Here is a 57,671-nt window from a genome sequence, read left to right on the forward strand (position 1 = left end):
AATGGTTTCAGGCTTGACACAAGTCATCACATCACGCAGCAATTTCACCACTTCATGGGTCTGGGGCAAATGTATGCAGTTGCTCCCCAACTGCTTCCAAAGATAGGCAATGGCATCCAGACGGATAATACGTGCGCCCTTTTGCAAGTACATCAATAACACCTCAACCATTTTCAACAACACTTCTGGGTTTTGAAAGTTAAGGTCGATCTGATCGGCACTGAACGTGGCCCATACCATCTTGCGCCCCCGGTGCGTATAAGCGGGAACCAGCAATGGCGTATTGCGCGGCCGGGTGACTTGAGACACATCCTCATGCCCTTCCATCTCCACAAAGAACTGGTTATAGGGAGGGATATTGGCCTTATAGTCGGTAAACCATAGACTTTCACGTGAAATGTGATTGATGACCAGATCAAACATCAAATCATACTCTTTTTCCAGAGCTTCGATATGATGCCAGTCACCCAAGTCCGGGTTGACCATGGTGTAATCGATTACCGAAAACCCATCATCCGAACTGTATGGAAAGAAAGGTAAAATATGTACGTTATTGATTGCCTTTTTGATGTAAGTCTTGAGAAACAACTGCAACGTTTCCAGAGGCTCAACCCCCTCCTGAACGATCGAATCTCCATAGGTAATCAACACCACATCTTCTTGAGTCCAGCGAGAGGCTTTTTCCCCACTTTCTGAAGAATCCTGGTAAGACTCAATCAGAGTTTTCATTCGCTCAAAATGCGCTTGCGCTTGATCATCACCATAAATTTTAGTCATTCTGGTTTTAATACGATTCAATATCGAATCCGACATACTTTCCTCCTAAGGCGAATCACCCTAAAAAACGCGCCTTACCCACAAAAATTCATTCATAGTTAACAATGGCATAAAAACTGGTTATTGGTTATCCAACTCTACCGCCTGTTTAATCTCATCCAAAATATCCGGACAGGCGCTGACCACACGATTCCAGTTGGGCATAAACGGAACCTCTCCCGGTGTTTTAATGAAATCCGCCCCGGCATTCATGATGTTGTCCGCAAACAGTTCGATCACCTGTTCTTCAGAGTGCAGATCTAGACGCAAGCCGTTCATTTCGGCATCAAATGCGTAAGATTCGAGCTGATCCAGTGCGGTTCGGTAATAAATGGCGCGAATGGTACGTAAAGTGCTGTGGGAGAAAGTATGGCCTCTCACCGCGAGCTTGCGAAAAAGCGATTTGGCGATGTCCTGACTCATGCGTGACAGACCGGCCTGCTTGTTTTCAAACGAAACATCCTGGTGCTTATGGTCATAGACATCGGCAATATCCACCTGACAGACACGGCGGTTTGAATAGTTCTTCAGTACCTCGGACATGACCCCGATTTCCAAGCCCCAGTCCGACGGAATACGAATCTCCTTGAGGCAATGTACATCCATGGCAAACTCTCCCGCCAACGGATAACGGAAACTGTCAAGATAGGTTAAAAGATCATCATGACCCAACACCCCTTTCAAGGCTCTCAACAAAGGTGTAACCAAAAGACGAGAGGCACGACCGTTGAGTTTTCCGTCCGCATAACGCGGATAATAGCCTTTGGAAAACACGAAATTGAACGTGGGATGCGCGACCGGATAAATCAAACGTGCGAGCAAACTTCGGTCATACGTCAAGACATCGCAGTCATGCAGCGCCACCACTTCAGTTTTATTGGATGCCAAAATATAACCATAACAGTTCCAGACATTGCTCCCCTTACCGCGCTCTTTCGGTGCGAGATCTTTTTCGCGGAGTTTTTCGGTAATGGCCTGCATTCTCGGCCCGTCATTCCAAATGATTTTATAATCCTGTGGAAGGCCTGAAAAATACTCTTTCGCGAATTCAAACTGTTTCTCATCGGCTCGGTCCAAACCAATGACAATCTGGTTCAAGTAAGGAACCTGTTTCAGCTCTTCGACAATATTCGCCAGTGCCGGACCTTCAAGTTCACTGAAAAGGGAAGGTAAAATCAATCCCAAAGGCTTTTGCTGACTGAATTTGCACAACTCTTTTTCTAAATCCTCTACCGGACGATCGGTAATATTATGAAATGTGGTCACTGTTCCATTTTGAAAAAAATCACTCATACAACACGCTCCTTCTCGACACCTTTGTCTCGATTATATAAAACTCACTCTCTAAACTGACTCACTTAACAGCCTCTCTACCGACTCTATCCAGCCAACCGGAGCTTCAGACTGCGCATAATAAGCGCCTTCAACTTTCAAGGCTTCACCCGAAGCCGGCGGCATGACCACCGCCTTATCCGCGGCCAACAACATGCTTAAATCGTTTTCTCCATCACCCAATGCCAGACTCTTGACTCCCTCTTGTTCAGCGTCATAATAATGCTCAAGCAAGTATTTCATGGCATCTGCCTTATCATGCTGAGCCATCACATGGTAGAAACGCCCGCCTTTTTTCAAGACCAAGCCTTGCTCCGCCAAACACTGCTCAAATCTTGCCAGGTTTTCAGGGGTGTCGAGCCAAAGAATCGGTTCACTCACTTCGCGATCTTTGGCTTTGACCGCATCGGAAGACTTTAAACTGGTGCGATTCATCACCTCCGCAACCGTCCAGTCGCCAAACCCTTCAAAAGACCAGTCATACCGCTTGCGTAAATGTTTGATATAAGAACGAATTTCATCGTAGGCTTTACCAATTCTCTGCTTTTGGCCTTTTAAACGGCCTTCTGAAAACAAAATGACACCACCGTTTTCGGCCACCAGCGGCGCGTTTAAATGCAGTCGATGCTGCCAGATTTCCAATTCAGACAGTGTCTTGCTGGAATTCAACACCGCGGGTATGCCACTTTCTTCCAGCCGCTTCAATAGAGGAAGTACGGCCTTATAGGCATAATCATGATGGTTTAGTAAAGTCCCATCTAAGTCCGTGAAAATAATGTATTTACTCATGAAAAAGCTCCCATAAAATTTGCTTTCTCAAGTCTAACTTTTGACTTCACTGCCCTTAATGACAAGTTTGTGATAAACCGCAAGGGACAGAATAATCAAAGCCACGCCTATGATCAGATACAGTGCAAACAACATCTGAGACGGATCATTCAGAGCCGTCTTAAAGACCACCATCAGCGCCTCAATCGACAAGGCAATGATAATGGCAGTTAAAAACTTGGAAAGCAGGCGTGACTCGTCCTTTTTATCGGAATACGCCTTAAAAAACACCTCTCTTTCCAGCAAAGTCTTGGCCAAATCAAAAATGGCCAAACCCATGGTCAAAGCCACAATCGGCTTAAAAACACTTTCCAAACTGTAATTTTCAGGGTGAATCAATTGTAGAAAATAATCATAAAAAGCGTAGCCGATCGACATCACCGAAAAGAACACCAGAGAGATTCCCATCCCCAAGTAAAACCCTTTGGAAACCCCATTAAATAGTGGGTGTCGTTCAACCAGACCAAAATGACTCAAAAGCGATGTCAGGTTGAAATCAAAAAAGTAATAATGATTTTCTCCGCCCAACACCATCGCCGTCACACAAGCCTCACCCGTTGCCGAACTGACATAAGGTTTACTGATGGAAACGTTATCTTCACGTGGTTCGACCTTTGAAACCAAATACTCTCTATTCCTACCCAGAACCTGATCATTAACCTGGTTTTTATATATATTGGGACTGATCTGCGTGAAACTTCCATCGGTAATGTAAACCAGCTCCAAACTCGAAAGCAGTTTGAAAAATCGTTGCATATCCTCGATATTAACATGCATCAATTGACCGTTATTCCGAATGGTTTCAATTAAAAACTTCTCAATATCACTGCGATGCTGATTATATAAACGTATGAACTCTTGCATACCATCCTTCCAATTTTATTCTCAAAATAGACATGCCTGCTCATTTTGAACTGCTTTTTTCAAACTTTGTTCAAACACAATCCAGAGTCCAATGCCTGTTTAAACACAACATTGGCCGACCGATTCAAACCCTTCTAGGCCTGCCTGTCATGGTAGAAAAGATCAAAGCAGGCGACATAAACCTGGCCACTGTCGAGTAAAATGCTTCTCGAAACGGTTAAACAAAGTTGCATATCAATCAAAGACCTGTAAGGCTGTGAGACATAAACACTGCTCTGGTTGCGCAAGGCCTTGAGGAAGTATCTACGATTTTTCCAGCACAACCCTTTGCCTTTTTTGAGGATATCCAATGCCGTTTTATTGGCTTCTTCACACTCCTCACTGACCTGATAACCAAACTCATCTAAAATGAAAAAACGTTTTACAAACGACAACTGCGTCACCTTTTTCATTTCATTTTCCAACGCATTGAAATCAGGCTTGCCGAATAAACTCTCAAACAAAGCCTCATAACTCTTTTTCTGAACCTGAAGGAGCGTGTGTTTTTCTTTTATGAACGCTGGATAACGCTCCGTGATTTTTTGAACTTGCTGTTGGCCACTTTGAATGGCGCTTAAGTTTTTTGCCGGTGTCGCGAAATAAAACCCTTGGACTAAATCCACCCCGACATCCATTGCCAGTAACGCCTGCTCCTGAGTCTCAATGCCTTCCAGCAATGAAATACTGCCGGCTTCTTTAATCAAACGCGTCAGGTTCTTTAAAATGCTCTGCCCGCGAGCGCCCTTGGAAGCCTCTAACAAAACCTGCCTGTCGAGCTTGACTATGTCTGGCTGGGCTTTCCAAATGCGATCGATATTGGAATGCCCGGCGCCAAAATCATCTAACGCAATCAAACATCCCAAATCCCTAAGTATTGAAATCAATTGTTCGAATAGCTTTTCATCTTTAATTTCACTTTCTACGATTTCAATGACAACCTCATGCCCCTTGAGGTTGAGTTCTTCAAACAAATCACCCAAACAAAATTCGCTCAAACTTTTGACTTCATGGATATCCAGATTCAAAAACAACCAACTGTCAGGCGGTTTATGGCCAAGCCAACTCTTCAGATGCATCTGATTCATCATGCGAACATAGTCTGACTTTTTAACATCTTCAGGCTCTTTAAGACACTCTTTGGCACCTAAGGGCACACCATCTGCGAGACGATTACCTCTTAGCAGAACCTCCGCCCCAACACAGGCCTGATTGGAAAAGCTGTAAATCGGCTGAAAAACCGAATAAAGCTGTTTATCGGCAATCGTTTCCGGCAATTTAACCGATGGCTTTTCCTTAATAATTTGCAAAATCTGAGCGCTCATGCAAACTGCATAGCCCCGGTTGAAATCCACATTTTTTTTAAACCTCCCTATTGATTAACATTAAAAAAATCTCGCGTGTCCAAAAGCAAGTTAGGCTGCAAAAACCTTTAACACCGGTTTTATGCTAGGTTCTGCCTGGATAAACCTGAAATCACGTCGCATACCTCATGCGCGATGACCGATATTTTCTTGCCTTGATCCATCGCCATTTTTCGCATGGTTTTATAAGCCTGATCTTCTGACATGTTTTTATATTCAATCAGTAATCCTTTGGCTTTCTCGATCACCGCCCGTTCAGAAAGCTTATCCTTAACCTGTGCCAACTCTTTTTTAACGGCCTGGCATTCATTGAATCGAGCCATCGCCACTTCCAGAATAGGTTGGAGTCGCGACGGACTTTTGCCATCGACAATGTAAGCGGTCACCCCGGCTTTAACCGATTGGGCAATCACCTCACTGTCCCGCTCGGCACTGAAACACACCACCGGCTTGGGGCAATAGGCCTGCATCACCGCAAACTGCTCAAACAAACCTGCAGTGGGCGATTTGACATCCAGCACCACCAGATCCACTGCAGTTTGCGTTAAAAACTTCAATACATTCTCATCGGTTGTCGCCTTGTAGGCATGAGCGATGCCAGAACGTTTGAGTTCTTGCTCAAGCGCATCTGCACTCTCATTTTCATCACACACTAACAACACATTCAAACCGGACAACATGTGATTTCTCCCATAAAAAACCATTTCAATAAAAACTAAAACAAAATACAAGCCTATTTTTATATTTATATAAAAAACAATTAATTACATATATTTAAAAATAGAAAAATTGACAATAAGCTCAATAAGGCACCACATAAATCAATATTGCACCAATATTAACAGTTATTACCTAGCATTCACTTAAAGCCTACCTAACAGAAAATACACACGAAGCCAATTCGCGAACAGAGCAACAATCAAAGGCATAAAAAAACCCCCTCAGAATACTCCAAGGGGGTTTTAATATTGAAATGAGTCTTGACGATAAAGGCCGATTAATGACCGTGCGGGATGGTGGCTCGAAACACCACAAGGAAAAGATAGAACCAGATAATCGCCCCACTCAGCAACCATATCAAACTGCGCTGAACACCGCTGACCTTCATCAACCCAAGCCGTTTATACAGCACAACAGAAGCCCAGATAACCGCCACATAGCTGAACAAGCCAAACAGGTGCACCCAGCCGTCTCTAAATGTGGCCAATGGCTTGGCGGTCGCCATAGACCCAACCAGCCAGTACCAGGCATTCATTAAATCGGAGGCGTAATGCAGGAAAAAGAAACTACCGATATGACTCAAAGCCCCAATCAACATCAAAGGAGCCATAAATTGACCAACCGACTGGAAGTAGTCTTTAAACGGCATATTGAGCAGCTTGGCGCTGATCGCAAAGCTTGCCCAGACAATCGCAAAGGTCGAGATCACCGCCATCGACAGAGCCATCACACCGACCCAGTCAAGCATGGGTATCGGCAAGACACTCTCCATCCACCTTCCCGCCCGCACCCAGGGCAAACTCTCTTTGATTGAAGAGTGTCCCAAAGAGTGGTGAAAACGCATGGTAATGGAAATCACAGCCAACAACCAGACATAAACCCAAACGTTCATAGGCTCCTTGGCACTGCTCGGTTTCCATAACTGCACCGAAGGTTTAGTGACTTTCAATTCAACAGCGTTGCAGGCCTGAGAACAATCCATGCACAAGGTGCAATCCCCCATGGAATTCTTCTTCTCAAAGAAATACGGGCGTAGATTCCACTCACACGCCTTGGTGCAATCGAAACTTCGACAGCTTTGACAGTGATCTTGATCGGTCTTCAATTGCACGAATCCAACCTTACTGAAAGCACTGGTCACACTACCGATTGGGCAGACCGAACTGCAATAGGCCATATTCCGATAGAGATAAAACATCGTCCACGCCACCAAGGTCAACACCAAAAAGAAGAGCGCCGACACCCAAGGGGGTTTCAATACATCCGGGAAGATATATATCGGTACCCAGTAGGCAAGCAATAATAAAGCAAACCCAATCCAGCGATTTTTCAGCCAAACCGGCAACGGTTTTTTAGGACCGACGCGGTTCAGGTACTTACCCACAAAACTATGCGGACAAATCCCACAAAACACGGTTCCCAAGGTCGCCATGGTTAGAATTAAAAAGAAAGGCCAAAACAGCGACCAGAACAGGGCTCCGGTATAGGGATTCACCTCTTCGGTTGGATACACCAATCCAAAATAGATAGCTGAAACCAACAAACCTAACACAAACAGTCGTAAGGCCATCATCCACTTAGAGTTGGTGAAAAGTAGGCCGATCAACGGCCAACCCAATATGTCCAACTTACTGCGCGTTTTCTCTAGCATATTCATCACAGGAAACCCTTAGTACTTGTATTGATAGCTCAGCATAATGTTACGCGGTGCGCTTGGCGTATATTCATAACTGTCTGGATTGCCCCATGCGCCAGCGGTTTTGGAAACCTCTGCCGCGTAACGCGCATCGGCAATATTATGCACACTCAACGCAACTTTATGGGCTTTTCGGGCATAACCCATAGTCAGATGAGACACCCCGCTGTAACCACTGTACTTCTCGGTATTGGCGTCATCCATATAGTATTCGCCGACACCGTTAGTTTCCAGACGGGCGATGTAAGGCCCCCTCTTCCAATCCACAAACACACTGTACTGATACTCCGGCGAGAAACGTAGCAGATTCCCAGAATAATCGTTACCACTGCTCACATAATCAACATAACGATACTCAGTCTTCGAACCACTGGCTCCCACCGCCCATTGCGAAGTCAACTGATAGGTCGCTGTCAACTCAACGCCCTTTTTATCGGTCTCCCCGGCATTTTCGTAATAATCAGGAGCAAAACCACCGTCTACCTTAACGATCTCATCATTGAGCTTATTGAAATACACCGCAAAATCCGCCGACCAGGTCTTACTTCGATGCTTCAATCCGATTTCATAATTGGTTGATGTGGAAGCTTTCAAATCAACATTCGGCGCATTGTCACGTGTCGCCTGCATTTCACTTTCAGTCGGAGCCTGATTGGCTGAAGCCACAATGCCATAGATGTTCAACTCATCCGTTAGCGCATAGGTCAAACCAATTTTAGGTGAGAACAGGTCATAGGTTTCATCATAAGAATATGCGCCAGACCCAGCGCCATAAGACCCACTGCCCCAGTTATAAGCCAGTAACTCATTACCGTCGATAGAAAGATTAACCTGATCGTAACGAAGCCCCACATCGACCATCAACTTATCCATTGGAGAGAAGCTGTCCTGGATATAAGCGCCCAAAATGGTGTTTTGACTGTCCTCAATCTGAGCCAAATCTGCCTTTTCATCGGACAAAATCACTCCCGTACCCGCCTCCACGTCACGATAGGTGTATTTTTTCCCGTTTTCTCGAATATCCGTGCGAGCTGTCAGCCCAAATAAGAACTCGGCCGAACGTCCAAACAGTTCATGACTTCTATTCCAGGCCAAATCAGTACCCAAAACCTTATTGTCCTGTGCATCATTGATCATACCGGTGACAGGGTGATAATGCCCCCACTGAGTAAAATACACCTGAGGTTTAAAGGTATAGGCCCCCATCGTAGTTTCATAGCGACTGTTGACAAACAACATGGTTGAATAACGCCCGTTCTTTTGCCAAACATCTTTAGTATTAGTGGTTTCCCCCGAATCTTTATAATCCGAAAACTCTTCGGCACTCAAAGATTGAGGCAACTGCAGATTGGCTTCGGTGTAAGCGACCTCGGTCTCCAACACCGAATCATCTTCAAAGAAATGGCCATGTTTGACACTGAACTGAGTCGTATCGAACTGATTCCAGTCGCGCCAGTCATTGTCCGACTGGCGGCGAGAAATATTAAAAGCCATACTGTCATTCTCGCCCAACACCAAAGATTTCTTGGCATTAAGGTTGACACTATTGAAAGACCCCACCCCAACTTTCAGGCGATCCTGCTGATCATCGAAAACTGATTTAGACTTGATAAACACCACTCCACCACTGGCATTGCTGGCAAAAATGGAACCCGGCCCCTTATAGATTTCCACACCTTCCATATCATCGATGTCGATCAAATCAAAACGCGTGAAACTGTCCGGATCGGTCATCGGTACACCATCTCGAATGACCATAATCTCCCGCACACCATAAGGCGCTTTCAACCCGGCACCGCGGATAATCAAACGGGAATCGTAACCATTATTCTTGGAAACAGCCTGAACACCTGGAATATTATCGATGACATGATTGATATTCATGGCATTTTCCCGCTCAATGTCATTTTCATCCACCACCGCGATGCTTTGTGGAACGGTTTTGGTATGACGCTCTATCTTGGTTGCCGTGATGCTGATTTTATCTAGCTCAGAATAGGAAGTTTCGATTTGATCGGCAGCAAAAACCGAAGCTGAAGAAGACATCGCCGCCATGACGGCGATTGAAAGTTTGGATGGTTTCATTTTATATTCCCTTTATAATTCTGCGTGAATTATAGGGAAACGCCTAAAAAAAAGGCTTGAGTATCACTTAATGAAGTCTTAACAAAACCTTAAGACCTAAAGCCCTCTCTAAGAGAACACAGTAATTCGATTGCGACCTTGATCTTTGGACGAATAGAGCGCCACATCCACTCGTTTCAAAACTTCTCCAACCGATTCACCCGAACGATATTCGATCACCCCTAAGCTCAAGGTGACCTGGTTGACGGGGTTGAAATCAAAGTTTTCAACTTTTAAACGAATGCGTTCTGCAATCGCCTCTGCCTCTTGAAGTCCCGTCTGGGGAAGCACCACGACAAACTCCTCTCCACCAAACCTTCCAAGCTTATCAACTTCACGCAAACAACTTTGAATCAGTCCAGTCAAGGTCACCAAAACTTGATCGCCCACATCATGGCCGTAACGATCATTGACCTCTTTAAAAAAGTCCACATCCAGCATGATGACCGAAAAAGTCTCATGATAACGTTCATTACGACGCACCTCGTCTTCAAGCTCGTTCATGCAGGCATAACGGTTTTGCACACCGGTCAAAGAATCGGTCAAGGCCAATTGTTCGAGTTGACGGTTGGCCACCCGTAATTCAGCGGTACGCTTGGTTACTTTGGCTTCCAGAGAAGCATTCAAATCCCTAAGTTCGGCGTTCTTAACTTTTATTTCAAGCTGATAACGTTTAAGAATCTTGCGCACGGTCACGGTCAGATAAAGTGAAACCAACACCGCGACGACGGTACTGACCGCACCGAGAACAAGGAGGTCTTGCAATCTTTGCTGATGCTGGGTACTCAGCGTTTTTTGCATTGATGCAACTTCCGCATCCACCTCCTGCTTATAAAAACCACTGCCTACCACCCAGTCCGTGCCGGGAACCTGCCTGACATAAGTGCGTTTAACATCAATTTTCGCTGTTAGCGGGTTAACCCATCGGTACTCAATCAACCCCTTACCATCATCTTGAATGGCCGCATAAATCTTATCTGAAAGCTCCTCAAGCAGCGGGTTATTGAATGCCGAAAAGTTTTTGCCTTCCAATTCAGGCCGAGAAGAATTCAACAGAATGTCACCCTGTGTGTTCACAATAAACACGTAATCACTGCCATCCTTATCCACTTTTGAAATCGACTCCAAAAGCTCTCTATCGGTTTTATAGGTGGCCGTATCCAGATATTCCGCCGAGCCAAGATACCAGCCATAATGGTCAAACCCTTTTACAAACGCCAATTGTTTGAAATGTTTCTCCATAGACTCTCCGGGCTTGGTAAAACAATCCCAAAGAAAACCTTCCCCCTCATTGCGCACAATCGAAATCTCTTCTTTTATCACCTCGAGACCGTTTGCATCCTTGAAATCTAGAATGGAGCTGCCCTCCAGATGCTTCAAGTATTCCGGAGCCAGATAGAAAACCCCCTCATCATCCAATATCCAGATGAAGCTTTCTCCGTTATTCCACACTAAAGGCCTAAGGGCTTCTATGATGAGTTTTTTGAGCTCCGCTTCCGGGTAGATAAAAGCAAACTGCTGGTACAGGGCTTCTGCAATTTTGTAGGCATGTTCAACGCGAAGCTTAATACGGTCATGCAGCTCCGCTTCGATAATCGATTTCCGGTAGGAAGCCAAGTCAACAATGCTGTCAACCTTGGCGCGAACGGAGGATTCACGAGACTCGATGCGCTCGCGTTCAAGTTGCTGATTAGTTTTATCAAAAGCGGACTGCTCGGACAATATGACCACAACTGCAATCGAAATCACAATGGCAGGGATGAGCAATAATGGTCCAAGCCCCAACAAGGTAATGAGCGATTTGCTTTTGATCATGAATCAACACCTCTTTAGGCCCTCTGATCGGGTCTGTAAGATTCATTATGATACACAACCCATAATGAATCCAAACGTAACAGGAAATCCTTATTTTATTTAATTCATCACCAAAAGTAGGGGTTTCAAAACGAAAAAAGCCCCAAAAGGGGCCTTATATTCACTCAAGCTGTTTTGACTGACTGCATTGAAATGCAGTCACGCTTCCAACCAAAGACTCTGGGACTTACTCTTTTTTACCGCTGATGGAAACATGATAATGTGGATCTTCCGACACATTCACTTCAATCAGCTGCTTGGCATCACTCAACAACACCTGGCATTCCGGACTCAAATGTTTCAGCACCAGTTTTTTACCGGCCGCTTGGTATTTCTGAGTCAGGTTATTGATGGCTTCGATCCCGGTATGATCGTATACACGTGAGTGCATGAAATCAATCTGCACACAATCCGGGTCATCTTTAGGATCAAACAAATCAATAAAATTCTTAGCCGAAGCAAAAAACAACGGGCCATTCACCTTATAGGTCTTGACGGTTTTACCATCGCGTTCTTCAAGGGATTCTTCCAGAATAATCCGTTGCGCATGTTGCCAGGCAAACACCAATGCCGAGACAATGACACCGGCAATGACCGCCACGGCCAAATCGAATATCACCGTCAACAAGGTGACCAACACCATGATAAAAGCATCGGCCTTGGTCATGCCGCGCATGATATTCCAACTCGACCAGTTAAAGGTGGCAATCACCACAAAAAACATCAAACCGACCAAAGCCCCAATCGGTACCATTTCAATCCAGGATGAGGCAATCAACACAATCACCAGCAAACCCAAGGCTGCCGTCACACCCGACAAACGTCCGGTTCCCCCAGAATTGACATTGATCATGGACTGTCCAATCAAGGCACAGCCACCCATGGTTCCAAAGGTACCGGCGGTACAGTTGGCCGCCCCCAAGGCGATACATTCTTTATTGCCTTTACCGCGCGTATTGGTGATATCGTCGATCAAAGTCATGGTCAACAGGGATTCAACCGAACCGATAATGGTCAGAATCACCGCATAAGGCAGAACAATCCACAAGGTTTGCAGGCTCCAAAAACCTTCAGGCAAGGTGGTGAACCAGCTCAAGCCCTGAAAACCACCCTCAACGCCATCACCGAACACCAGTGATTCCAAGGTTCCCGAAACCGAAGCACGATCCCCTACCGTGACCGCATTGACATCGAATAGAATCACCGCAATGGACACCAGCACAATCGCTGCCAGTGCCGATGGAACCGCCTTGGTAATTCTCGGCAACAAGTAGATAATCGCCAAGGTCGCGACGATAATCATCAACATGATATTCATACTCGCACCGGTCAGCCATTCGCCATTAACATCCTTAAACTGACCAAACTGGGCAAACAGGATGATCAACGCCAAGCCATTTACAAAGCCGAGCATCACCGGAGACGGCACCATGCGAATGAATCGTCCCCACTTCATCACCCCGATGAATATCTGAAAGACCCCCATCATAATAACGGCCAGGAACAGATAGGAGGCGCCATGTTCCATGACCAGATGCATCATCACCACCGCCAAAGACCCGGCGGCAGCGGTAATCATCCCGGGACGTCCACCGAAAATCGCGGTAATCAATCCGACGATAATGGCCGCATACAAACCTACCAATGGGTGCACGCCGGCTACAAAAGCAAAAGCGACCGCCTCCGGCACCAAGGCCAATGAGACGGTAATACCCGAAAGCGTATCATTTTTATAAGTTTGCCACTTTAATGACGGATTGCTTTGATTCATGAGAGCTCCTAAATTTCAGATGCTGCAAATTCTAACAAAAACCCAGTACAATTGCCTGTTAATCAATTATTTATAGGAAAGCCCCATGTGGATTCATTACATCGGCGAAATCGCCATCGGTTTTTTTGTTCTCCTGTTGATCCTGCATTTCGCATTGCACTTTCTTTTTAAAGCGCAACGTGTTAAAAAGAAACAGAAAAAACAACAAGCGAGTCAAGACGATGTTCGGTAAATTCCTTGGTTTTTTAATTGGTACGGCTTATCTGGTTTTCTTCTGGGTGGGTGGACCTTTTTCTTTATACATTCTGTTTTTTGCGTCGGCGGAAACCATTCGCGACTGGTTTTTCATTATGGCCTTCGGGGCCGCTCTGGTGAGCTTGCTCACTTGGTTTTATGAGCAGGTTACCCGCCGTTCCAATCCTTTAAGCACCAAAAAATTCATCATGTTCCCTTTGGCGGTGACCTCCATCGTATTGAACCTGCTGATCAGCAGCGTGGCCTCTTTCTGGATTTAAACACAAGCAACGCTCTATTCTTAAGCACACTGAAACCAAAAAAGCCCAGAATGGACAGGCCTGTCCATTCTGGGCTTTTTAATATGTCCTACCGAAGATGGGTTACATCCACGATTTATCTCAAATTATTCCGCAATATAAGAACAGCAGTAATCCGCAATTGCGTTTACTTTGATGCCAAACTTTGAATTCGCCGGCACCTCAAAACTGCTTCCGTTTGGAATCGATCGCCATTTGGTTTCACCTGGCAACAAGACCTCAACATCTCCCGACATCATCTCCATGATCTCGGCCACCTCGGTTCCAAACTCATACTCACCCGGCATCATAATGCCCAGCGTTTTCTTAGAACCGTCCGCAAATAAAACGGTTCGGCTGGTCACTTTACCGTCAAAGTAAACCGACGCTTCTTTTAAAACAGTGACATTTTCGAATTTTGACATCATTATTCCTTATTTAAAGAGTTTTGAAACGCCAGCAATTATAACGGTAAAGTCCATCGGTTTCACACACTATTCATCCCATTTTGCGGGTGCGCTATAATGCACCTTTAGGAACCTACCCAACCAAAACGGAAGCAAACGTGAAAAACAGCATTATTGTCAAAATTCCCTTTCACTTCAAAGGCGAATTCCTGGAACCTTCCATAGCGTTGGACTTGGATGACTGGGCACAACGTCATGAAGAAGAACTGCCAGACTTTCCTTCAGCCATCGCCAAGGCGAATCAAATTGGAACTTACTCTTATGAGTTGGAAGTCATGGAAATGTCGGAAATTGTATTTGAAAAGCCCACCGGATTGGCCGTTCAGTTTTATTCTGAGAAGGATTCGAGCTTCGATTTCGAAGGATTTAAGCAGGCCTGGTTGGCAGAGCAGTCTCTGGATAAACTGAAACAAATTGCGCAACACTATCTGGGAGAGGAACTTGAAGCCCACTCCCCGCTTCATCAAGCTTTGATGGCGGCGTTTATCGCCGGTAAGAACGGTTAATCGTTGGCTCTCAATACGGCTTCTTCAGCGGCGCGAATGTCGCTGACGGAAATCCCCATATCATGTAAACAGCCATCTTTGATGTCGTAAATGAAACCATGAACATGAAGTTCTTGCCCCTGTTTCCAGGCTTTACGCACCGCAGGAACATGACAGATATTGCGCACCTGCTCCACCACATTAATTTCGCACAACCGATTAATGCGAGCCTCTTCCGGCATGGCATCCAACTCTTTTTGAACCCGTTGATAATATTTACGAATCGGTCGAACCCAGTGATCGATAAGATCGGGATTGCCTTCATTCATGGCAGCAATCACCCCGCCACAGCCATAATGGCCATTGACGATAATATGCTTGACCTTAAGCACTTCGACCGCATACTGAATGACCGAAAGCGCATTCATATCACTGGAGTTGACCAAATTGGCGATGTTACGATGCACAAAAATCGTTCCCGGATCCATCTTAACCAGTTCATTGGCCGGCACACGACTGTCAGAACAGCCTATCCATAGATATTCAGGCTTTTGCTGATGGGACAGGTTTTCAAAAAAACCGGGAGCTTCCTCATTGCGTTCTTTAACCCAAACGGCATTGTTGTCAAACAGTTGCTGAATGGATTGATTATGCACTTCGGCATTACATTTTTGACACATCGTTTATCCTTGAACTAACCCAGTCTTTTGGACCTTTTTACATAGATTCTACTCATAAAAAATGCCCTTTGTGAGGGCATTTATTTATGGACTTGACGGATTATATATCAATTAATGGGTTAATTTCATAAATACCTGCGGCAATTGTTCAGGTAATTTATCAACGTGATCAATGACGGTATATTGATTGCCAAAAATATCTGCGACATATTCATCCGCCTTAGGATCCAGCGTAATACAGTATGAATAGATGCCTTTACCCTGCAACTCTTCCACCGCCTTATGCGTGTCCTGAATCAACATCTGCGGATCTTTGGTGTCGATATCCGCCGGCTCGCCGTCCGTCAGCACCAACATGAGTTTTTTCTCTGCCTTCTGAGCTTCCAAATAGTGCGCCGCATGACGCATAGCCGCCCCCATACGAGTGGAATAAGACGCTTCCATTGCGGCGATCCTTGCCTTAACTTCATCGCCATAATGCTCAGAATAGCCTTTGATGTGTTGATAGCGCACTTCATGACGTGTATCCGAACAGAACCCGGCTATCGCAAACTTATCACCCAACTGCTCGACCGTCCACGCTGTGATTGCCAATGCTTCTTCAGACAATTCCAACAGGGTTTGACCGGTTTGCTGATTGCGTTCATTCAGCGACTGCGAGGTGTCCACCAACAGCATCACGGCGATATTGCGGCTGTCGGTGGTGTGGCTGTAGTTGATGCGCGGATCGGGAGCCTGCCCACTCTTGAAGTCAATGATCGAACGCAGCGCCACATCCAGATCAAGCTCCTCACCTTCTTCCTGAAAACGGATGCGTTTCTTGTTCTGAGGTTTGAGCATCTCGATCATTTTCTTAAGGCGTTTTGCCAGACCGTCATGTTTCTCCATCAGTCGATCGATCTTGCCGACATCTCCGGATGGGTGCAGACGTTCGTAGACCGTCGCCCAATCCGGACGATAACTTTCTGACAGATAATCCCACTCATCGTAATGACGCGGCGGCAAACTGTCGGCCGTATCGACAACCTTCTCATCCGACTCATATTCATTATTATGAAAGTCTTCCGCCTCGTCGTTCTCTTCATGATGGAACCAAATATAACGGTTGTCGTCGCGATAAGAGATTTCGGTATCGTCAAAAAAGATATCCGGCAAACTGTCCGACGACTGTTTACGCGACTTCACATAAAAACCGGTGCCCAGTTTGGCCATATCCTGCGTGGTGGATTTTTCGCCTTTTTCCTGCAAAATCGTATGGAACTGCTGGCGAAAATCCTCGATCAACGGATTCTGAGAATCGAATGTCTCATCCAATAGCGCGCGTGACAAACGCGCCGCACGATAGCGCAAACAGGACTGCTTCTGATCGTCGCAGGCTCCTTTTTCGGGATACGGATGCAGTGCTAAAAACAGTTTTTTCAAACCGGGGTACTTCTGCATCGCCAGATACTCGACCCGACTGTCTTCAAACACCGAAATAAACAGCTGCATATGCGGTGCAAAATTGTCCGCCATCAATTTGGTCGACCACTTGCGGTGCGCCATCATATGCGCCAGCATCGCACGATAACGATCGATTCCCGGCACCGTATTTTCAGTATCGTACACATCGGGAACCGCAATCAGACCTTCATCCAAATAGGGTACGGGCTTGCGTAACTGATCGAATGCGGTGGAGAAAACCGAGAACGGCAGGTCACAATCCCACATGCAATCTTTGAGCATCCCCAAATGTCTCTCCACATCCTTGAATACCGTTCCCTCACGCTCGCGCTGAATAATGCTTTTGGCATCATGCGAACTCAAGGAAAAATACTCGATCTGCTGGTCTGGCGAATCTTTATAGTTACGTGCACCGTAATCGACAAAGTTCCGGATTCCAGCCAAGGTTAACTTGGAAATCAACTGAGGCACATTTTCCATAAAGACGATCATGCCCGGGCTTTCATGGATTGAATGGTGACCGTGAATCACGGTCTGAGTCTGATCCACATAAGACTCGATGATCTCAAAATAATGTTGCAGATCTTCAATCGTGTCGATTCGGCGACACACGCTGCCCAAAGAAGCCAGGAACGGGATCAAGGCTTTTTTATTTGGGCTACGCGCCAACTTATAGGAGAAGTCCGCAACCATTTTCATGGTGCCCTTGCCGATATGCGAGGCGATTTCCGGCATCACTTCCAGATAAACCAGTACGGGCTCAACCCCCATACCGATCTTACATAGAAAATTGGCACCATCCAAATACGCCTGTACGCCTTCAGGGGAAAGGATCTGATGCGCCTCCTCGATGCACGCGGGAAAAACATCCTTGGCCTTCTCGAATCCACAGGTAAACTGGGTCTGGTATTCGGCTAAAAATTCTGCATCCATAATGATTTCAACTCGGTTTTAACGGATAAAAATTTGAACGAATTCGTTCAATCACATCAATAAAATCATGAAGTTGATTCATCTGATTTTGGTGCTAATCAAGGCCGAAATAAGGGAGTGTACAAATCGTACACGACCGTTTTCAACGAAGAGTAGCGCCTAAAGCGGGTGAATCAGCTCATGATTAGTTGAAAATCATTTCGATTGCGTTGTCTAGAGTTTGACGAATGTCCGCATCATCCGTGATCGGACGAACCAACGCCATCTTACAGGCTTCGACTGGAGTGATTCCTTGATTGATCAGAGTCGCCGCATAGACCATCAAACGAGTTGAGATTCCTTCATCCAAACCATGACCTTTCAGGTTGCGCGCTGTCTCCCCGATTTGCACCAATTTCTTGGCGGTATCGGCATCAACGCCCCCTTCTTTTTGCAGGATATGCGCTTCGACATCCGGGGCGGCATAATCAAAATCGAGCGCACAGAAACGCTGTTTGGTTGACTGTTTTAAGTCTTTCATCAAAGACTGATAACCCGGGTTATAGGAAATAACCAACTGGAAATCAGGATGGGCTTTAATCAATTCACCCTTTTTATCCAACGACAGTTCACGACGGTGGTCGGTCAAAGCGTGAATCACCACCATGGTGTCCTGGCGTGCTTCCACAATCTCATCCAGATAACAGATTGCGCCATAACGCGCCGCCATCGTCAGAGGCCCGTCCACCCAACGCGTGCCGTTGGCGTCCAACAGGTAACGTCCCACCAAGTCGGACGCAGTAATGTCTTCGTTACAGGAAACGGTAATGATCGGCTTGCCCAATTTCCACGCCATATGCTCAACAAAACGCGATTTACCACATCCCGTCGGCCCTTTTACCATCACCGGTAAACGTGCGCCATAAGCCGCTTCGTAAAGCTCTATCTCATTGGACTGCGCATCGTAAAATGGTTCGTTGTCAATTTTGTATTGTGAAATATCCATATCAGTTCCCCGTAACGTTTATGGTTGATTAAATAATATATTAGAATTTTCTTAAGTCATTTAACGCCACATTCTTAAACAGCACAAGCTAAAAACAGAGTATTAAATAACCTATAAAAAAGGTAGGAATTTTATTTTGGTTTTAAAAAAACCCCTGCTCGAAAGCAGAGGTTTTTCTTGGTTGCTCAAATAAACATTCGTTACCGAATTTCTTATTTGTGAACACCCAATTTCTCTCTCCAACCTGGGTAGATTTTATCTGCATCACCAGGGAAAGATTCGAATGCGCGAGCAAATTCGTTGTGATCTTTAGCGTATTCGATTGGATCTGCACCAGACTTCCAGCAGTCATAAGCTTGAGCCAAAGACTTAGCACCTGCCGCAGGAGAGTCGATGTGACCGTAAGAACCACCACCAGACGTGTTGATGATGTTACCGTGTCCAAGGTTTTCAAAGAAACCAGGTAGACGCAGTGCGTTCATACCACCAGAGATGATCGGCGTAGTCGGCTTCATTCCGTTCCACTTCTGGAAGAATGCTGGGCCTTGTGCTTCATCACGTTCGATCATGTAAGCGATGTTACGGTCGTCCGCTCCACCTTCCATCTTACCGTAACCCATTGTACCCACGTGGATACCAGAAGCACCCTGTAGACGAGAGATCTTAGCCAATACAAAAGCGGTGTAACCACGCTTAGCAGACGGAGAAGTGATTGCTCCGTGACCGGCACGGTGATAGTGCAAGTATTGACCAGGGTAGTTACGACGTGCAGTCGTGATCATACCTGGACCACCTACATAACCATCAACTAGGAACGCAACTTGTGGTGCATCTGGACCAAACGTTTCTAGGATGTAATCTGCACGGTAGCACATTTCGTGGTGATCATCTGCAGTGATGTTTGCAGAGAACAATTTAGCTTCACCCGTCTCATCCTGGGCACGACGCATAGCGTCAACCACTTTAGGAATCACTTCTTTCATTGGACAGAATACTTGGTTACCTTGTGGTTCATCATTCTTGATGAAATCACCACCTAGCCAGAACTGGTATGCAGCGTCTGCAAACGGCTCAGGACGTAGACCAAGCTTAGGCTTGATGATCGTACCCGCGATGTAACCACCGTTGTCTTTATCACGACCAAGCATTTTCCACATGTTAGTGATGTCTACCGCAGGACCGTCAAACAGGTGCAGTTTGGTTTCTGGAACCCAGAAATCGAACATCTGAAGGTTCTTAACATCACCCATACCTTGGTTGTTACCAATTGCAAGAGTTAAGAAAGAAACCAACATGGTCTTACCGTCGATTCCGTTACGGTCAAACAAATCAAACGGATAAGCCACTTTCATGATGCCGTTTGCTTCGTCGATGTCATAAACAAGTGCATCAACACCTTTTGTGAAATCATCTGTCGTACAAACTTCAACGTTAGTACCGGTTGAAGATTCAGCAGCGATGTGAGCAGCTACTTCTAGGTAACCGTAACCAGCGGCTGGTTCCATAGTGTAAGCCACAAGAATGTGGTTCTGACCTGCAACTAGGTCTTCTTCTTTCAAAGACAAGTCAGCATAACGATTAGACTGATCCATTTTTCTTACCTCAAGTATAGGGATGCGCAATCCTTGGGATTTGGCGATCCTTAATTTTTAGTCAAATCAAAGCACATTGATTTAACCCCGAAAACAGAGGCTATTATAGAGAACGGATAGATAAACTCAAATCAATAATTTTGATTAAATTGATAGATAAAGGTCTATACTCTATAGGAGAGCTAACTCAGCTTATCGAAGGCCTGGTCACTGAGCGACTTACCTTCTATTTTCAATAGCTTAATTAGTTCTTCGGCGGCAATGGACAGCACTTTTCCATTTGGATAGGCCAAATACCAGTATCGATGGATGGGAAAACCCTTCACTTTCAAAATCGCAATCTCACCACGATTAATCTCATTCATCATGGTCGGTACCGAGGCCACGGTAATGCCCAAGTTTTGCAACAATCCCAACCGAATGGCTTCATTACCGCCAAGTACCATCTTCACTCTTGGCTGATAATTGAAATCATGGAACACCTTTTCTACCTGAGCGCGAATCCCCGAGCCAGTTTCACGCATTAAAAACGGCTCATCTTTCAAATCCTCGACAGAAAGGCTTTTACCCACCAAGGGGTGATTGGCATTGGCCAAAAAAGCCAACGGATTAATCGCCAAAGGATCGGAATTGACATTCAACCCTTCCGGCGGCTGGCCTAAGAGATAAAAATCGTCTTTATTTTTTGCGATGCGATCCAGCAACGTCTCTTTATTGCCGACACGCATCAACACGGTCACATCCGGATAGGCTTGGGTAAACTCCTGAATCACTTTGGGAACAAAGTATTGCGCAGTCGAAATGACCGACAGCTTAACGCTTCCGCCGGAAAACCCCTTGAGATGATCAATTTTCTGTTCGGCCATCGACAGCTTAATCAAAATCGCCTCAGCGGCCTCATACAGCGCTTGACCTGCCGGCGTTAAATAAACCTTGCGGCCAATCTGTTCAAACAAAGGAGCATCAAGAACTTCTGAGAGTTTTTTAACCTGCATCGAGACTGTGGGCTGGGTAAGGTGCAACTCCTTGGCCGCTTTGGTGAAACTTTGATTGCGTGCAATGCTCTCAAATACCTGTAACTGCCGCAAAGTGGCATTTCTGGCTAAAATCGACTCTTTTTCAGGCATTGTGTGTCCTCTTTCTTACCAGACTGATAATGCCATCTTACCCCAGGCCTGCCGGTTTTCAAAAATCACGTTTCCACCTGATAAACCAACTTACCGACAATCTTGCGCACCAAAGGCCCAACAAACATCACAATCGGAAACGCGACCACAAACGCCGACAACCAGGCATGCATCCAAACCTTGATAAAATTTTCCGGCAATCCTAGATTAAGTGCGGTGATCACCGCCGACATTAAAAAAGACATAAACAAAGCCATAAAAAAGGCCATCAAAACAGGTTGGTATTTGGGGTGAAACATCAAAGATCCTAAACGAATAAAAAGGCCTCTGCTCACTTCAAAACGTTTGCAAAGACCCCAGAAAACAAAAAAGCCGAGCCGATCTAATGTAATCCGGCTCGACTCAAAATATTGTAACGCTTAACGGTTTGAAAAAGTTATTTTCTAACCCCTTCAATGTGCAGCTCCAAAAACACCTCCGCTGAAGCCGGCCCAAGGTCTTTGCTGATTTTATAATCCGCCAATTTAAATGAGGTTGTACCGCTAAAACCACTTCTGTACCCACCCCAAGGATCTTTACCTTCTCCAATCTTATGAGCCTCAATCACCATATTGCGGGTCACCCCGTTTAAAGTAAACTGGCCTTTGACCTGCATCGAGTCATCGCCTCCGGTAATGGTGGTACTCACAAACTTCGCTTCGGGAAACTTCTTCACATTCAAAAAATCCGCACTGCGCAGATGCTTGTCGCGCTCCGCATGATTGGTACTGACACTGGCAGTGTCGATTTTCACACTGATACGACTGTTGCTAAGGGTGTCGGCATCATAGACATAATCACCCGAAAACTTCTCAAAACGCCCGGTTAACCAACTGTAACCCAAGTGCTGGATCTTAAAATTAACCGAAGCATGCATGCCAGGGGTATCAATAGAGTACTCCACTGGTGCAGCCATAACCGTTGGTGAAACCGCCAGCATTGAGGCGCTCAGACCGAGCGATAATCCAAAACTTTGTAACTTGTTCATTGTTGTCTCCACATGATTGTCATTAAAATTAAAATCCATAAACTATTGAGAATCCGAACCGGGACGCAACATACGCATCAAAGTCTTATCCCGGTCGATAAAGTGATGTTTCAAAGCACCCAAGGCATGCAAGCCCACTAAGGTCATCAAGCCATACGCCAGCCACTCATGAACCTCTCCGGCCACATCCGCTTGGCCTTCAAAGGCTTGCAACCAAGCGGGGACATTAAACCAGTCAAACACACTGACTCCCTGACCTTCGGCGGTTGAAATAAGATAACCACTGATCCCTAAAGCGAAGACCAGCACGTACAAGACTCCGTGCACCATCCCTGCCACAAAATTCAACTTTGCATTTTTGGATAGCGGTTTGGGCTTAGGATTGAGTCGTACCCAGATAAAACGCAACACCATCATCATCACCAACAGCACCCCAATCGATTTATGAATAAAGGGGGCATCGTGATACCAGTTGGAATAGTAATCCAATTCCACCATCCATACCCCCAATGCAAACAGCGAAAATAGGGCTGCGGCAAGCATCCAATGCAAACTAATTGAGATCCAACCGTAACGGTCTGGGGTATTTTTAAAAAGCATATCAAAACTGACTTTATTGAATTCTTGAGGTGATCTTACAAACGCTAGGCTCTTAGAAAAACAGACTAAAGTTGAAAACACTGTTGCTAAAGAAAGAACAATATAGAAAACCGATTAGACATAAAAAAACCAGCAGGCCTGCTGGTTTTTTTAAAGATGAAAACGGAAGTTTGATTAACCGCGATCGTGGCCTTCGCCAATGAATTCTATCTGGTAACCGTCCGGATCCTCGGCAAACGCGATAATGGTCGTTCCGGCATTCATTGGCCCCGCTTCACGGATGATCTTACCGCCCGCCTGCTTAATCGCTTCTGCGGTCTCGTACACGTCGGGCACTTCGATTGCGATATGCCCGTAACCGCTTCCCAAGTCGTAAGAGTCCTCCCCCCAGTTATAGGTGAGTTCCAAAACGGTATTCTCCTCTTCGTTGCCATAACCCAAAAAAGCCAGAGTAAACTCACCGGCTGGATAATCCTTTTGGCGCAATAATTTCATACCCAACACCTGAGTATAAAAATCGATTGATTTCTGTAAATTTCCGACGCGCAACATAGTATGTAAAATTCGCATTTTCTCTCCTTTAAACTGTTTGGCATTGACGCCCAGACCTGTCGGGCGTCAATGAATGACTCTTAAACCTTGACCGCATCCAACGCTTGCTCGATGTCGGCAATGATATCGTCGATGTGTTCAATCCCGATCGACAAGCGCACCAAGTCTTCAGAAACTCCGGCCTGCTGAAGTTCCGCCGGGCTTAACTGACGGTGAGTGGTGGTCGCCGGATGGCACGCCAGCGACTTGGCATCGCCGATGTTCACCAAACGTAAAATCATCTTCAAGGCATCAATGAATTGACCACCCGCTTCACGCCCACCTTTAATGCCAAAGCTCAAAATGCCCGATGCCTGTCCTTTGGTGATCTTCTGGCAGATGGCATGGTACTTGTCGTTCGGTAAAGCGGCATAGTTTACCCACGAAACTTTAGGGTGGTTCTGCAAATACTCAGCGGCTTTCAGAGCATTTTCGCAGTGGCGCTCCATGCGTAATCCAAGCGTTTCCAATCCCTGCATAATCAAAAAGGCACTGTGCGGTGCCAGAGCGGCACCGGTATTACGCAAAGGCACCACACGACAACGTGCAATAAACGCCGCAGCCCCGATATCACGGGTATAGATCACACCGTGGTAAGAAGGATCCGGTTCATTAAGCATCGGGAAGCGCTTGGCATTGGCCACCCAGTCAAACTTTCCGGAATCGACAATCGCCCCTCCCAGGGTGGTTCCATGACCGCCAATGAACTTGGTCAGAGAATGAATGACGATATCCGCACCGAACTCAAAAGGTTTACAAAGGTATGGCGTCGCAACGGTATTGTCGACCATCAAAGGAACACCATGTTTGTTGGCGATTTCGGCAAGTTTGGCGATGTCCACCACATTACCGGCCGGATTGCCGATTGATTCACAAAAAATCGCCCGTGTATTTTCATCAATCGCTTTTTCAAAGCCCTCAAAATCATCCGCCTGGATCATGCGCACCTCAATCCCCTGTCTGGGGAAAGTATGCGCAAACAAATTATAGGTACCACCATAAAGCTGACTGGTGCTGACAATGTTATCGCCCGCCTGTGCAATCGCCTGAATCGCATAGGTAATCGCCGACATACCGGATGCCACTGCCAAAGCCGCCACTCCGCCTTCCATTTCAGCCACACGACTTTCCAGTACCGCCGTAGTCGGATTCATGATGCGCGTATAGATGTTTCCAGGCACTTTCAAATCGAATAGGTCGGCACCGTGCTGAGTGTCATCAAATGTATAAGATGTGGTCTGGTAAATTGGCACTGCGGCGGATTTGGTGGTCGGCTCCGATTCATAACCATGATGGAGAGCGATTGATTCAAGCTTCATTGCTTATCCTCTTAATTTTCAATATTATTTTATGGCTTATTATCTTGCTTTTTAAGCACTTCAAAAACGTACCTTCGACCATGCTAGTTTGATTCAAAAAATCTGTCAAACTTAAATATCATCACAATAGGTTCAACGCCAAAACATTATGTTAACGCACACCTCGATAGGCCAGAACAAACGCTATCGCCACAAAAAACGCGCTGAGCCCATAGGCCAGTTGCGCATGCCCGTAGCTCCAGGCATAACCCGCCATCAGCATGCCTATTGCGCCACCCAAACCATGACTGCTGGCCGCGAAAATCGCTTGGCCTTTGCCGTGATGACGGCCACGAAAATAATCATCGATCAGATGAATCGCGGCGGCATGAAACAGGCCAAAACTAGCGGCATGCAATAACTGTGCAACCAACATCCATTCCAGACTGCTCGCCAAATGTGCATTCATCAACCAGCGAATGAAGGTTAAAGCGACACTGATTAAAATCAGAAGCCGCACCGCATAGGCTTTAAACAAACGCGCCATATAAAAAAACACGCCAATCTCGGCGATGACACCCAAGGCCCACAACCAGGCGATGGTGGTCTTGTCGTAGCCCAACTCACTTAAATGAATGGTAAAAAATGCATAATAAACGCCGTGGGAAAGCTGAACCAAAAAGGCCACCACCAACAGGTGCCAAACCTTTGTCTGTTTCAGAATGTCGCCAAATCCGGAATTCTGTTCCAGATGAAATTTTGGCTGGCCATCACTGACCAGGTAAGCGGTCAACCAGACAGCCAACATCAAGCCCAACAAATCCCAAGGCAACCAAGCCACCGAGAAATGTTCAATTTGCCAGCCGATGGCAAGCACCGCAAAAATAAAACCGACCGACCCCCAAAGACGAATTTCACCATAACGGTGTTTTTCATCTCCCAGACAACCAAACGTATAGGATTCAAATTGCGGCAAGGAAGCGTGCCAAAAGAAGCTGAAAAACAGAATCGTCAGCAGCAATGGCCAAAAGCTCTCAAACACCAACAGTCCAAGGCCGCTGATCAGGGTCAAGCCGGTGGCCAAACGCACCCATTTAATGGACAATCCGGAGCGGTCGGCCAGCCAACCCCAGAGGTTAGGGGCAATCACTTTGGTCGCCAACAACACCCCCATCAACTGACCGATTTCAACCGGGGTAAAGGCAAGCGATTGGAAATACAGTCCCAGGTAAGGCAACAACGCACCCAAAACCGCAAAATAGAAAAAATAATGCATGGACAGTCTGGAATAGACTGTCTTATAGGAGTGATGAGAGGGAGAGTCTGCCCCTTTATTCGCCGGCATGCGCCAGATCAACAATCGGTGCCACCACGTCGCCGTTCTGGGCACGGTTGCGCATAAAATGATCCAGTAGCACGATTGCTATCTGTGCTTCGGCGATTGGCGTGGCGCGGATGCCCACACATGGATCGTGACGGCCTTTGGTGACCATTTCGATGGCTTCGCCGTCGGTATTGATGCTCTTGCCTGGCGTCATAATACTTGACGTCGGTTTCAAGGCGATGTGCGCGACAATCTCCTGACCGGTCGAGATACCGCCTAAAATCCCGCCGGAATGATTTGATGCAAACCCTTGCGGTGTCATTTCATCACGGTGTTCGGTTCCCAACTGCCCCGCCACCGCAAAACCGTCGCCGATTTCCACGCCTTTGACTGCGTTAATACTCATTAAGGCGTGTGCCAAATCGGCATCTAAACGATCAAACACCGGCTCGCCCAATCCAACCGGAACGTTTTTGGCAACGATGCTGATCTTGGCACCGACCGAATCCTTCTGCTTCAAGAGGTTATCCATGTAAACCCGAATCTCTTCGCGTTTGCTTTCATCCGGACAAAAATACTCGTTGTCGTTATCAAACGGCCAGCTCACGTTTTCAACAGTGATCGGTCCGAGCTGTGAAAGAAAGCCTTTTACTTCGATTCCCAGGCGCTCTTTCAGATACTTCTTGGCAATCGCACCCGCCGCAACGCGCATCGCCGTTTCACGCGCCGAAGAACGTCCGCCGCCACGGTAATCGCGCAGGCCGTATTTCTGAGTGTAAGTGTAGTCGGCGTGAGACGGACGAAAGGTTTGCGCCACTTTCGAATAATCCTTGGAACGCTGGTCTTTGTTATGAATGATCATTCCGATCGGCGTCCCGGTGGTCTTGCCCTCAAACACGCCCGAAAGAATCTGCACTTCGTCGTCTTCGCGGCGCGCCGTGGCATGTTTTGAGGTACCCGGCTTGCGGCGATCCAATTCAACCTGAATGTCCGCCTCGCTCAATTCCAAGCCTGGAGGACAGCCGTCCACAATACAGCCCAGCGCGATACCATGGCTTTCTCCAAAGGTAGTGACGCGAAAATTTTGTCCAATCGTATTGCCCGACATAAGTGTACTTCTCTAAGATTCGTTATAATCGGTGTATTCTACCTAAAAACCCCTTAAAAGTAATGACCCAAAACGACGATTCCAACGCCTTTTCAACAACTTCATCCGACTGGCAGGACTTCGATTGGCAAGCCTCCTGCCCTTTTATCTGGCAACATAAGGTGAAAGCCGACGAGTTGGATTTTCTCAATCATGTCAACAACAAGAGTTATCTGGCGTGGATGGAACAGGTGGCGTGGAAACACAGCCAATCGGTCGGCATCAATCATGACACCCAAAAACGACTCAACCGTATTATGGCGGTATACGAAAACTGCATGCAGTACAAAGCAAGTTGCTATCTGGGGGATGAATTGTTGATCGGCACCTGGGTGGGAGAACAAAAAGGCTGTTGTTTGAGAACCCGGAATTTCCAGATCATTCGCAAACGCGACGGCAAAACCGTGTTTACCGCACAGGCCACCTACGTCTGCATAGACCTGAAAAAGCACAAACCCAAACCGATTCCCAAAGCGTTTATCGAACCATATCAAAACTGATCGATTTCGACAGGCCTGTCGAAAATGAAAACAGCAGAAAAGGACTTATTCCTTAAGCTTGATGCTCAATTCGCCCTCTTTGACCGAAACATTCTCCACCCCTTCGGAAAAATTCTTCCAGAAACCGGGGTCGGCACCGAATTCATTGACCAGATCGACATTCTTGAGGTTGCCCAACCAGGCATTCGGAATCGGCACGCCCATCAGACTGACGCCTTTGAGCTTAACAATCGGCTTTCCATTCCGGTAAGCCAATTCCGCACCGGCGTGAAAGCGCAAGGTCTTGCCGCCCAAAATAGGAAAATCCTCTTCCATCGGCATCAACACCTTGACACTGAGCAAGTCATCGGACAAATCCACCGCGACCTTTTTCGCCAAATCGGTGTTTTTGGCCAGCATCGCATTCAATTCACGCTCACTGAACAACACCTCACGTTTGGCCCCTACCTCTGTGTAGGCTTCGGGCTTCAGATTGCCCTGCTCGTCATACTCACTGACCTCAAATCCGACGGCTTTCAATTTGGCATTAAGCAACTGTTCTTCTTGAGGTTTCAGCTCAACCGGAGTGAACGATTTCAGGAAAATCGTCTGGCTCAGAATCCAATAGGTCAAACCGGTGGTGAGCAGAATAGACCCCAGTACGATCCACACCACTTTAAGGGGGCTGATACCTGAACTCAGATTTTCACGGCTTTCTTCTGGCTTATCCTTGGCTTCAAGATTCATGCGATTTCCTGTCACTACCTGATTAAATGAATAGATTGGTTGACTTTGCCAGATTCGCTTTCTTCGGATTGGGTATTTTTAGGGAAGGAATTCAGGTCTTTGGTATATTGAATGACCCGCTTTTGAGCGCGGATATAATCCCGATTGCTGATTTCTAAACTCTGCATGGACAGAAGCGCTCGCTGGCGCACTTCGTCGGTCAGATAAAGGTTGTCTTCCGCTTCGGCCACGACCATGCGTGCAACGTTCAACATATTAATTAATTCGTAAGCCAGATTCCGGCCATCAGGACATTTGGCCGGTTCGCCCTGCTGAAAAAGAATCCCCGAATAAACGTAATTCTTGACGTGCCATTTTTTAGCGACATAAACGCCAATGCAACTACTGGTGGTGCCAAATAGTTCCATTTCCTTTTGAGTCGAAAGGGAAGGCGTCATCAAACTGACCAGATAACACTCTTTGCAAGCCGTAGGATTATATTGATTGAGTGCGATGTAACCCGCATTGTAAAGCAACCCATAAAGGTAAGCGTCTCCCGACTTGACCCCTTCCACCCCACTGGCGAGATCCGACATGGCAGTGGCAATCTTAATGGCATGGTTGATGATGGTTTCGTTCTCTTTATTGGATTGAAAACTGAACTCAATGGCACTGGAAAAGAAAACGGTGAACACCCCTTTAGTTCCCAAGATATCGACGGCCTGACGGGCGGATTGAATTTCTTTTTTGGAGATGAAACTGGCGACGGCAATGAATTTGGTAAATAGCCGAGGATTACGGTTAATGCACTTGGCTATCACATTGACATCGGGATCCGGCCTCATGGATTCCTCTTGAAGTTGAGCGACTTCATTGGAAATTTTGGGCAGTTTGACCTTATTCAAAATAGAGGCGGCGATTGCGAGCTTGTCTTTCACAACTGTGTTTTCATAATTTAAAAGCGGGAATTATCTGTTTGAATTTAAAACAAGTATATAGAATTTTATGACATTTTGATGACAGTTAAATCATTTTCCCTAAAGGTCACTCAAGATGCTCTTATTTAAGTAATTAATACTACTTATCAAACTATATCTCATTACATAAACCGGGTTCAGGCAGGTGATTTTAGTAACCCCACCCATTCTTAAAATGGGCAGGCCTGTCTAAAACACAGAGGAAGGGGGGTCAGATCAATAGAACTCGTATAGCTGGCGATCGTTATCCGGCTCCATCCACGACTTGAGGAGATGACGCGCAAACTCCGGCTGAATCGGGCGGGCATTGTCCCCCATCAATTCATTCAGTTGCTGGATTTGGCGTGCGGAGGCTTCAATGGGATGTTTGAAGACAACCCAATAAACCCCTTCCGAACACGGTGGTGTAGTCAAAGAGCCGCTGTACTTGTAAAACTCGGTATTGGCGGGCAGAAAATTAACCGGATTGAGCTTTAGGTCTTCATAAATCTCTTGCTTGCCTACCTCTTTAGGCAGACGCTTCAAAATGCCGTTCAGGTATGGATTGGTTTCACCTTCCTGAAACAGCACCCCCAGCACCGCCAGGTTACCGTCGCCGTCCTTATGCACAAAATGCATCTCCATCGGATATGCAAAACCTTCCTTATGGTGCTCACTTGGCGTATGGAAATGGTACTGCAACAGTTCATAACGATGGTTGCCAAGTTTGATGTAACTGCCCAACGGATAGTTGACCTGAACACTGTGGCCGTTGTTGACAATCTTCAACGGCACGTCACGATAGACGATGTCCAGCCCGGGCAAGCCTTGAGTCCCGATAGCAGCGGCATCACGCAAATCAATCGGAGATTGGTTACGGCCGGTTTTACAGGTTTGATTTTCAGGCGTAAGCTCTCCCCAAAAACGCGGCCCGGTCTCGCCCGAATAACTCCAGTGAACCGCATGAGAGGATTCATTTTTTGCCGCTTTCTCATCGATTTTCGCCTCATCACTGGCGGAAGTTTCTTTGTTTTCAACCGGCTTTTTGTCATCATCTTCTGGCTGTTCGGTCTTTTTGATTTTAGCCAGTTCGGCACCCAAATCCACCAAAGGTTTATCGGCTTTCTCAGCCGCCCAGGCACTGTTAACGGCGGGGAAAAACATCAACAGGCCCAACAAAACGATAGAAAAACTGAATGAAAAAGGTAAAACGAGATCACGTCTCATGCAAAGCTCCAACTAATATTTAACGCGGCGACCGCAATCAATAAACAATCATTACCCGGGCTTAAGCAAATAACCGGCCAGTATTGAAATGACGGAAACCCGTCACCATCAGATCAAGCCTAAAGACACCGATTTTTCAAGGTTGAACACGTGCCTCGAGAATTTCCTGAAAAACATCCAACTCGCTTTTATGGATAGCAAAGACGCCCTCCCCACCCTGTTCAAACTCAAACCAGTAAAACGGCAATTCCGGATAGGCCTGTTCCAGATAAAACTGCGATACGCCCACTTCCACGATCAGCACACCCTCTTCGGTCAGATGTTCGGCCGCCTCAGCCAAAATCCGCCGCACCAGATCCAGCCCATCTTCTCCAGCCGCCAGACCCAATTGAGGTTCCTGCTGGAATTCATCCGGCAAAGCATTCATCTCGATCTCATCTACATAGGGCGGATTGGAGAGAATCAAATCGTATTTCTGGCCTTGAAGATTGCTGAACAGATCGGATTCAACCGCACGCACCGTTTCGTTCAGGTCATAAAGATCGATATTCTGCTGGGCAACCGCCAAAGCCTGCGGAGAAATATCCGCCAGATCCACCTGCGCATAAGGCAAAGCCTGAAGCGATGCAATGCCGATGCAACCACTGCCGGTGCATAAATCCAACACTCGGTGTACCTGTTCGACCTCAATCCAGTTTTGAAACTCTGTGGCAATCAGTTCGGCGATGGGCGAACGCGGTACCAGCGTTGATTCATTAACGATAAAACGCATGCCCGCAAACCAAGCTTCACCGGTCAAATAAGCGGTCGGTTTGCGCGATTCAATGCGATGTTTGAACAGTTCGGTGACCTGACGTTTCTCTTCCGGCGACAGTCTCGCCTGCCAATAGGTTTCCGGAACCTGCTGCGGCAAATTAAGCGCATAAAACACCAGCACACGTGCATCGTCAAACGCATTGTCGGTACCGTGTCCAAAAAACAGCTTGGCGCGTTTGAACAACGAACCGCCCCAGCGCACAAAATCGATGACCGTTTCCAAGCCATCGTACTGATAATTGATATTCGTCACTGGATCTATCCTTTTTTGAGCGCGTGTTTGGGACGAAAGGCTTTCACAAAGGCTTCATCGGTTTGCAAATAAGGCCCTTCGATCAGATCCACACAATATGGAACCGCCGGAAAGACCGCTTCCAGACATTCGCCGATGGCAGACGGCTTACCGGGCAGATTGATGATCAGGCACGCGCCGCGTGTTCCGGCGATCTGTCTGGAGAGAATGGCAGTCGGCACATATTGCAAGGAGACCGCGCGCATCTGTTCGGCAAAACCATCCAGGATTTTATCGCACACTGCGGCGGTCGCTTCCGGTGTCACATCGCGTTTGGCCGGGCCGGTTCCACCGGTGGTCAAGATCAAGCAACAGCCTTGCTCGTCCGCCATCTTTTTCAAGGTGGATTCAATCAGTTCCTGTTCGTCTTCAATGACTTGAGCGACAGGTGTCCAATCATTGGTTAGGGCCTGATCGATCCAAGCCTGCATCGCCGGCCCACCCAAATCTTCGTACTCTCCGCGACTGGCTCGATCGGAAACCGTGACAAACCCAATTTTTATTTCATCTTTTTGCATTTTGAATCCTTGAATCTGAGAAGCATTGTCCGCATATAATACTCTAAATTCTCCTACAATTACGAATAAGAAGCCTGATGACAGATAGTAGCCAAACGCCAGAAAACGCCATAGAAACAGACAGCGAAAACTCAGAATCTCAGGTGCAAACAGAGCCTTCTTCAGAATCCACTTCAACCACATCGGCAACACCGCAAGACGGCGACGGTGAAATGGACATTTTGGACGGCGAACACATTGCCAAGGATTCCGAACCTAAAGCCCAGTTGCCGGCCAAACCCAATCTGACCCTGCCCAGTGAAATTTATCTGTTGCCGGTCAAAGAACGCCCGTTCTTTCCGGGACAGCAACTTCCGGTTCTGCTCAACAAAGAGGCCTGGCAGGAAACCTTTGAAGCCATCCAGGATCGTGGTTACAAGTACATCGGCATGATTTACGTCAACCACGAAGACCATGAAAAAGCGCCTCCGGAGAGCTTCTCGGCCGTGGGAACACTGGTGCGTATCCACGAGCCCAAAATGCGCGAAGATTTCATTCAGCTGATTGCCGAAGGGGTTCAGCGTTTTAAAATCGAACACTGGCTATCCGATTCCGCGCCTTATAAAGCGCAGGTCAGCTATCCGGCGGACATCAAAACCGGCACGCAAAAAGAGTTCAAAGCCTACGGTCTGGCAATCATGAACGCCTTCCGCGAACTGTTACCGCTTAATCCGTTATACAGTGAAGAACTGAAATATTTCCTCAACCGTTACAGTCCCAGTGAACCCGCGCATTTGGCCGACTTTGCCGCCAGTCTGACCACCGCGGATAATCATAAGTTGCAAGATGTCCTGGAGACCTTCGACCTGGTGGAACGCCTTGAAAAAGTGCTGACCCTGTTCAAGCAGGAAATTGAAGTCACCAAACTGCAGTTCAATATCCGCGAACGCGTTGAAGAAAACCTCAGCGAACAGCAGCGTGATTTCTTCTTACGCCAACAACTTGATGAAATTCAAAAAGAGCTGGGCATCGTCAAAGACGACCAGACACTCGATACCGACCGCTTTCGGGAACGCATGCAAACTCTCGAACTCAGCGAGGAAGCCCTTAAAAAAGCCAACGAAGAGCTCGACAAGCTCTCCATGCTCGATCCGCAGTCCCCGGAATACAATGTGGCGCGCAACTGGCTTGACTGGTTGACCTTATTGCCTTGGGGCAAACACAGCAAGGACATCCTTGACCTGAAACGTGCCAGAAAGATTCTCGACAAGGGGCATGACGGTCTGGAAGACGTCAAAGACCGTATCAGTGAGTTTTTGGCGGTCGGTGCGTTGAAAGGAGAGATTTCCGGCTCGATCATCTGTCTGGTGGGGCCGCCCGGCGTAGGGAAAACCTCCATCGGCCGTTCTATCGCCGACGCCTTAGGACGGAATTTCTATCGTTTCTCGGTTGGAGGCATGCGCGACGAGGCCGAAATCAAAGGCCATCGACGTACTTACGTGGGTGCAATGCCTGGGAAATTCATTCAGGCACTCAAAGATTGTGAAACCTCCAATCCGGTGATCATGCTCGATGAAATCGATAAGATCGGCGCGTCCTATCACGGCGATCCGGCTTCGGCTTTGCTTGAAGTGCTGGATCCGGAACAGAACCATGAATTCATGGATCATTTCATGGATGTGCGCTTTGACCTATCCAAAGCAGTCTTTATCTGTACCGCCAATACGCTGGACACTATCCCAAGCCCTTTGCTGGATCGCATGGAAGTGATTCGCCTGTCGGGTTACATCACCGAAGAGAAGATTCAAATCGCTAAGCACCACCTGTGGCCACACCTGTTGAAAGAGGCCGGTCTCAGCAAAGAGCAGGTGCAAATCACCGCGCCTGCGATCCGCCATGTGATTGAAGGTTATGCGCGTGAAGCCGGGGTGCGTAACCTCAAAAAACAACTGGCCAAACTGGTGCGCAAACTCGCACTGAAATTTGTCACCGGGGAGATCGAATCGGCCCGCATTCACGTCAGCGAACTCGAAGAGATGCTGGGGCAACCGCGCTTTACACCGGAAAAAATGAACCAGCAATTGGGCACCGTGACTGGTTTGGCCTGGACCTCCATGGGAGGTGCGACCCTGACCATTGAAGCAAGTCGTGTGCACACCCTGAATCGCGGCTTCAAACTCTCCGGACAACTCGGTGATGTGATGCAGGAATCGGCGGGCATCGCTTACAGCTTTATCTCCTCCAATCTGGATAAATACAAAGCCGATCCGGAGTTTTTCGACAAGGCGTTTGTGCATCTGCACGTGCCCGACGGCGCCACACCCAAAGACGGCCCAAGCGCCGGGGTGACCATGGCGACCGCCCTGCTCTCGTTGGCACGTGACGAAGCCATCAAAACGCCGTTGGCGATGACCGGTGAGCTCAGTCTGACCGGCCAGGTCTTGCCGGTGGGTGGCATTCGCGAAAAGGTCATTGCCGCCAAACGCATCGGCATCAAGGAACTGATTCTGCCTTTTGAAAACAAAAAGGATTTTGAAGAGCTGCCGGACTATCTGCAGGAAGGCATGAAAGTGCATTTTGCCAAGCATTTTGACGATGTGGCCAAACTGACCTTTAACATTCGTGCCAAATCCTTGGCATTAAAAGTCTATAAAGCCAAACAAAAAGAGAATGAAGAAACTTCGACAGAGGACTCACACGCCCATCATTAGGCATTGTTTGAATGCTTGAACTGCATCACTCAAAATGAACAGGCCTGGTTGTTTTAAGATTCAACCAGGCCTGTTCATTTTCAAATGTTAAAAAAGTGTTCTCTGGATGATGCTATCCGCAACAAAGAAGTGTCCGAAGAGCCTGATTTTCAATCCTTGAACGTATAGGACATCAAAGCGGTACGGATCTCCGTCACCACCTCGGTAGGAATCATCAACTCCTCAATGCCGTCCATCTCATAACGACGCATTTCATCGCCTCGATACGCCCCCAAAGAGATTTCAGACACGATGGCATTGGCGATTTTGATCATGGCCACCATGGATCGCACCTTATCGTTTTGAATGCGTGAACAGCTGGCATTGTGATGCAGCATGATGGCGTTGATGATGTCGATCGGCAAATGCCATTTTTTACCGATCAACACGCCCAACATGGCGTGATTGGTGTCGTACTCTTTCTCTTCTTTGGCAATGATCGAAATCGGCAAAGAGATGGAGTTTCTGAACAGCGGCTCATAACGTCGCTCGTTTTTAGTGGCCAACAACAAGGCGCCGGAATTGTGGAAAAGCCCCAACATGTAGGCCTCGTCGCGTGTCACCCCTTCCACCCACTCGGCAATATCGGCCATGCAGAAAGCCACATCGACACTGTGATCCATGATGTCTTTAAACAGGCCTTTTTTACCGAACATATTTTTCAAGGCCGAGGAGACCAGCAGATTATAGATATTATCCAATCCCAATACATTGACGGCGTCGCGGATCGAATGACAAGGCTCCCGAAGTTTCATCACCGGCGAATTGACTATACGCATCAACTCACCCGACAAAGTGGTGTTTTTCTCGATGATTTCTGCCACCGTGCTGATGTTGACAAACTTACTTTTGATCTCCTGTTCCAGCTGCAATACTTCATCCGGCAATTCCGGAATTTTAATTCCACGAATCGCCAACATCGCCTTTTGTAGTTTTTCTTGCATAGGTCAGATCATGTATTCAAAAGTTAATGGGGAGAATTATAAAGCAAACTCATTGTAAAGCACGATAATACGCTCTGCAGGCGCTTTGATAAAGACTTAATTATGCTGGCGTCAATTAAAAAGGATGATGGCCGCATAAATACATAACGGATTTAATCTGATTGTCACAAAAATTACCTACACTAAAATGCGTTTTTTCATCGACAAACCACAAGGTAATGCACAATATGCGCTTATTAGAGAATATTTCCATCCAGAAAAGGTTATGGATCAACTTATTTATCGGTCTAATATTTCTCACAGCCGTATTTCTCTCGGCACGCCTGGCTTTCATTGAAGTCAATCAAAGCGCTAACAAATTATCTGACATCCAGAAAAGCCAAACCGTCAAAATCGCCCAATTCCAGACGAAGTTCTCCACAACCTCACTTCAAATGAACAAATATATCCGCAGTATGAGTCAGGAGGACAATGAAAGCTTCAACCGTCAGATCGATGAATTGAAAGAACTCAACCTCTCCTTAAAATCTTTGGGGGAAGAACAACAGCCAATCCAACAAGCCGACAGTGAAGAAGGGGCTCTCTCCCCAACAAACACAGACGAAACACAACAGCAAACAGCGCAGGAACAAGCTGCCGAGTCAACTGCCGAGCCCGCAGAAGAATCAACCGGTCAAGTTGCCGAGAAACAAGACACCCTGCTTGACGTCGATGAAATGGATGTTCTATTGATGAACATGAAAAAATCGGCCAACTCTTCGGTATTCCTGAAACAACAGATTGACGAAACCTTGGAATACGGCATCGAACCAAGCGTCGAAAAAATTCAAACAAACATCAAACAACTCATGGCCATTGAAGACCTTGAAGAAGAAACCAAAGAACAATTCAGTGAAATCTTGCGTCGCCTGGATTCGTCTCAAACGACCTTGTTCAAAATGCTCTCTTCAGGCGACCTCACCCTGAAAGAAGCCTTCCACAATAAAGGGTTAGGAGATTCCAGCAATGAGCTTTTCGAAGGCTTGAACGAGCGCTTTTCTGCCGATTTCATCAATCAGGATACCTTTTCGGAAGTCTATTCCGGCTGGGAAGGATATTACGAGTCTTTCAGTGACATGAGAGATTACCTGCGCACGGTTTCAATGAACAACCAAAGCATCAACAAGCTTTCGACCCGTGCCAACGAGCTGTTGCACTTGGCCACCCAGAAAATCGACCAGCAGACCAGCGGCCAGATTGAGGCATTAAACGGACTCAGCGAGTCTAAAACCGCGCAGATCACCATCGGAAGCGCCGTGGCGTTGTTATTCATGCTGCTGTTGAATTTCTTTCTGGTCAAATCCATTACCACTCCGCTTTCACGAATGAAAAAGCAAGTCATGGACATTGCGGAAAACGGCACTTTCCAGGCTTGGAAAATCCCCTACGGCCGTAACGAATTGACCGAGATGGGCGCCAGCATCCAGACTTTACTGGACTCGGTCTCCACCGCGACCAGCGAAATCACACAAGTCAGTCAAGCATTAGCCGACGGTCAATTCTCGGCAAGAATGGTCGGCGAATACAAAGGCGACTTGAACAGTCTTGAAAAATCGTTCAACGGCAGTTTGCAGGGCATAGTCTCGACTTTCCAGGCTATCAACCAAGCCAGTACGGATTTGGCTCAAGGAAAACTGGATGCCGACATCCAATTAGAAGCCTTCCACGGTGATTACCATCATTTGATGACGAATCTGCAACAGGCTATTCAGGTGCAGAAAGAGTCGATCAGTTCCGTTATTCAAGTCATGCAGGGAATGACGCAAGGTGACTTCAGTCAACGTATCGAAATTGAACTGCCTGGCGAATACACCCGTTTGAAACAATACTTGAACGACTCTCTGGACAGCCTTGAACACTCCATCGACACTAAAAACAACATCCTCGACAATTACAAACAGGGTGACTTCTCCTACCAGACCGAAGTGGTCTTCAACGGCAAGCTCAATGAACTCAAAAGCAATATGGATCGCATGGCGTTCAGCATCAGCGACATGCTACATACCGTTAAACAAGCATCATCCGATGCGGTAAACGGCGTAGAAGAAATCAGCACCGGCAATCAAGACTTGAATCGTCGCGTTCAGAATCAGGCGGCGTCCATCCAGAAAACCAGCCAACACATGGATCAAATGGCGCAAAGTGTCACTCAGTCGCTGCAGCAGGCCAGCGATGTCAACGGCGTCAGCCATGCGGTCAAACAGACCATTGAACAAGGCAACCGTGTGGTTGCAGAAATGGATCAAGCAATGCAAGGGATTTTCAGTGCCAGCCAGGAAATCGGCGAAATCACCCAAATCATCGACAGCATCGCTTTCCAGACGAACTTGCTGGCTTTGAATGCGGCCGTAGAGGCGGCGCGTGCCGGTGAAGCCGGGCGCGGCTTTGCGGTAGTGGCCGGCGAAGTGCGCTCTTTGGCCCAGAAATCGGCGGATGCCGCCAAACAGATCCGCACGGTTTCAGAAAGCAGCATGGAAAAAGTGGAAAGCGGCATCAAACTGAGCCGCATGACTACCGAGACGTTTGAAGAGAACAGTAAAGCGATTGAACAGGTTTCATCAATGGTCGCCGAAATGCATGAAAGCCTGCAATTGCAAACGCACGGCATCCAGGAAGTCAGTCATGCGCTTAATGAAATTGACGATGCCACGCAGCAAAACGCGGCACTGGTCGAAGAGATCGCCACCACCTCGGCCAATATCATCGATCAGGTTCGCAATCTGGAGGAGTCGGTGAAAACCTTCACAATCCTTGAAGCCAAGAACGACTTTCTGCCGGCCCCATCCGACAGTTCGGTTTCCGTAGCCTGATTGGGTCACTTTGCTAACTGGGCTAAGCGCCTGAATCAGCCGTTTTATTCATTTGAGAGGCCGCGCTTGACGGCAAGGCCTTCTCGATCAATGGCCAAACCCGTTGCAAAATCAAAGGCTGGGCATCCGCATTAGGATGTAAACCATCAAACTGCATCAAGTCCGGGTCCAAAGCCACCGTTTCAATGAAAAACGGATCAAAAACAAGCTGATTGCGTTGCGCCAAACTCTGATACATCAGTTGCAACTGGCGATCATAGGCCGGACCGTAATTGGTTGGCAAACGGATTCCCAGCAACACCACCCTGCATTGGGGCTTGGCCGTTTGGCATAAATCAATCATGACCTGCAGGTTCTGTTGGCTGACCTGCAAATTCTGCCCTCGCAAAGCATCATTGGCGCCCAATTCCAAAATCAGCACGTTTGGTTGATGCGTTTTCAGCAATGCCGGCAGACGCTGTTTGCCACCCGAGGTGGTCTCCCCGCTGATGCTGGCATTGATGACATTAAGCTGAGGCCGTTTGCTTTGCATTAATGCGACCCAACCCAAATCCTGATCCATGCCATAAGCGGCACTGAGACTGTCACCAAACACCAGTAAAACCGGCTTTTCAGATAGCACAGATGCGTCTTGCGAATTCGCCACGCTTAGACTAGGATAAAGGTTGATTCCCATCCCTAAAAACAGCCAGAGAATATGACCTCTCCAAGCCCAAAAATTTCGACCTTTCACTCAGCCAACGCTCCTGTTATTGAACTGCAAAATGTGCATTATCAGATTCCATCCGATCAAACCCTATTGGATATCATAAAAGCCTGCAACCTGAGTGTCCAGTCTGAAGAAACCGTGGCCATAGTCGGTCGTTCCGGCTCCGGAAAATCAACTCTACTGGCTTTGATGGCCGGGCTTGAAAAACCGACAAATGGCCAAATTCGTTTGCTGGGCCAATCTCTGGAAACCTGTTCGGAAGATGAGCGAGCCCAGATTCGCGCGCAACAGGTAGGCTTTATTTTCCAGAACTTTCAATTAATGCCGAGCATGACCGCACTTGAAAACATTCTGATGCCACTCGAGTTGTTTGATCTGCCCGATGCCAAACAAAAAGCGAAGCAAGCGCTTGAGCAGGTCGGCCTTAGCCACCGCGCAAACCACAGGCCTGCCGAACTTTCCGGAGGTGAACAACAACGCGTGGCGATTGCCCGAGCCTTCGTCACCGAACCCAAGGTTTTGTTTGCCGACGAACCGACCGGCAACCTGGATGAGGAGACCGCTTTGCAGATTCAAGGCCTGTTGTTCGACCTCAACCGCAACCTCAACACCACCTTGATTCTGGTGACGCATGACTCGCAATTCGCCAACCGGTGCGACCGGGTTTTACATTTAACCCAGGGTCACCTCAGTGAATCGGCTTCTTCCGGGACGGAAATCGACCATGCGTGAATTCTTTGAAGACAGCCGGACCGCTTCCAAATGGTTTTTCCGCAGTCTCAAAAAAGGCGATTGGGTCTGGTTGATTCTGGCGGTCATCATCGCCAGCACCACCGTGACTCTGGTCAAGCAATTGGGCGAAACCGTGCAACAGAGCATGTTACGCAAAGCGGCCGAATCTCTGGGCGCGGATTTGGTGATCCGCAGCAGCCGTCCCATAGAAGCTCAATGGCAAGAGCATGCCCATGAGTTGGGTTTGAAGAGTGCGCAGACCACTTCGGTGGTGACCATGGCGCTGGCCAATAACAATTTCCAGCTGGTGCAGCTTAAGGCCATTTCCGCCGATTACCCGCTTAGAGGACAGATCGAATCGGCATCCGAACAACCGCTTCAACCTTTGATCCCATCTACGTCTAAACCGCTAACCCCCAATCGCATCTGGGTAGAGCCCAAGCTTTTGAGCCTGATGCAAATCAGTCAGAAGGACACAGTCACCCTCGGTAATCTGGATTTTCAAATCGCCGGCAGTGTGCTTAACAAACAGGGCATCGGCCCGATGGGCGGATTTGCCCCACAGGTCCTGATGTCCGAACAACGTTTGGCGCAAACCGGGTTAATTGGCCCCGGAAGCCGAGTAACCTACGAACTGCAGGTGGCAGGATCGGCCAATCAAATCAAGCAGTTTTCAGAACAGCTGAGCAAACAGAACAACCCGCACTGGCAGATTTTGTCAGCCCAGGCCCCGACCGAAGACTTAGCGCAATCACTGGATACCGCTTGGCTGTTCCTTGATCTTTCCGCCCTGTCTGCGGTGTTGGTCGCGGGCATGTCGATATTGATCGCCAGCCGCTTCTATCTGAATCGATGGCAAAGCAGCATGGCCCTGTTAAGGGCGCTCGGTGCCAGCAATGCCAAAATGCAACGTCTGTTTGCGATGCAATTGAGCTGGATTGCCCTGTTCAGCAGCAGTATCGGCATTCTCATTGGCTACGGGCTTTTCTGGTTGTTACTGCCCGTCATTGGCCATTACTTTCAACCCTTAGTGGTGCCCAGCGCGATGCCCGCCATGGTGACCGGTTTTATCAGCGGCTTGTTGGTCTTATGGAGCTTTGCCTGGCAGGCGTTCCAAACCGCCGTAAAAACCTCCCCCATGCAAGTGCTGAAGTCGGTGCCCAGAACCCCCAACGGCATCCACTGGTTCATCAGCTTTGCACTGCTACTGGGATTGATCAGTCTCATGTTAGGACTGGATTCCCTGAGCTGGATTTTGGCAGGCTTGGTTGTCATCAGTCTAGCCCTGCTAGGGAGTGCAATCGGCCTGCTCAAACTGATGGCCATTTGGCAGGTAAACAGTCGCGGCTGGTTGCGCATCGCCCTATCCAACCTGCTCAAAGAATCCGGACTGGTCAAGATTCAATTGGTGTCGGTAGGCATGGTGCTGTTTGTGCTGATGTTGATGACCTTTGTGCGTCAGGATCTGCTGCAAAACTGGCAGGCCTCCCTTCCTGCCAACACCCCTAATACCTTTGTGATGAACATACAGCCGGAGCAGAAAGACGCGGTGCAGTCGATTCTGGCCGAAAAACAGCTCTCTCCCCAACTGGTGCCGATGGTGCGCGGTCGGCTCACCGCCATCAACCAAACCGCCCTATTAGCCAACCAACAGAGCGAAGACCGAGCACGCCGCATGCTGGAGCGCGAAGCCAATGTGGCCATCTTGAAAGAAATACCGTCTCACAACGAGGTGTTGGCAAACTGGGATAAGCCACTTGACTATCCCAGGGTATCGGTTGAGGAAGGCATGGCCGAACTTTTCAATATTCAGCTTGGCGATGTGCTGACCTTCAATTTTGCCGGACAAGCTTGGCAATACCAGGTGAACTCTCTGCGCAAAGTCGAATGGCAAAGTTTTCAGCTAAACTTTTTCTTCATTTTGGAACCGGTAGAGGACCGGGCCTTGCCAATTTCATACATCGGAAACTTTTATTTGGCCGATGAAGCGGCCGCTTCCGACAAGCCCGCTGCCAGAGAAGATGCCAGCGCCCTCACCTCAAACCCCGCTGCGCAATTGACCAGACAACTGGCGCAGGCCACACCCGGCGTATTGTTGATTGATGTGCGCCAGATCATGCAGCAGATTCAGGAGATCATGAGACAAGCCAGCTGGGCGGTTTCGGGGCTTTATGGTTTTACCCTGCTGGCCAGTATCGGCGTGCTCTTTACCGCCACGCTCGCCAGTCAGCAGGCGCGCATTCAGAGTTGGCTGTTGCTTAGAACGCTGGGCGCGAGAACCCGTGAAATCGTCAAGATCGGCTTGACCGAATTTGTATTATTAGGCGGTTTGGCAGGTTTATTAGCAGCCAGTTTTGCGCAATTGGCGAGTCTGTTGATCAGTCACTTCCTGCTCAAAACCGAACCGAGTCTCGACCTGAACTTGTGGCTGTTGAGTATTGTCAGTGGTAGCGGATTGCTGCTTTTGATTGGATTGGCCACTCAATACAGTTTTTTAAGAAAAAGCCCGCAACAGCTCAAACTGTACTTGAATACGCACTGACGTGGATAAACAGAAAAGATATGTTCGTGTTTGAAAATCTGGCAAAGACTCTCAAGACTTAATACTGCTTAAGAGCGCTTACCAAAATGGGCAGGCCTGCCCATTTTGACAGGATGCTTTCAATCGTTGTTTTGATTGGGATAGGGCTCAACCCATGACGGGTCAAAAGAAGTCTGTTGCAAATCCATCTCAAGGGCTTCCATCTTCGACTCCAACGCGTGCTTTTCGGCCACCAGGTCGATCAAGGCGCTGCTGTTGTCTTCCAAACGGTGCATTTGCTCCAAACCCAGATGATAAAAGCGCAAAATCTTCATCGCCTGCTCATCGCCCTGCTCAACCGCTTCCTGAATCGGACGCAAGCGGTTGGTGATCTGCATCAAATTGCGCTTTAATCGCCACGCGTACATCGCCTCTTTCATCCACGGCTTATCTTTAAAGAAGCCTTTGACAATAAAGCCGGTGATCACCAGTCCGACAAACGCACCGATGAAGTTCAGTACAATCAGATTATTGGAATATTCACCAAACCAATTCACAAACAGACGCGCGGTGACCAGCCCGATTACAATGAACATCGCCATTACAATCAGGGTCGATTTACGGGTTTGGGCTCGATAAAATTTGGGATCAATGGATTCAAGTTCAAACATTTCTGGCTCTCATTAACGTGAATTATCTACCCTGGATGGAAACCACGGCACGGAGCAATATATTACCACTCAACCCAAGAACAACAAGTAAGAAAACAAAACCAAAAAGTAAGACTGAAACTGCGGAGTGTCATGGACACAAAAAGAAATGGTCGGAGTGACAGGATTTGAAAAAACGACCAAATAAGAGATAACCCCCTAACACACTTGAAATAATGGTTTCTTCCATTATGATACCTAGTTACAACCTAGTTACATTAGATGATAATCATGTCTAAAAACCCCAGACACTTAACTAAACAATTCAATACTTGGACATACCAAAGAAGAGTACCTAAGGAACTCAAAGAACACCCCCTATTCATTGGTATGACGACTATACGTAAATCTTTAAAAACTGACTCACTTCAAGTAGCTCTTAAGTTAAGAGATGAAGAAGATGCAAAACTTGAAGCCTTAATTAATGGCGACCTAATAGTAACGACAGAGCAAATATACCAAGAGCTAGTTGACCAGATGGGTCCTCCTTTAGCTCCAAAATCAGAAGAAGACAAATCTAACTTAAGACATATCGTTGACACAATGAGAGATAAGTATCGCATTGGTAATACGTTGCATGAAGACTATAAAAAAGATGCCGAGCTTATGGCTTTTTCAAACTATATTAATCGAATGGAAGGCGACAATAAACACCCTATCGATGCGACATTAAAACAGGCGTTACAGCTCACAAAAACCAAAGCTACCAAAGATGGCCGCGCTCCAAGGTATATCAATAGCTATGACAATGTTGTCTCAAAGTTTTTAAACTTTCTCCAATTGCCTGACATAGGATTAAATTGGATAGATACTACTATGGTCGATGAATACATTGAACACAGGTTGGAAGCGGTCTCTAGTAAAACGACTAAGAATGACATAACCACTCTTTCAGCGATATTTAAGACTGCTAAAAGAAAACGAATGGTTGATACAGACAATCCATTCACTCATACAGGAATATCTACAAAAAACAAGAAAATCAGGCAGGCATTCAGTGTATCAGAAGCCAGAAAGATTCTTGAAGGGCTACCTGAAAGATTCAAGTTGGCTTGGACTATTACCTATTACACGGGGGTGCGCAGAGACGAGCTGTTCAAACTAAACTCTTCAAGTATAGTCAACATGGAATCTCAAAACGGGAATATCAAATGCTTTTCAATAGCACCCGATGGAGACGGGAAAACTGAAAGTGCAACTAGGTTTATACCTATCCACCCCGACCTAGAACCCCTTTTGGATAATTTCTCAGGTTTTGACTTCAAGCCTAATACTTTCAGCACTCACAGGCTGACTGTAACTAAAGAAATATTCGGTGAAGAGTTTGCTGAGTCCCATACACTGCACAGCTTAAGGCATACTTTTAGCACAACTCTACATAACCATTTTCCAGAACAGCCACAAGTAGTAGATTGGCTCACAGGACATAACCGCACCTTAACGACTGAAAGCTATCAGACGTACTTCCATGGGTATGGTCTAGACAAACTTTATGATGCAATTAAAGTCCTACCTAAGCTATAAAAACTTGTTACTTTAGCTCAACAATTATCATTTTCGGGCAAGACTATTACACTCATACGATTCAGGGTTGAGACCACGTCTTCTAAGTTCAATGCGTGCTTCTTCTCTGCTCTTGTACTCTCCCGTTAATATTTCATAGGGAGCTAAGGGGCCATTTGCATGACTGCATAAATTACTTACAGATTGCTTCTCAGGGCTGTATGCGCAAGCGCTAAGGAAAAGGGTTGTTAATGAAAGAATACTTAATCGAATAATCATTTTTTTATGAATAATATAGTGGATGTAATTAATTTTAAAATCAAAATACTACAACAACAACGACCACGACTGCAACCCTTTAACCTTTTTTTGAAACAGTCTTATAGCTAACCCCATGGGGGTCAATTTAAACCTAGGAGTCCCATAATTAAGCCCTTTATAACATTCACAACGTACATAGTCTTATGTTATATTAATTTTAAGCTGAAGAAGGAGACCTAGTTATGGCACCAATAGACACTCTTAACAATGAGCGTTACGTTATCTATTATCGAGTATCGACAAAGAAGCAAGGAGACTCAGGACTTGGCTTAGATGCTCAAAAGAGAGATGTAGAAATATATCTTAATAACTTCTGTAGTAAGTGTGAGGTCGTTACTGAGTTCACAGATATAGAGTCTGGCAAGGTGGATGCTAGACCAGAGCTAATGAAGGCTATAGAAGTTGCCAAGAATCTAAAAGCGACACTCTTGGTCTCTAAGCTAGACCGATTGAGCCGTAAGGTCTCCTTTATTGCTTCACTGTTAGAAGACAAATCGCTCAACTTTAAGGTAGCTGTTATGCCTAATGCTGACAAGTTCCAACTGCATATCTATGCGGCTTTGGCTGAGCAAGAGAGAGACTTTATTAGTGCAAGAACGAAAGCGGCTTTAGCAGAGGCAAAAACTAGAGGCGTTAAGCTTGGAGGTCTACGAGATAAGACCAACGAAAGGAATAAAGCACGAGAGCGAAAAGCCATTGAAAACGCTCAGCAGTACAGAAGCATTATTGAGCCTTTAAGAGCCAAAGGAGCGAGCTTACAGGCAATCTCAGAAGCTTTAAATAAGGCTGGACTAACAACATCTAGGGGGAGTCAATTCAAGCCCATGACAGTTAAAAGAATCATTGAGAGACTAGCCTAAACACCCACAGACTGTTAGCTCTATGATTAGCACATGATAGCTGTTCTTGGTTAGGTTTTACGCACCAAGTCAACAAGTTAGAAATAGATAACATAGTCTGCTGTAAAACTCCTGAGTTTGAATTTATAGTAAACTCCTGTTTTTTTAAAGCATTATTAAGCCCTTCAGGCCACTTTTCCCTGCTACCCTTATCACCCCTATATGTTTTCATAAAAATCTCTTAGATAGTGTTCTAGCAGCCTGCCTGTTTTGGAAAATTATCCATATAAATCAACGTCTTAGAATTACCCCCCACTATAGGGGAGAAAGGTCTGGTTTTTATAGGACTCAATAAGAGAATTTAGAGACCAGTATTTCTATCCCTGCTATCAATTCAAAACCACTTAAGTAATAAATTGAAAAGGGAGAATTAATGATACTCAAAGATATTGATATATATAGAAGGACGCCAACGCCTAAAGGGTGGAAAAGTAGAAAGCTAACCATTAGTGAGGAGGTGCTGAAGAAGATAATTGAAAGGCCAAGCAAACAGGCTCAGACACAATTAGTTTTCATTTATAACAATGAGGCTTACTCACTAGCTGAAATTAAAGAAATACTAGCAATAGAAGATAAGCCCAGTAAATACAGGAAGCACTCCAAAGAGAGCAAGCAACAAGCAATAAAGCTTAAAGAAAAGGGTTTTAGTTACTCGGAGATAGCAGATAGGACAGGCATTCCTAGAGGTAGTCTTAATTATCTATTTAAAAAGTAGACAGTCACTAATACTATCACCTGAGGAGGTGTCTAAAAAAAACCTACAGCCCTCTAAATATAAGGGTTTAAAAGTCCTTATTTCAGTCATTCATGACTAACTAATAACTAACAAGCGCACAGTAAGAATCCTAAAGATACAAGCCATATCTAATGGAGGATTTACTGTGTGTGAAGGAGAATTAAATGCAGAGTTTCAAACCAAAGTACAAGCACCGAGAGATTTCATTTGACCGTCTAATTGGAGACCTAAGAGAAGGAGCTAACCAAGTCAGAGATATAAGAGCCGACGGCTATAGAGCGTCAGCAATGAAGAGTCAAAGCCAAGAGCAAATAGAGGAACTCGTAAAGGCTCTTAAGAACGGAGCGGACAGCCTAGACGCCATCATTGTACACCTCCATGGAGACGAGTACGCTGAACTAAACTACTTGACCAAGAATACCAATAAACCGTACTTTCATGTCGTTGATGGTCATCATAGATTAGCGGCTTATAGACAGGCTTATCAAAAAGGCATCCTAGTATCTAAGAGAGTCAAAGTGAAAGTACTCCAAGGCGCTTCAAGGACTCAAGCAAGGGAGCTAGCTAGAAGTATTAACCAAAAGTCACACATAAACATGTCGCAACCTCAAAAGATTCAGGAAGCTTGGTTAAGCTTTTGGAGGAACTGGGGGCGATTCTCAGAGATGAGCTGTAGAGAGATTGCTACTGAGATGGGTGGCATGATTGGTCACCAGACAGCGTGTAACATGAAGAACACAATTAAAGAAGCTCTCAATTCATCTGAAAAAGAGGACTTCATTGAGCAGTTAAATAGCAACAACCCTCAAGTTGAACCTTGGAGTATTTTCTCTAGGAAGTATAGCCCTGAAGCGAGTGAGCTAGACAGAGAAGAGCAGAAGATGAAAGCAGAAGTGAAGGTCGGGGAAAAGTTAAACAGGGTCGCTTATGGTAAAGACTGGGCGCTACTTGATGATGTGCAAAAAGAGAAACTTATTTGTATTCTTCTTGGGGAGTCTTATGTACTCATTCCCACTGAACAGTATGAAGAAGCTAGCAAGGGAGAGAAGACTAGAGTTATCCGTAGTCCTACTCCTGAAAGCCTAGACGAGTGGTAAGGAGTCATGGAGGTCTAAAAGTGACAAAAAGGTTTGACTTATAGTTTACTTGTATTTACTTGTATATCATATAGTTATAGCCTTTTTGTCTATCCTTTAGGTGTCCATGATGGACATTACAGGTAGACGCATGCTGTAGGTGCATATCAATTAATAAATTAGCCTAGCAACACCTAGTTACAACCTAGTTACAACCTAGTTACAATGAAAAACAAAGGGAGAGGTAAGTATATGTTTTTAAAGCAATTTAGAAAAGAAAATGGTCGGAGTGACAGGATTTGAACCTGCGACCACTTGTCCCCCAGACAAGTGCGCTACCAAGCTGCGCTACACCCCGATTTGTAGAAGGTGAATTATAGGGCCTTTGACGAACAAATCAACCAGGCCTGCTCATTTTCATAAGAAATTTTTAAGCAACCTGATTGATTATCCCCTCTCAAGAGGCCGTCAAAGCCTTGAGTTTATTCGGCCTTTGCTTGCCAGTCTCCGCCCAAGGCTTTATAGAGGTTCACCAAAGCCGTGGCGTGATTGAGTTTCATATTGACCTGCGCCAATTCGGCATTGAAGAGGTTACGTTGTGCGTCCAGAACCTCCAGATAACTGGAGTAACCGGCATCGAAACGATCCTGGGCCAAATTCAACGTCTGGTAGAGTGCCGATACCTGACGCTGCTGCGCTTCCAGCTGCTTTTGGCTGCTTTCAAACTGAGTGGTGGCATCCAACACTTCTTGGAAGGCGACGCGCACTGTTTGCCGATAATCAATCAACATCGCCTGCTGTTCAGCCTCGGTGATTTTAACCTCAGAACGACGGCGATCGTAATCGAAAACCGGTGCATTGATATTGGCCGCGGCGTTCCAGCCGATAGCATCTTCTTCAAAAAGACGACTCAACGACTCACTCTGAAAACCGAGCAGGCCTGTCAGACTGATCTTTGGAAACAAGGCGGCCTTGGCCAACCCGATATTGGCATTGGCGGCAATCAATCTCTGCTCGGCTGCCTGAATGTCAGGGCGACGATTCAGCAGATCTGACGGCAAGTTTTTGGGGATTGGCAGAGTATTCACATCTGTTAGCGCTGACACCGACAAAGGTGCCTGGCTCGCCAATGCCAGCAGCGCCTTCGGTGAACGGCCAATCAGTACGGCCAGTGCATTTTGCTGCAGAGCTCTTTGCTCTTCAAGTTGATGCAAGGCGATTTGCACGGAGGCCAATTCGGACTCGGCTTGATAGACTGTCAATGGCGTGACACTGCCGTATTCCAGCTGGGTTTGACGCAATTCCAAGGTTTCTTGACGCGACTTCACCGTATTTTTGGCCAATGCCAAGTTCTGATTCAACGCCATCAAATTCAGGTAGGCGTTTGCAACGGCGGCCTTAATACTCAAGGCCAAACTTTGCTGGTCGGCTTGAGTGGCTTTAAAAGTCGCCTCTGACTGTTTAATGGATGCCTCGACTCTACCCCAAAGATCAACTTCATAACTCAACAGGGCGCCCAATGAAAAGTCGCCAAAGGTATCACCTTGCCCGGCTGGATAAGCTTCGTCACTGCTTTGCGTTCTGGCCAAACCACCCGTCAGATTCAATTCAGGAAACCGTCCGGCCTGGCTCTGGCGCAACAATGCGCGGGCTTGAGTCAGACGAACCTGAGCCAAAGCCATATCACGGTTGTATTGCAAAGCTTCGTTTATCAGCTGATTGAGCGTTTCATCGCCGGAAAGCCGCTGCCACCAAAGTGATTCTTCAAGCGGCACAGTTTCAACTTTTTGCAGGTTTTGAACTTGCCAGGTTTCCGGCAAGTCGGTCTGTGGTTTCTCATAGACCGGAACCTGACTGCATCCCAGCAACAGCACAGCGGGAATCAAAGTGGCCAAAGGTTTCAACCGACCTAACCTACTGAGTTTATTGACAAATTGAACGGTCATTTCCCCACCTCCTGAGTGTTAGACGGTGTTTTACGGTGGCCACTTAACCTTTCCGAAAACTCCGCGATCCAGCGGAAAAACATCGGCACAAATAACGGTGCCAACAAGGTCGCAGCGAGCATGCCGCCCACCAATCCGGTTCCCACCGAAACACGCGCCGCGGCCCCCGCGCCGGTGCTTAACATCAATGGCACCGCCGCGATGGTAAAGGCCAAAGAGGTCATGACAATCGGACGGAAACGTAATCGTGCGGCATATTCGGCCGCCTCGGCCAAAGGCACACCTTGCTTACGCTGCTGCATGGCCACCTCCACAATCAAAATGGCATTCTTGGCCGACAGACCAATCAGCGTCAGCAGCCCGAGTTCAAAGTAGATATCATTGCTTAAACCGCCGAGCCAGACGGCGACCGAGGCACCCAATACCGCAAACGGCACGGCGGTGATGACCGCCAGAGGAATCGACCAGCGTTCATACTGCGCCGCCAAAATCAAAAACACGAACAGCAAGCCAAACAGGAAAGCCTGATTTCCGGCACTGGCCGATTGCTTCTGTTGATAGGCTTCACCGACCCAGCCCAAAGAGTAACCTTCCGGCAACACTTCGGCGGCCACTTCTTCAAACGCGGCCAAGGCTTGCCCCGAACTGTAACCCGGAGCCGGCTCACCCATCAGCTTGGCTGCCGGGAACAGATTGAATCGGTCGACCACATCGGCTCCGGTCAAACGTTTAAAAGTCACCAGACTGCTTAAGGCGATCATCTCGCCGGTCTGTGAACGCACAAACACCTGGGACAGGTCTTCGGGTTTTTCACGATAATCGGCTTCGGACTGCAAGTTGACCTTATAGGTACGCCCATACAGATTGAAATCGTTTACATATAAGCTCCCAAAGGTGGCCTGCATGGCCGCAAAAACCTCTTTGGCCGAGACTTGCATGCTTTGCGCCTTTTCTCGATCCAGCAACACCTCGTATTGCGGCACCTTGGTGGAGAAGGTGGTGCGTACCTGATTCAGTTCCGGGCGCGCCACCGCTTTGGCGATCAACTCATCGGTGACTTTACTCAAGGCCAACGAACCTTGCCCGGTGCGGTTTTGCAGATAGGCTTCAAATCCACCGGTCATGCTCATGCCCATAATGGTCGGCATGCCGATCGGAATACTGAAGGCATCCGGCACCGCCATTAACTGCCCGAACAACTGCCCGACGATGGCATCGGAAGAAAGTTCTGCCGACTCACGCTCATCCCAATGTTTCAATTTGACGAAGGCAACCGCCGAATCGGTTTTTTCGGTAAAGGTCTGCAAATCAAAACCGGCAAAACTGATGGAGTGCTCCACGCCAGGATGTGCCAATAAAGTATCGCTGACTTGGTCACGCACCACCTCCATTCTCGACAAAGAAGAAGCAGGTGGCAGATAACTCAATACAAACAGCGTACCTTTATCTTCCTGCGGCAACAGACTTTTGGGCAAGTGGTTCAAGGATTGATAAGTCAGCGCCAACAATCCGCCAAACAGCAACACACTTAACAGGCTGTAACGCATTAACGTTCTGACACCACGACTGAAGCCCGAGGTCAACCATTCAAAGAAACGGTTGAATAAACGGAAAAATGCCCCCTGTTGACCATGCTCGGGTTTGAGCATATTGGCACATAAAGCCGGCGTCAGCGTCAAGGCAACGATACCGGAGATGGTCACCGAAATGACGATGGTGATTGCAAACTGCTTGTACATCTGCCCGGTTAGGCCGCCAATAAAGGCCACCGGCAGGAACACGGCCGCCAACACCAAGACGATGGCAATGATCGGGCCGGTGATTTCGTTCATGGCTTTGATGGTCGCTTCGCGTGCGGAAAGTTGGTAGGTGCGCATGATGCGCTCCACATTCTCGACCACGATGATCGCATCGTCGACTACGATACCGATGGCGAGAATCATCCCGAACAGGGTCAGCTGGTTGATCGAGAAACCAAGCAGATACATGCCCACAAACGTCCCGATGATGGAAACCGGAATCGCCAATACAGGAATCAAAGTCGCTCGCAAGTTTTGAAGGAATAGAAACACTACCAGCACCACCAGCACCAAGGCTTCCAACAAAGTGTAAATGACTTTGTTGATGGATAGCTCAACAAACTCGGTGGTGTCGTAAGGCACGGCATAAGCCAACCCTTTGGGGAACTTGGCGGCCAACTCTTCGAGTTTGGCATCAATCAGCTTAGACGTTTCCAGGGCATTGGCGCCAGGCTGTAAAAACACACCCATCGGCACCGTGGGCTGGCCGTCATAGGTGGCGTTGAAATTATAGGCTTGTGCACCCAGTTCGACCCTAGCGACATCCTTCAGACGCAACATGGCGCCATCGGATTCGGCTCTGAGAATAATGTCCTCAAATTGACTGGCATCGGACAAACGCCCTTCTGTCGTGACCGTATAGGTAAAGGCCTGAGGCTGTGCCATCGGTTCCTGGCCGAAACGCCCGGCGGCAAATTGCGAGTTTTGTGCTTTGATGGCATTGGAAATATCATTTGGAGTCAACTGATATTTGGCCAGCTTATTCGGATCCAGCCAGATGCGCATCGAATAATCTTTAGCACCAAATTGCCTCACTTCACCGACACCGGGAATTCGTGTCAGGTCGTCCAAGACATTGATCAAACCGTAGTTGGCGATAAACACCGTATCCAAACTGGCATCATCGGAATAAAGAGAGATGACCTTAAGAATGCTCGACGACTTCTTGTTAACATTGACACCCAACTGCTGCACTTCGGCGGGCAATCGGCTCAGCGCCCCCTGAACCTTGTTGTTGACGTTGATATTCGCCTGGTCGATGTCCGTGCCAATGTCAAACGTCACCGTCAGGGTCAAGGTACCGGACGAAGAGGTGACACTGTTGATATAGAGCATGTCGTCAATCCCATTGATTGCCTGCTCAAGCGGGGCCGCCACTGTATCGGCGATCGTCTCGGCACTGGCACCGGGATAGGTTGCCACCACCGCGACTTGCGGCGGAACGATTTCAGGGTATTCTGAAACCGGCAGAGACTTCATGCCCAGATAACCGGCAATCACGATAATCAATGAAAACACCGTGGCCAATACCGGTCGGTCTATAAAAAATCTCGAAAACATAAATGATCCTTTTCAGTTGGGCGCTACTGGGCTTCGGAGTCAGATTGACCGGAAGTGTTGGCTGTTATGGCTTTAACCGGAGTTTTGGGTCTGAGCTTAATCAGATTATTGACCACCACCTGGTCCCCCTCTTGCAGACCCGATTCCACCAACCAGCTTTCACCCTGCTGGGCAGCCAGGCCAACCGGCATTAATTCTGCCACCCCCTGCTTGACCACATAAACAAAGGCCTGTTGCCCCATTTGCAATACCGCTTTCTGTGGAATTTCAAACACATTTTTTCGTGTCGCCGAAAGCACTCTCAAACGTACAAATTCACCCGGCAAAAACTGGCCTTGCTGATTGGCAAACACCGCACGCGCCTGCACACTGCCGGTCGTTTCATCAATTCGGCTGTCGGTAAAATCCACCTCACCTTCGGCAAGAACCTGTTGTTGCTCGTCGATAATCTGAGCAATCAATCTGTTTTCCTTGGCTTTGACCAGTTTTCCTTGGCGCATCAAACTGCGTAAGGCTTGTCTCTGACTGTCCGGCATCGCATAAATCACATAAACTGAACTCAGATCGGTAATGGTGGTCAGCAGACTATTCTGTGAATCCGTCCCCACCAAGCTACCGACATCCTGCTGTTTAATGCCGGTCACACCTGAAATTTCAGCCTTAACGTGGCTATAATCCAAATCGATCTGGGCATCATTCAACGCAGCTTTGGCGCCCTGCACTGCGGCCTTTGCCAACTCCAGGCTGGAAATGGCGGTGTCGCGTTCCTGCTCACTGACCGCTTTCTTGAAGTAGAGTCCTTTCACCCGGTTGTATTCTCTTTTCGCTTGACTCAGATTGGCCTGCTCCACCTGCAACTGGGCCTTGGCTTTGTCGACAACCGCCTGATAACGGCGTGCATCGATTTGATATAAAGGCTGACCGGCTTTGACAACTTGCCCGTCTTCATAGAATTTTTCCTGTAACACCCCGGCTACTCTGGCAAAAACGCCAACCGTCTGTACTGCTTGGATTCTTCCAGGATATTCATAAAAGACCGGGCTATCGCCACGTTTGGCGATCATCACCTTGACAGGCATAGCCTGTTTAGCCGCCGAGTTTTGCTCTCCATCGGCATAAACCTGCACGGGAAAAACCGAAGCCGCCGCAATCAGCAACAGCGCACTCAACTTAACCAAGGATTGTGAAACAGGGAACATGATTTTTTCCTCAAAAGTAATCTGAAACCATTAAAGTGTAACACACATTACACTTAACTCACAATCTGTCTTAATCAAGTTTTAATGTATAATATTTCCTCATAAAATATCATGAAGTTATTGAACCATTCGAGAGACCACACATGCCCCAAACCTCTGAACAACAGCCCAGCCTTAATCAACAAACCACCACCAAACGAGGCTTGGCTCGCCAAAAAAAGTTTTTAGACGTGGCTGAAGAGGTTTTTTTATCAAAAGGCTATGCCGGCACCAGCGTTAATGAAATCGTCTGTCGGGCGGTTCACTGGGAACCCTCTATCGGCTTTTTGGAAACAAGCTCGGGTTATTTGAGGCGGTCTTTAAAAAGAAATCCAAAGAGTTGTTTGGGCATTTTGAAGAAGAGACCCACTGGAGCGATGACATTGAAAACAGCCTGTTCAATTTTGGCCAGACCCTGCAGCGCATCGCCTTGTCACCTGATGGAACTGCGATTTATCGCCTGGTGATTACCGAAAACAACCTGGATCAGGGAGAGATCCAAAAGATCTTTTACCGTTATGGCCCGCAAACGGCGATCGACATGCTGAAAAATTATTTGCAGAAACAGATTGATGCAGGCCGACTGGAGCTGGAAAATCCACAATTGGCGGCCACCCAGTTTTTGGAAATGATCAAGGGACCCTTTGTGTTGCGTGCTTTGTTTGGTGAAACCATTACGGTGGATGAGATGGACGCCGCACTGAATCAAGCGCTTCGCATCTTTTTACAGGGATGTAAAACGTCCCAAGGACAAGAAAACCAACCAAAATCGTTGTTTTTTAAAGAAAATTCAATCTAATTCAGACAGGCCTGCTCATTTCCAGCAGACTTTTCAGGCTTTGAAACAGGCGCTAAAACAACTTAGAAACGTGTTTGGACATAATTGCGGAACTCTTTTAGTTCCGACTTCATCAGTTGCAGGTGCTCAAGCGCACCTTGCTTTTCTTCCGGCAGATCCATACTCGCGGGGTTGATGCGGCTTTTGGCAAGACGAGCCTTAGCGCCTGGAATGGTGAAGCCCTGCTCATGCAACAGCGTCCTGATTTCCAGAATCAGCTCAACGTCATTACGTTGATAGTAACGACGTCCACTACGCTTGTTCGGTTCCAATTGAGGAAAAACCTGCTCCCAATAGCGCAAAACGTGCGACTTCAAGTCACACAGTTCCGCGACTTCACCGATGGTGAAATATTTTTTATCGGGTAACTCAATCTCTAATTGAGTCTGTTGCTTAGTTTTCGCCATAGTGATTATCGATTTGCGCTCTTAATTTCTGTCCAGGTTTAAATGTTACCACCCTTCTGGCTGAAATGGGAACGTCTTCACCGGTTCTGGGATTACGTCCGGGACGAGAAGACTTGTCTCGCAATTCAAAGTTACCAAAACCCGAAAGTTTGATCTGCTCTCCTGAAACCAGGATTTCGCTGATTTGATCGTAAAACTGCTCAACCAACTCTTTGGATTCACGCTTGTTAAATCCAAACGTGTCCGATAGAGTTTGGGCAATATCCGCTTTTGTCAGAGTCATTTGAATTATCCTTATTATTTTTAACTTTATCTTAAAACGGCATTTACAGCGCGTTTGGCGGAATCTAATACACGTTCGATCAGCGAATCCACCTCTTCGTCTTGCAAGGTCCGCTCATGATGCTGAATCTTCAGTGTTAAAGCGACACTTTTCTGATCTTCATCAACCCCTTGTCCACGATAGATGTCAAACAAATCAACCGCTTGCAGAATTTCCGATTCAACCGCCATCACCGCATCCAACAGGGCCTGAACCGGAACACTGTCGGCCACAACAAAGGCTAAATCTCGTTGAACTTCCGGGAACTTGGAAATCATCTGCGCGGCGGGCACCTGCATGGTCATCAAGGCATCCTGACGAATCTGGAACAAGAACACGTCTTCACTCACACCCATGCCCTTAACCAGCTTAGGGTGCAGTTTGCCGATGATTCCGACTTCTTTACCGTCTTTGATCATGGCGGCGGACTGGCCAGGATGCAAGGCCGGATGTTCACAGGATTCAAAACGAATGGTCCCCAACTGGTGACTCATGCGCAACAAGGTTTCAACATCCCCTTTGATGTCAAAGAAATCGACTTTGCGTGATACTTCATCCCAACCGGAATCGGCAACCGAACCGACCACCGCACCACCGACCATCGGTACTTGTGTGGCGCCAGTCGGGTCGGACTCGTTTTTGTAGAAAACCAGACCTGTTTCAAATATACGCACACGAGGTTGCTGACGGTTTTGGTTGTAGGAGATTGTTTGCAATAATCCCGGGAAAAGCGTGGTACGCATCGCCTTCATATCATCCGAAATCGGATTTTTAAGCAAGACATAAGGCAGATCCGGGCTCAACTGCTGCTGTTTACCTTCTTCGACAAAGCTGTAAGTGATGACTTCACTGTAACCTCGTTGCACCAACGCCGTTTTCAACGCGTGCAACTCCTGCTCGGATTCAGGCAGTTCGTTCAAAGTCATCGGTGCCATTACCGGCGTATCCGGCAGATTATTGTAGCCATAGATGCGACCGACTTCCTCAACAAGATCCATCTCGATCGCCATATCGAATCGATAAGTCGGAGCGGTTACTCGCCAGCCGTCTTCGCTCGATTCGACCGCAAAACCCAATCCTTTGAAAATAGATTCAACACGCTTGTCTTCCACTTCGGCTCCCAAGCGTTTGGCCAAAGGCTGACGTCTAAGTTCGATTGTGACCGGCTGAGCCAGATCATCTTGCGAAATGACAGACTCGACCTCACTGACTTGGCCGCCGGCGATTTCGGTAAACAGCTGCAATGCTCGGTTCAGTGCACGCTCGGGCAAAGCCGGATCGACACCACGTTCGAAACGATGCGACGAATCGGTATGCAAACCATATTCACGCGCCTTGCCGACAATGGCCAAGGGAGTGAAATGTGCACATTCGAAAAACAGCCTCGTGGTTTCATCCGT

50 protein-coding genes and 1 tRNA gene (2 of these 51 running past the window's edge) are annotated in these 57,671 nt (G+C 47.2%); 13 read left to right on the top strand and 38 right to left on the bottom strand.

Features of this window, described 5'->3' with window-relative positions:
* The 10 genes from B076_RS0108435 to B076_RS0108480 all read right to left on the bottom strand — a co-directional run.
* Positions 1 to 813: the 5' portion of a sugar phosphorylase gene (locus tag B076_RS0108435; RefSeq protein ID WP_028486917.1), read on the bottom strand. 963 nt of this gene lie to the left of the window's left edge; only the first 813 of its 1,776 coding nucleotides appear in the window; the start codon lies at positions 811 to 813; its stop codon lies off the left edge, out of view.
* An 84-nt stretch (positions 814 to 897) separates the two neighbouring features.
* A complete protein-coding gene (locus B076_RS0108440; RefSeq protein ID WP_028486918.1) occupies positions 898 to 2,109 on the bottom strand; it encodes a glycosyltransferase family protein in 1,212 nt (403 codons plus the stop codon).
* Positions 2,110 to 2,160: 51 nt separating this feature from the next.
* Positions 2,161 to 2,937 (bottom strand): HAD-IIB family hydrolase, encoded by a 777-nt coding sequence (locus B076_RS0108445; RefSeq protein WP_028486919.1) that lies wholly within the window; start codon positions 2,935 to 2,937, stop codon positions 2,161 to 2,163.
* A gap of 33 nt (positions 2,938 to 2,970) precedes the next feature.
* A complete protein-coding gene (locus tag B076_RS0108450; RefSeq protein WP_028486920.1) occupies positions 2,971 to 3,840 on the bottom strand; it encodes a hypothetical protein in 870 nt (289 codons plus the stop codon).
* A 134-nt stretch (positions 3,841 to 3,974) separates the two neighbouring features.
* On the bottom strand, positions 3,975 to 5,201 hold the full coding sequence (locus tag B076_RS13060) for a sensor domain-containing phosphodiesterase (RefSeq protein ID WP_051347263.1): 1,227 nt from the start codon (positions 5,199 to 5,201) through the stop codon (positions 3,975 to 3,977).
* A gap of 119 nt (positions 5,202 to 5,320) precedes the next feature.
* Positions 5,321 to 5,920, bottom strand: coding sequence for an ANTAR domain-containing response regulator (locus B076_RS0108460; protein WP_028486921.1), 600 nt, complete (start codon positions 5,918 to 5,920; stop codon positions 5,321 to 5,323).
* Between the two features lie 317 nt (positions 5,921 to 6,237).
* A complete protein-coding gene (locus B076_RS12535) occupies positions 6,238 to 7,617 on the bottom strand; it encodes a 4Fe-4S binding protein (RefSeq protein ID WP_038150502.1) in 1,380 nt (459 codons plus the stop codon).
* Positions 7,618 to 7,629: 12 nt separating this feature from the next.
* Positions 7,630 to 9,741 (bottom strand): TonB-dependent receptor, encoded by a 2,112-nt coding sequence (locus tag B076_RS0108470; protein WP_028486922.1) that lies wholly within the window; start codon positions 9,739 to 9,741, stop codon positions 7,630 to 7,632.
* 108 nt (positions 9,742 to 9,849) lie between these two features.
* Entirely contained in the window at positions 9,850 to 11,595 is a 1,746-nt protein-coding gene (locus tag B076_RS0108475; RefSeq protein WP_028486923.1) for a sensor domain-containing diguanylate cyclase, read from the bottom strand.
* Between the two features lie 226 nt (positions 11,596 to 11,821).
* On the bottom strand, positions 11,822 to 13,405 hold the full coding sequence (locus tag B076_RS0108480; RefSeq protein ID WP_028486924.1) for a SulP family inorganic anion transporter: 1,584 nt from the start codon (positions 13,403 to 13,405) through the stop codon (positions 11,822 to 11,824).
* An 85-nt stretch (positions 13,406 to 13,490) separates the two neighbouring features.
* Between B076_RS0108480 and B076_RS13305 the strand changes: the two genes are divergently transcribed.
* Positions 13,491 to 13,637: a hypothetical protein gene (locus B076_RS13305; protein WP_157753544.1), complete on the top strand. Its 147-nt coding sequence runs from the start codon at positions 13,491 to 13,493 to the stop codon at positions 13,635 to 13,637.
* Positions 13,627 to 13,920, top strand: coding sequence for a hypothetical protein (locus B076_RS0108490; protein WP_028486925.1), 294 nt, complete (start codon positions 13,627 to 13,629; stop codon positions 13,918 to 13,920). Before B076_RS13305 ends, B076_RS0108490 begins: the two co-directional genes overlap by 11 nt.
* Positions 13,921 to 14,045: 125 nt before the next feature.
* On the opposite strand, the gene ppnP is transcribed toward B076_RS0108490, so the two are convergent.
* Positions 14,046 to 14,363 (bottom strand): pyrimidine/purine nucleoside phosphorylase, encoded by a 318-nt coding sequence (gene ppnP, locus B076_RS0108495; protein WP_028486926.1) that lies wholly within the window; start codon positions 14,361 to 14,363, stop codon positions 14,046 to 14,048.
* Between the two features lie 140 nt (positions 14,364 to 14,503).
* Here ppnP and B076_RS0108500 point away from each other — a divergent pair, with 140 nt between their 5' ends.
* Positions 14,504 to 14,911 (top strand): hypothetical protein, encoded by a 408-nt coding sequence (locus B076_RS0108500; protein WP_028486927.1) that lies wholly within the window; start codon positions 14,504 to 14,506, stop codon positions 14,909 to 14,911.
* Here B076_RS0108500 and can read toward each other — a convergent pair.
* The 12 genes from can to aroC all read right to left on the bottom strand — a co-directional run bounded on the left by can (position 14,908) and on the right by aroC (position 27,598).
* The gene (gene can, locus B076_RS0108505; RefSeq protein WP_028486928.1) at positions 14,908 to 15,570 is read right to left on the bottom strand and encodes a carbonate dehydratase; all 663 of its coding nucleotides are present in this window, start codon (positions 15,568 to 15,570) and stop codon (positions 14,908 to 14,910) included. The two genes, B076_RS0108500 and can, sit on opposite strands and share 4 nt — an antisense overlap.
* Before the next feature lie 111 nt (positions 15,571 to 15,681).
* Entirely contained in the window at positions 15,682 to 17,946 is a 2,265-nt protein-coding gene (locus tag B076_RS0108510) for a nitric oxide reductase activation protein NorD (RefSeq protein ID WP_028486929.1), read from the bottom strand.
* Positions 17,947 to 18,130: 184 nt separating this feature from the next.
* Positions 18,131 to 18,931 carry a CbbQ/NirQ/NorQ/GpvN family protein gene (locus B076_RS0108515; protein WP_028486930.1) on the bottom strand — a complete coding sequence of 267 codons (801 nt, stop codon included), beginning with the start codon at positions 18,929 to 18,931 and terminating at the stop codon, positions 18,131 to 18,133.
* Between the two features lie 212 nt (positions 18,932 to 19,143).
* Positions 19,144 to 20,523, bottom strand: a complete 1,380-nt coding sequence (locus tag B076_RS0108520) for a ribulose-bisphosphate carboxylase (RefSeq protein ID WP_028486931.1) — start codon at positions 20,521 to 20,523, stop codon at positions 19,144 to 19,146.
* 182 nt (positions 20,524 to 20,705) lie between these two features.
* On the bottom strand, positions 20,706 to 21,650 hold the full coding sequence (locus B076_RS0108525) for a LysR family transcriptional regulator (protein ID WP_028486932.1): 945 nt from the start codon (positions 21,648 to 21,650) through the stop codon (positions 20,706 to 20,708).
* A gap of 65 nt (positions 21,651 to 21,715) precedes the next feature.
* Complete coding sequence (locus B076_RS0108530; RefSeq protein ID WP_028486933.1) at positions 21,716 to 21,949, bottom strand: DUF2798 domain-containing protein; 234 nt, start codon at positions 21,947 to 21,949, stop codon at positions 21,716 to 21,718.
* Between the two features lie 137 nt (positions 21,950 to 22,086).
* Positions 22,087 to 22,677 (bottom strand): YceI family protein, encoded by a 591-nt coding sequence (locus B076_RS0108535; RefSeq protein ID WP_028486934.1) that lies wholly within the window; start codon positions 22,675 to 22,677, stop codon positions 22,087 to 22,089.
* Positions 22,678 to 22,719: 42 nt separating this feature from the next.
* Entirely contained in the window at positions 22,720 to 23,277 is a 558-nt protein-coding gene (locus tag B076_RS0108540; protein ID WP_028486935.1) for a cytochrome b, read from the bottom strand.
* Positions 23,278 to 23,451: 174 nt separating this feature from the next.
* Complete coding sequence (gloA, locus tag B076_RS0108545) at positions 23,452 to 23,847, bottom strand: lactoylglutathione lyase (protein WP_028486936.1); 396 nt, start codon at positions 23,845 to 23,847, stop codon at positions 23,452 to 23,454.
* Positions 23,848 to 23,909: 62 nt separating this feature from the next.
* Positions 23,910 to 25,187, bottom strand: a complete 1,278-nt coding sequence (locus tag B076_RS0108550) for an O-acetylhomoserine aminocarboxypropyltransferase/cysteine synthase family protein (protein ID WP_028486937.1) — start codon at positions 25,185 to 25,187, stop codon at positions 23,910 to 23,912.
* Between the two features lie 151 nt (positions 25,188 to 25,338).
* Complete coding sequence (locus tag B076_RS0108555; RefSeq protein WP_051347264.1) at positions 25,339 to 26,511, bottom strand: MFS transporter; 1,173 nt, start codon at positions 26,509 to 26,511, stop codon at positions 25,339 to 25,341.
* Positions 26,498 to 27,598 carry a chorismate synthase gene (gene aroC / locus B076_RS0108560; protein ID WP_028486939.1) on the bottom strand — a complete coding sequence of 367 codons (1,101 nt, stop codon included), beginning with the start codon at positions 27,596 to 27,598 and terminating at the stop codon, positions 26,498 to 26,500. The genes B076_RS0108555 and aroC overlap by 14 nt, the downstream gene beginning before the upstream one ends.
* 62 nt (positions 27,599 to 27,660) lie before the next feature.
* On the opposite strand from aroC, the gene B076_RS0108565 reads away from it, so the two are divergent.
* Complete coding sequence (locus B076_RS0108565; protein WP_084205742.1) at positions 27,661 to 28,137, top strand: acyl-CoA thioesterase; 477 nt, start codon at positions 27,661 to 27,663, stop codon at positions 28,135 to 28,137.
* Positions 28,138 to 28,182: 45 nt separating this feature from the next.
* Here the strand turns inward: B076_RS0108565 and B076_RS0108570 are convergent, their stop codons facing one another.
* From B076_RS0108570 to mog, 5 genes are all read right to left on the bottom strand, one after another.
* Positions 28,183 to 28,863, bottom strand: a complete 681-nt coding sequence (locus B076_RS0108570) for a hypothetical protein (protein ID WP_051347265.1) — start codon at positions 28,861 to 28,863, stop codon at positions 28,183 to 28,185.
* A 14-nt stretch (positions 28,864 to 28,877) separates the two neighbouring features.
* Positions 28,878 to 29,780, bottom strand: coding sequence for an HDOD domain-containing protein (locus B076_RS0108575; protein ID WP_028486942.1), 903 nt, complete (start codon positions 29,778 to 29,780; stop codon positions 28,878 to 28,880).
* A gap of 255 nt (positions 29,781 to 30,035) precedes the next feature.
* The gene (locus B076_RS12540; protein ID WP_051347266.1) at positions 30,036 to 31,025 is read right to left on the bottom strand and encodes a carbonic anhydrase; all 990 of its coding nucleotides are present in this window, start codon (positions 31,023 to 31,025) and stop codon (positions 30,036 to 30,038) included.
* 136 nt (positions 31,026 to 31,161) lie between these two features.
* Positions 31,162 to 32,094, bottom strand: coding sequence for a 50S ribosomal protein L3 N(5)-glutamine methyltransferase (prmB, locus tag B076_RS0108585; protein ID WP_028486943.1), 933 nt, complete (start codon positions 32,092 to 32,094; stop codon positions 31,162 to 31,164).
* Between the two features lie 5 nt (positions 32,095 to 32,099).
* Positions 32,100 to 32,651, bottom strand: coding sequence for a molybdopterin adenylyltransferase (gene mog, locus B076_RS0108590; RefSeq protein WP_028486944.1), 552 nt, complete (start codon positions 32,649 to 32,651; stop codon positions 32,100 to 32,102).
* A gap of 77 nt (positions 32,652 to 32,728) precedes the next feature.
* Here mog and lon point away from each other — a divergent pair, with 77 nt between their 5' ends.
* A complete protein-coding gene (gene lon / locus B076_RS0108595; protein WP_028486945.1) occupies positions 32,729 to 35,341 on the top strand; it encodes an endopeptidase La in 2,613 nt (870 codons plus the stop codon).
* A gap of 149 nt (positions 35,342 to 35,490) precedes the next feature.
* Here lon and B076_RS0108600 read toward each other — a convergent pair whose 3' ends face one another.
* Complete coding sequence (locus B076_RS0108600) at positions 35,491 to 36,324, bottom strand: HDOD domain-containing protein (protein ID WP_028486946.1); 834 nt, start codon at positions 36,322 to 36,324, stop codon at positions 35,491 to 35,493.
* A gap of 227 nt (positions 36,325 to 36,551) precedes the next feature.
* Here B076_RS0108600 and B076_RS0108605 point away from each other — a divergent pair, with 227 nt between their 5' ends.
* Positions 36,552 to 39,173: a methyl-accepting chemotaxis protein gene (locus tag B076_RS0108605; protein WP_169721412.1), complete on the top strand. Its 2,622-nt coding sequence runs from the start codon at positions 36,552 to 36,554 to the stop codon at positions 39,171 to 39,173.
* A gap of 22 nt (positions 39,174 to 39,195) precedes the next feature.
* On the opposite strand, the gene B076_RS12545 is transcribed toward B076_RS0108605, so the two are convergent.
* The gene (locus B076_RS12545) at positions 39,196 to 39,819 is read right to left on the bottom strand and encodes an arylesterase (RefSeq protein ID WP_245566344.1); all 624 of its coding nucleotides are present in this window, start codon (positions 39,817 to 39,819) and stop codon (positions 39,196 to 39,198) included.
* A gap of 51 nt (positions 39,820 to 39,870) precedes the next feature.
* Here B076_RS12545 and B076_RS0108615 point away from each other — a divergent pair, with 51 nt between their 5' ends.
* Positions 39,871 to 40,614, top strand: coding sequence for an ABC transporter ATP-binding protein (locus tag B076_RS0108615; protein WP_028486948.1), 744 nt, complete (start codon positions 39,871 to 39,873; stop codon positions 40,612 to 40,614).
* The gene (locus B076_RS0108620) at positions 40,607 to 43,156 is read left to right on the top strand and encodes an ABC transporter permease (protein WP_028486949.1); all 2,550 of its coding nucleotides are present in this window, start codon (positions 40,607 to 40,609) and stop codon (positions 43,154 to 43,156) included. The genes B076_RS0108615 and B076_RS0108620 overlap by 8 nt, the downstream gene beginning before the upstream one ends.
* Before the next feature lie 119 nt (positions 43,157 to 43,275).
* Here B076_RS0108620 and B076_RS0108625 read toward each other — a convergent pair whose 3' ends face one another.
* Positions 43,276 to 43,806: a DUF3087 domain-containing protein gene (locus tag B076_RS0108625; RefSeq protein ID WP_028486950.1), complete on the bottom strand. Its 531-nt coding sequence runs from the start codon at positions 43,804 to 43,806 to the stop codon at positions 43,276 to 43,278.
* Positions 43,807 to 44,076: 270 nt separating this feature from the next.
* Between B076_RS0108625 and B076_RS0108630 the strand changes: the two genes are divergently transcribed.
* The 4 genes from B076_RS0108630 (at position 44,077) to B076_RS0108645 (ending at position 48,401) form a co-directional block, all read left to right on the top strand.
* Entirely contained in the window at positions 44,077 to 45,369 is a 1,293-nt protein-coding gene (locus B076_RS0108630; protein WP_157753545.1) for a tyrosine-type recombinase/integrase, read from the top strand.
* Between the two features lie 482 nt (positions 45,370 to 45,851).
* A complete protein-coding gene (locus B076_RS0108635) occupies positions 45,852 to 46,529 on the top strand; it encodes a recombinase family protein (RefSeq protein ID WP_028486952.1) in 678 nt (225 codons plus the stop codon).
* Positions 46,530 to 46,941: 412 nt separating this feature from the next.
* Entirely contained in the window at positions 46,942 to 47,283 is a 342-nt protein-coding gene (locus B076_RS0108640) for a hypothetical protein (protein ID WP_028486953.1), read from the top strand.
* 185 nt (positions 47,284 to 47,468) lie between these two features.
* Positions 47,469 to 48,401 carry a hypothetical protein gene (locus tag B076_RS0108645; RefSeq protein ID WP_028486954.1) on the top strand — a complete coding sequence of 311 codons (933 nt, stop codon included), beginning with the start codon at positions 47,469 to 47,471 and terminating at the stop codon, positions 48,399 to 48,401.
* A gap of 260 nt (positions 48,402 to 48,661) precedes the next feature.
* Here B076_RS0108645 and B076_RS0108650 read toward each other — a convergent pair.
* The 4 genes from B076_RS0108650 to B076_RS12550 all read right to left on the bottom strand — a co-directional run bounded on the left by B076_RS0108650 (position 48,662) and on the right by B076_RS12550 (position 54,665).
* A tRNA-Pro gene (locus B076_RS0108650) sits at positions 48,662 to 48,738 on the bottom strand.
* A gap of 124 nt (positions 48,739 to 48,862) precedes the next feature.
* Positions 48,863 to 50,326: an efflux transporter outer membrane subunit gene (locus B076_RS0108655; protein ID WP_084205743.1), complete on the bottom strand. Its 1,464-nt coding sequence runs from the start codon at positions 50,324 to 50,326 to the stop codon at positions 48,863 to 48,865.
* A complete protein-coding gene (locus tag B076_RS0108660) occupies positions 50,323 to 53,466 on the bottom strand; it encodes an efflux RND transporter permease subunit (RefSeq protein WP_028486956.1) in 3,144 nt (1,047 codons plus the stop codon). The genes B076_RS0108655 and B076_RS0108660 overlap by 4 nt, the downstream gene beginning before the upstream one ends.
* 23 nt (positions 53,467 to 53,489) lie before the next feature.
* Positions 53,490 to 54,665 carry an efflux RND transporter periplasmic adaptor subunit gene (locus B076_RS12550; protein ID WP_051347268.1) on the bottom strand — a complete coding sequence of 392 codons (1,176 nt, stop codon included), beginning with the start codon at positions 54,663 to 54,665 and terminating at the stop codon, positions 53,490 to 53,492.
* 379 nt (positions 54,666 to 55,044) lie between these two features.
* Between B076_RS12550 and B076_RS0108670 the strand changes: the two genes are divergently transcribed.
* A complete protein-coding gene (locus tag B076_RS0108670; protein WP_028486957.1) occupies positions 55,045 to 55,503 on the top strand; it encodes a TetR/AcrR family transcriptional regulator C-terminal domain-containing protein in 459 nt (152 codons plus the stop codon).
* Between the two features lie 62 nt (positions 55,504 to 55,565).
* On the opposite strand, the gene B076_RS0108675 is transcribed toward B076_RS0108670, so the two are convergent.
* The 3 genes in view from B076_RS0108675 to pheT are tightly spaced (at most 26 nt apart) and all read right to left on the bottom strand, a layout consistent with a single transcriptional unit that may run on beyond the window.
* Positions 55,566 to 55,949 (bottom strand): MerR family transcriptional regulator, encoded by a 384-nt coding sequence (locus B076_RS0108675; protein WP_028486958.1) that lies wholly within the window; start codon positions 55,947 to 55,949, stop codon positions 55,566 to 55,568.
* Entirely contained in the window at positions 55,936 to 56,232 is a 297-nt protein-coding gene (locus B076_RS0108680; protein WP_028486959.1) for an integration host factor subunit alpha, read from the bottom strand. The genes B076_RS0108675 and B076_RS0108680 overlap by 14 nt, the downstream gene beginning before the upstream one ends.
* A 26-nt stretch (positions 56,233 to 56,258) precedes the next feature.
* Positions 56,259 to 57,671, bottom strand: partial view of a phenylalanine--tRNA ligase subunit beta gene (gene pheT / locus B076_RS0108685; protein WP_028486960.1) — the 3' portion only. The gene runs 978 nt beyond the window's last position; the window shows 1,413 of its 2,391 coding nt (coding positions 979-2,391); the start codon falls outside the window, past its right edge — the gene reads right to left on this strand; its stop codon occupies positions 56,259 to 56,261.

The organism is Thiomicrorhabdus chilensis DSM 12352, assembly GCF_000483485.1.
GTDB classification, from domain to species: domain Bacteria; phylum Pseudomonadota; class Gammaproteobacteria; order Thiomicrospirales; family Thiomicrospiraceae; genus Thiomicrorhabdus; species Thiomicrorhabdus chilensis.

Coding starts and splice junctions, on each gene's coding strand:
- B076_RS0108565 (WP_084205742.1), top strand. CDS start 27,661: ATGACCCAAAACGACGATTCCAACGCCTTTTCAACAACTTCATCCGAC.
- B076_RS0108490 (WP_028486925.1), top strand. CDS start 13,627: ATGTTCGGTAAATTCCTTGGTTTTTTAATTGGTACGGCTTATCTGGTT.
- B076_RS0108440 (WP_028486918.1), bottom strand. CDS start 2,109: ATGAGTGATTTTTTTCAAAATGGAACAGTGACCACATTTCATAATATT.
- B076_RS0108555 (WP_051347264.1), bottom strand. CDS start 26,511: ATGCCGGCGAATAAAGGGGCAGACTCTCCCTCTCATCACTCCTATAAG.
- B076_RS0108660 (WP_028486956.1), bottom strand. CDS start 53,466: ATGTTTTCGAGATTTTTTATAGACCGACCGGTATTGGCCACGGTGTTT.
- lon (WP_028486945.1), top strand. CDS start 32,729: ATGACAGATAGTAGCCAAACGCCAGAAAACGCCATAGAAACAGACAGC.
- B076_RS0108510 (WP_028486929.1), bottom strand. CDS start 17,946: ATGGATGCAGAATTTTTAGCCGAATACCAGACCCAGTTTACCTGTGGA.
- B076_RS0108600 (WP_028486946.1), bottom strand. CDS start 36,324: ATGCAAGAAAAACTACAAAAGGCGATGTTGGCGATTCGTGGAATTAAA.
- B076_RS0108515 (WP_028486930.1), bottom strand. CDS start 18,931: ATGGATATTTCACAATACAAAATTGACAACGAACCATTTTACGATGCG.
- B076_RS0108550 (WP_028486937.1), bottom strand. CDS start 25,187: ATGAAGCTTGAATCAATCGCTCTCCATCATGGTTATGAATCGGAGCCG.
- gloA (WP_028486936.1), bottom strand. CDS start 23,847: ATGCGAATTTTACATACTATGTTGCGCGTCGGAAATTTACAGAAATCA.
- B076_RS0108475 (WP_028486923.1), bottom strand. CDS start 11,595: ATGATCAAAAGCAAATCGCTCATTACCTTGTTGGGGCTTGGACCATTA.
- ppnP (WP_028486926.1), bottom strand. CDS start 14,363: ATGTCAAAATTCGAAAATGTCACTGTTTTAAAAGAAGCGTCGGTTTAC.
- B076_RS13060 (WP_051347263.1), bottom strand. CDS start 5,201: ATGAGCGCTCAGATTTTGCAAATTATTAAGGAAAAGCCATCGGTTAAA.
- B076_RS12550 (WP_051347268.1), bottom strand. CDS start 54,665: ATGTTCCCTGTTTCACAATCCTTGGTTAAGTTGAGTGCGCTGTTGCTG.
- B076_RS0108635 (WP_028486952.1), top strand. CDS start 45,852: ATGGCACCAATAGACACTCTTAACAATGAGCGTTACGTTATCTATTAT.
- B076_RS0108460 (WP_028486921.1), bottom strand. CDS start 5,920: ATGTTGTCCGGTTTGAATGTGTTGTTAGTGTGTGATGAAAATGAGAGT.
- can (WP_028486928.1), bottom strand. CDS start 15,570: ATGTGTCAAAAATGTAATGCCGAAGTGCATAATCAATCCATTCAGCAA.
- B076_RS12535 (WP_038150502.1), bottom strand. CDS start 7,617: ATGAATATGCTAGAGAAAACGCGCAGTAAGTTGGACATATTGGGTTGG.
- B076_RS0108615 (WP_028486948.1), top strand. CDS start 39,871: ATGACCTCTCCAAGCCCAAAAATTTCGACCTTTCACTCAGCCAACGCT.
- B076_RS12540 (WP_051347266.1), bottom strand. CDS start 31,025: ATGAGACGTGATCTCGTTTTACCTTTTTCATTCAGTTTTTCTATCGTT.
- B076_RS0108470 (WP_028486922.1), bottom strand. CDS start 9,741: ATGAAACCATCCAAACTTTCAATCGCCGTCATGGCGGCGATGTCTTCT.
- B076_RS0108535 (WP_028486934.1), bottom strand. CDS start 22,677: ATGAACAAGTTACAAAGTTTTGGATTATCGCTCGGTCTGAGCGCCTCA.
- B076_RS0108450 (WP_028486920.1), bottom strand. CDS start 3,840: ATGCAAGAGTTCATACGTTTATATAATCAGCATCGCAGTGATATTGAG.
- B076_RS0108675 (WP_028486958.1), bottom strand. CDS start 55,949: ATGGCGAAAACTAAGCAACAGACTCAATTAGAGATTGAGTTACCCGAT.
- aroC (WP_028486939.1), bottom strand. CDS start 27,598: ATGTCGGGCAATACGATTGGACAAAATTTTCGCGTCACTACCTTTGGA.
- B076_RS0108625 (WP_028486950.1), bottom strand. CDS start 43,806: ATGTTTGAACTTGAATCCATTGATCCCAAATTTTATCGAGCCCAAACC.
- B076_RS0108620 (WP_028486949.1), top strand. CDS start 40,607: ATGCGTGAATTCTTTGAAGACAGCCGGACCGCTTCCAAATGGTTTTTC.
- B076_RS0108605 (WP_169721412.1), top strand. CDS start 36,552: ATGCGCTTATTAGAGAATATTTCCATCCAGAAAAGGTTATGGATCAAC.
- B076_RS0108570 (WP_051347265.1), bottom strand. CDS start 28,863: ATGAATCTTGAAGCCAAGGATAAGCCAGAAGAAAGCCGTGAAAATCTG.
- B076_RS0108680 (WP_028486959.1), bottom strand. CDS start 56,232: ATGACTCTGACAAAAGCGGATATTGCCCAAACTCTATCGGACACGTTT.
- B076_RS0108540 (WP_028486935.1), bottom strand. CDS start 23,277: ATGCTTTTTAAAAATACCCCAGACCGTTACGGTTGGATCTCAATTAGT.
- B076_RS0108525 (WP_028486932.1), bottom strand. CDS start 21,650: ATGCCTGAAAAAGAGTCGATTTTAGCCAGAAATGCCACTTTGCGGCAG.
- B076_RS0108640 (WP_028486953.1), top strand. CDS start 46,942: ATGATACTCAAAGATATTGATATATATAGAAGGACGCCAACGCCTAAA.
- B076_RS0108480 (WP_028486924.1), bottom strand. CDS start 13,405: ATGAATCAAAGCAATCCGTCATTAAAGTGGCAAACTTATAAAAATGAT.
- B076_RS0108445 (WP_028486919.1), bottom strand. CDS start 2,937: ATGAGTAAATACATTATTTTCACGGACTTAGATGGGACTTTACTAAAC.
- B076_RS0108645 (WP_028486954.1), top strand. CDS start 47,469: ATGCAGAGTTTCAAACCAAAGTACAAGCACCGAGAGATTTCATTTGAC.
- B076_RS0108655 (WP_084205743.1), bottom strand. CDS start 50,326: ATGACCGTTCAATTTGTCAATAAACTCAGTAGGTTAGGTCGGTTGAAA.
- B076_RS13305 (WP_157753544.1), top strand. CDS start 13,491: ATGTGGATTCATTACATCGGCGAAATCGCCATCGGTTTTTTTGTTCTC.
- B076_RS0108630 (WP_157753545.1), top strand. CDS start 44,077: ATGTCTAAAAACCCCAGACACTTAACTAAACAATTCAATACTTGGACA.
- mog (WP_028486944.1), bottom strand. CDS start 32,651: ATGCAAAAAGATGAAATAAAAATTGGGTTTGTCACGGTTTCCGATCGA.
- B076_RS0108520 (WP_028486931.1), bottom strand. CDS start 20,523: ATGGATCAGTCTAATCGTTATGCTGACTTGTCTTTGAAAGAAGAAGAC.
- B076_RS0108530 (WP_028486933.1), bottom strand. CDS start 21,949: ATGTTTCACCCCAAATACCAACCTGTTTTGATGGCCTTTTTTATGGCT.